This is a genomic window from Rhodobacter viridis, assembly GCF_003217355.1.
GTDB lineage: Bacteria > Pseudomonadota > Alphaproteobacteria > Rhodobacterales > Rhodobacteraceae > Rhodobacter > Rhodobacter viridis.
In genome coordinates, this window is record NZ_QJTK01000001.1 from 444,868 (window position 1) to 500,660 (window position 55,793).

Here is a 55,793-nt window from a genome sequence, read left to right on the forward strand (position 1 = left end):
GTGCACTTGCCGGAGGGCGAATGGAGCCTTCTCGTCGATACGGCGAATCCGGAACGCCCAGAAGCTGCCCATCCCGCTGCGGTGACTTGCGTTGCCGCCCAATCCGTTCAACTGTTCATCCGATCGACTGCACGGCAGGAGCCAAGTTCATGACCATCCATCCGACAAGCCCGTTCGAGGGGCAGAAACCCGGCACCTCGGGATTGCGCAAGAAGACGCCGGTCTTCATGCAACCCCGGTATCTTGAGAATTTCGTTCAAAGCACCTTTGACGCGATCGGCGGTGTTATGGGCAAGACCCTCGTGCTTGGGGGCGATGGGCGTTACTTCGGTGTAGAGGCCGCGCAGGTCATCCTGAAAATGGCCGCCGCCGGCGGAGCGGCGCGCGTGATCGTGGGGCAGGGTGCTTGGCTCTCGACACCCGCAGCCTCGAACCTGATCCGCATTCGCGAGGCGGATGGGGGGGTGATCCTTTCGGCAAGTCACAACCCTGGGGGCCCTGACGAGGATTTCGGCGTCAAGTACAACATGGCGAACGGCGGTCCGGCCCCCGAGGCCGTGACTGAAGCGATCTTTGCCCGCACGAAAGACATCGATTCTTTTCGGATGCTCGATGCTCCGGATGTGAACCTGACGATGGTTGGCGAAAGCCATCTGGGCGAGATGGTGGTCGAGGTCGTAGACCCTGTTGCAGCCTATGCCGATATGATGGAAGAAATATTCGATTTCAAAGCTTTGCGCGGCCTTTTTCATGAAGGTTTTGCGATGCGCATGGACGGCATGTGCGCCATCACGGGGCCATATGCGGTCGAGATTTTCGAAAATCGCCTTGGCGCGTCAAAGGGGACGGTGGTGCACGAACAGCCGCTGCCTGACTTTGGTGGCATGCATCCGGATCCGAACCCGACCTGGGCTCATGAACTTATGGCAGAGATGATGGGGCCCAATGCACCCGATTTCGGTGCAGCCTCAGATGGGGACGGGGATCGCAACATGATTGTCGGCCGCGGCATTTATGTGTCGCCGTCGGATAGCCTTGCCGTGATCGCCGCCAATGCGCATCTGGTTCCGGGTTATGCGCAGGGTTTGAAGGGAGTGGCTCGGTCCATGCCGACTTCGGCCGCCGTCGACAGGGTTGCCGAAGCCCTGAAGCTGACCTGTTACGAAACGCCGACAGGATGGAAGTTCTTTGGCAATCTGATGGATGCGGGCCGCGTGAGTCTTTGTGGCGAAGAAAGCTTCGGCACCGGCTCTGACCATGTCCGCGAAAAGGATGGTCTTTGGGCGGTGCTGATGTGGCTCAACATCATCGCATCGCGCGGGATGGGCGTTGCCGAGATCATGGCCGATCACTGGGAAACCTATGGTCGGAACTATTATTCCCGGCATGATTATGAGGCGCTGCCGATCGATGTCGCCAATGCTATTCTCACGGATCTCCGCGATCGCTTGGGTACGCTGAAAGGTATGCAAGTTCAGGGACTTGTCGTCGTAGATGCGGATGAATTCAGTTACACCGACCCGGTAGATGGCTCGGTGTCGGCGCATCAGGGGTTCCGCATTCTGTTCGAAGGCGGCTCGCGTGCGGTCTTGCGTCTTTCCGGAACCGGCACCGAGGGGGCAACGCTGCGCGTCTATCTGGAACGCTATGCGGCGGGGCCGGAAGGCCTGACCGAGGAGCCGCAAGAAGCCTTGGCGCCTATCATTGCTGCGACAGAAGAGATTGTTGGCATCAAGGCCCGAACCGGACGCAAAGGCCCGGACGTGATTACCTGATCTTCTGATCAAGGCGCCGCCACCCAGAGGGAAGCGGCGCCTTGATTTTCATTGCGGGATAGCAAAAAGTCCGATAATCGGTATTATGTAAATATTATGTGCAATCTGACCCCGATTATGGGGTCAGAATCGTGCATCCGGTTGTTTTGCGAGCCTCAAGCGCCGTATGCGCCGAGGCAACATCCGCCAAGTCATAACGTTGACCAATCTCGACCTTGATCTTGCCTGCCAAGATCAGATCAAACATCTCGCCGCTGGCCTGACGCAGCCAACCCGGTTGCGCCGTGTGGTGAAAGAGCGTCGGCCGCGTCAGTCGTAGCGACCCGCGCGCAAGATCGTTGATCCGGAAGTCCAGCGCGGGCCCCGAGCTTTGACCAAAGCAGACAAGCGTCCCGAAGGTCTCCAGCACTTCGACAGATTTCTTCACCGTCACGGCACCGACGGAATCGTAAACTGCCTTCACGCCCTTGCCATCGGTCAGACGCATCGTCTCGGCGACGAAATCCGTCGTTTTGTAGTCGATCACCGCATCATAGCCATGCGCGAGCGCCAGCGTGCATTTTTCGGCCGTGCCCGCCGTGCCAATCGCCCGAACGCCTTTGTGCTTCAGCCACTGCCCGGCCAGCAGTCCGACGCCGCCCGCCGCGGCGTGCACCAGCACGCAATCGCCGGCACGTACCGGGTAGGAATGGTGGATCAGGTAATGCACGGTCAGGCCCTTGAGCATCACGGCAGCGGCGGTCTCGTCGCTGATCCCATCGGGAATGGGCACCAGCTGATCTGCCGCAATCACGCGATGGCTGGCATAGGCGCCATTGCGCCCCGTATAGGCCACGCGCAGGCCGACCGGCAGATCAACCCCGGGACCGACCGCCTCGATCACGCCCGCCGCTTCACCCCCGGTGACCAGATCCGAGGGCACCTCCCAAGGATAGAGTCCGGTGCGGAAATAGACGTCGATGTAATTCAGACCGACCGCGGTTTGGCGCAGGGACACCTCGCCCGGTCCGGGCCGTGGCACCTCACGCTCGACGCGACGAAAGCTCTCGACCCCGCCCGGAGCGGTGACGACCATGGCATAACTCATTGCATTCTCCTTCCGACCGACGGCCGCGATCCCGAACCAACCCTTGAGCGCGCTCCGTTTCAGACGAGAATGAACCCGCGTTCAGGATGCGTCAATCGCCGGAATCGTCGGAAAATAACTGCCTTTCAACGCGATGATCGCGTCCCAGAGCCGATCCGCAACCGGTCTTGGCACCTCGTCCTCGCGCCGCACCATGAACCAGTTGCGCACGATCGGCAGACCTGGCGCGGGCAATTCGACAAGCCGACCGGAGCCAAGCTCTTCGGTCACCGTATGCAGGCTGAGGAACGCGATCCCCAGCCCGGCCATCACCGCCTGCTTGATCGTCTCGTTGCTCTCCATCTCCATCGTTTCGAACGCGCGCCCATCGGCGACGCGATCCAGCCATCGCTCCATCAGGATGCGCGTCCCCGACCCCGCCTCGCGCGTCAGGAACACCTCGTCGAGCAGGGAATCCGCACTGACCCCCTGCCCCAGCAGCCGATGCCCCGGCGGCACGACGACCGTATGCGGATGCGGCCCAAGCGTCTCGGCCAGAACCTGTGGCCGCCGCGGCGGGCGCCCCATGATCGCGATCTCGAAAGCGCCGCGCTCGAGTCCCTCGATCGTGGTTTCGCGGTTGCCGACACGCAGCGCCACCTCGATGTCCGGGTGCGAAAGACTCAGGGCCTTGACCAGCCTTGGCGCGAAATATTTGGCCGTCGAGACCACGCCCAGCGTAACGCGGCCGGTTTTGCCCCGCGACAGGGCCGCCAGATCGGCCCCGGCCTGCGACAAAGCGTCTTCGATCCGCTTCGCCGCCGCCAGCATCGCATGGCCCGCATCGGTCAAATCCGATCCCGCGCCATCGGCCGCCCGCTGCAAAAGACGCACTTGAACTGCGTCCTCCAAGCCCTTGATCTGAGTGTGAATTGCGGGAGTGGTTAACCCAAGCGCCTGCCCCGCCGCCGTCAGCGACCCCCATTTCGCCACAGCCCTGAGCGCGCGCAGTTGTTTCATCGTGATCCCGTCGAGGCGGACCATGTTAAATTTTCCTGAAAGCGAGTTGCCGAATTTCAAATTTGCATGAAACCACTTTCGGCGCAACGTCCGGGCCAACCGAATGAGGAGGAGGCCATGGCGATCGAGCTTGAAGGTCTCGGGCTAAGCCCGGAACTGGCAGATGTGATGACCCGGCTGGCGCGTGTGGGGGCAGATCTTGCTCGTACCATTGCCCGGAACGGGGTGGAAGCGGACCTTGCCGCGGGTGTTGGCACGAATGCCGGGGGCGATGGTCAAAAGGCGCTCGACGTGATGGCGGACGACGCTTTCCGCGAGGCGCTGACCGGAACGGCCGTCGCCTATTACGCCTCCGAAGAACAGGACGAGGTGGTGACGCTCGGCGAAGGCACGCTGGCGCTGGCCATCGACCCGCTCGACGGGTCTTCGAACATCGACGTGAACGTGTCGATCGGCACGATCTTCTCGATCTTCCCGGCCACCGATGATCCGAACACCAGCTTCCTGCGCAAGGGATCGGAGCAACTTGCGGGCGGCTACATCATCTACGGGCCGCAATGTGCGATCGTCTGCACTTTCGGCAAGGGCGTGCACCACTGGGTGCTCGATCTCGACACCCGCAACTTCAAGCGCCTGCCCGACATCAAGATGCTGCCGCAGGACACGTCGGAATATGCGATCAACGCCTCGAACTACCGCCACTGGCCCTCGCCCATCCGCGCTTTCATCGACGATCTCGTCGCTGGCGCCGAGGGTCCGCGCGGTCGCAACTTCAACATGCGCTGGATTGCGTCGCTCGTCGCCGAAACCCACCGGATTCTCATGCGCGGCGGCGTGTTCCTGTATCCGGGCGACGAACGCAAGGGCTATGCCCGCGGCCGTCTGCGCCATGTCTATGAATGTGCGCCGATCGCCTTTCTGATCACGCAAGTGGGCGGCGGCGCCACCGATGGCTGCGAAGACATCCTGTCGGCCCTGCCCGACAAGCTGCATGCCCGCACCCCCTTCGTCTTCGGCTGCGCGGCCAAAGTGGCCCGCGTCACCGCCTACCACGACCTGCCCGGGGAGGAGACCTCGGCACTTTTCAACACCCGCGGTCTTTTCCGGAGCTGAGCCATGTCGAAAAAATACCCCATCATCTCTGTCGTCGGTTCCTCGGGCGCCGGCACTTCGACGGTCAAGGCCACTTTCGACCAGATCTTCCGCCGCGAAGGCGTGAAAGCCGTGTCGATCGAGGGCGACGCCTTCCACCGCTTCAACCGCGCCGACATGAAGGCCGAACTGGAACGCCGCTATGCGGCGGGCGACGCGACCTTCTCGCATTTCTCCTTCGAGGCGAATGCGCTCGAGGATCTGGAACGCGTCTTCCGCGAATATGGTGAAACCGGCGCCGGTCGCACCCGTCATTATGTGCATGATGCGAAGGAAGCCGAGAAGTACGGCGTCGAACCCGGTCACTTCACCGACTGGGCGCCCTTCGAGGAGAACACCGACCTTCTCTTCTACGAAGGCTTGCACGGCTGCGTCTCGACCGAGGGCATCAATATCGCCGCCCATGCCGACCTGAAGATCGGCGTCGTGCCGGTGATCAACCTCGAATGGATCCAGAAGATCCACCGGGACCGCGCGCAACGCGGCTACACGACCGAGGCCGTCACTGACGTGATCCTGCGCCGCATGCACGCCTATGTGCACTGCATCGTGCCGCAATTCTCGCAAACCGACATCAACTTCCAGCGCGTGCCGGTGGTCGACACCTCGAACCCGTTCATCACCCGCTGGATCCCGACGCCGGACGAAAGCCTGATCGTGATCCGCTTCCGCAATCCGCGCGGCATCGACTTCCCCTACCTCACCTCGATGATCCATGGCTCCTGGATGAGCCGGGCGAATTCGATCGTGATCCCGGGGAACAAGCAGGATCTGGCGATGCAGCTGATCCTGACACCGCTGATCGAGCGTCTGGTCCGCGAAGGCCGCCGCGCGCGCGCCTGAGGCGAATGAAATCAAGATATTGGCGAGGTCCGGCCAAACCGGGCCCGCCGCTGGAAGAAACGGCTCATCAGGGAGGAGGAGCCATGAAGGATCTGGATATGGCGCAGGAAACGCGGATGGCCAATGCCATTCGGGCGCTGGCGATGGATGCGGTGGAAAAGGCGAAATCCGGGCATCCCGGCATGCCGATGGGCATGGCCGATGTGGCCACGGTGCTGTTCAACCGCTTCATGAAGATCGATCCGTCGACGCCGAAATGGCCCGATCGCGACCGTTTCGTGCTCTCGGCCGGTCACGGATCGATGCTGCTTTATGCGATCCATCACCTGCTCGGCTATGCCGACATGGACATCGAGCAGCTGAAGAATTTCCGCCAACTCGGCGCCCGCACCGCTGGCCATCCGGAATATGGCCATGCCGACGGCATCGAGGTGACGACCGGGCCGCTGGGTCAGGGGATCTCGACCGCGGTTGGCATGGCACTCGCAGAGCGCATGAAGAATGCCCGCTATGGCGATGATCTGGTTGATCATTTCACCTACGTTATCGCCGGTGATGGGTGCCTGATGGAAGGCATCAGCCACGAGGCGATCGACATGGCCGGGCACCTGAAGCTTGGCCGCCTGATCGTGCTTTGGGATGACAACCGCATCACCATCGACGGCGACACCGACCTGTCGACCTCGACCGATCAGAAGGCGCGCTTTGCTGCCGCAGGCTGGCATGTGCAATCCTGCGACGGTCATGCCCCGAACGAGATTGCCGCCGCGATTGAGGCCGCCCGCAAGGATCCGCGTCCTTCGATGATCGCCTGCCGCACCGTGATCGGCTTTGGCGCGCCGAACAAGCAGGGCGGCCATGACGTGCACGGCGCGCCGCTTGGCGCCGAGGAAATCGCCGCCGCGCGGGCCTTCCTCGACTGGCCGCATGCCCCTTTCGAGATCCCTTCCGAACTCACCGCGGCCTGGGGCCGGGTTGCGGCACGGGGGGCTTCGGCGCGGGCCAACTGGGAGGCGCGGTTGCAAAACCACGCTGCCCGCGCCGACTTCATCAAGGCGGAGGCCGACGACACCTCGGCGCTTCCGGCCGCCATCACCGCCTACAAGGCGAAGCTCTCGGCCGACAAGCCGAAGGTGGCGACGCGCAAGGCCAGCGAAATGGCGCTCGAGGTGGTGAACACCACCCTGCCCCATTCTGTTGGCGGCTCGGCCGACCTGACCGGCTCGAACCTGACCCGCTCGAAGGGCATGGTCTCGGTCAAACCCGGTGCCTATGCGGGCAACTACATTCACTACGGCATCCGCGAGCACGGGATGGCGGCGGCGATGAACGGCATCGCGCTGCATGGCGGTCTGCGCCCCTATGGCGGCACCTTCATGGCTTTTGCCGATTACTGCCGCCCGTCCATTCGCCTCTCGGCGCTGATGGGGGTTCCGGTCACCTATGTGATGACCCATGACAGCATCGGCCTTGGTGAAGACGGACCGACCCACCAGCCGGTCGAGCATCTGGCCTCGCTGCGGGCGATCCCGAACCTGAACGTGATCCGCCCCGCCGATGCGGTCGAGACCGCCGAGGCATGGGAAATCGCCATGACCTCGAAGCACACGCCGACGCTTCTGGTGCTGTCGCGGCAGAACCTGCCGACCGTGCGCACGACGCATGTGGCCGAGAACCTGACCGCCCGAGGCGCCTATCTGATCCGCGACCCCGAGGATCGTCAGATGACGCTGATCGCCACCGGGTCGGAACTCGAAATCGCGCTGACCGCCGCCGATCACCTGGCGAAAGAGGGCATCCGCGCCGCCGTCGTCTCGGCCCCCTGCTTCGAGCTGTTCGCGTCGCAACCGCGCGACTATGTGACGAAGGTTCTGGGAACCGCGCCGCGCGTTGGCTGCGAGGCTGCGATCCGGCAGGGCTGGTGCATGCTGCTCGGCCCGGGCGATGCTTTCGTCGGCATGACCGGCTTTGGCGCCTCGGCCCCGGCGCCGCAGCTCTATCAACACTTCAATATCACCGCAGAGGCAATTGTCTCTGAAGCAAAAAACTTGATCTGAGGGAAAAGATGACCGTCAAAGTTGCCATCAACGGTTTTGGCCGCATCGGCCGCAACGTGCTGCGCGCCATCATCGAGTCGGGCCGCACCGATATCGAAGTCGTCGCGATCAACGACCTTGGCCCGGTGGAAACCAACGCCCACCTGCTGCGTTTCGATAGCGTGCACGGCCGCTTCCCGGCGACCGTGACCACCGGCGAGGACTGGATCGACGTCGGCCGCGGCCCGATCAAGGTCACCGCGATCCGCAATCCGGCTGAACTGCCCTGGGGTAATGTCGATGTGGCGATGGAATGCACCGGCATCTTCACCACCAAGGAAAAGGCCGCCGCCCACCTGCAAAATGGCTCGAAGCGCGTTCTGGTCTCGGCGCCGTGCGACAATGCCGACAAGACGATCGTCTTCGGCGTCAACCACGGCACGCTGACCGCCGCCGATCTGGTCGTCTCGAACGCCTCGTGCACGACGAACTGCCTGTCGCCGGTGGCGAAGGCGCTGAATGACGCGATCGGGATCTCGAAAGGCTTCATGACGACGATCCACAGCTACACGGGCGACCAGCCGACGCTCGACACGATGCACAAGGATCTCTATCGCGCCCGCGCAGCTGCGCTGAGCATGATCCCGACCTCGACCGGCGCTGCCAAGGCCGTGGGTCTGGTTCTGCCGGAACTGAAGGGCAAGCTCGATGGCGTTGCGATCCGCGTGCCGACGCCGAATGTCTCGGTCGTCGATCTGGTGTTCGAAGCCGCCCGCGACACCACCGTGGCCGAAGTGAATGCCGCGATCCGCGCCGCCGCCGATGGCCCGCTGAAGGGCGTGCTGGGCTATACCGACCAGCCCAACGTGTCCTCGGACTTCAACCACGACCCGCATTCCTCGGTCTTCCACATGGATCAGACCAAGGTGATGGAGGGCCGGATGGTCCGCATCCTGAGCTGGTATGACAACGAATGGGGCTTCTCGAACCGCATGGCCGATACCGCCGTGGCGATGGGCAAGCTGATCTGAACCAAGCCGGGGGCGCTGCCCCCGGACCCCCGGCGTATTTCGGCCAAGAAAAAGGCCGCGAACTCAAGGAACTGAGAAAATGGCACTGATCACCCTTCGGCAACTGCTGGACCACGCTGCGGAATATTCCTACGGCGTGCCTGCGTTCAACATCAACAACATGGAACAGGGTCTGGCGATCATGGAGGCCGCCAAGGCCGTCGATGCGCCGGTCATCATCCAGGCTTCGCGCGGCGCGCGGTCCTATGCGAACGATATCATGCTGGCGAAAATGATCGAGGCGCTCGCCGCGATCTACCCGGATATCCCGCTCTGCATGCACCAGGACCACGGCAACAACGAAGCCACCTGCATGACCGCGATCCGTCACGGCTTCACCTCGGTGATGATGGACGGCTCTCTGGAAGGGGATGCGAAGACCCCGGCCAGCTACGAGTATAACGTTGACATCACCGAGCGCGTCTCGCGCATGGCGCATTGGGTCGGCGCCTCGGTCGAAGGCGAACTGGGCGTTCTGGGCTCGCTCGAAACCGGGCAAGGCGAGGCCGAGGACGGCCACGGCGCCGAAGGTGTGCTCGATCACAGCCAGTTGCTCACCGACCCCGATCAGGCCGTCGATTTTGTCAAGAAAACCCAGGTCGACGCGCTGGCCATCGCCTGCGGCACCTCGCATGGCGCCTACAAGTTTTCGCGCAAGCCCGACGGCGAAATCCTTGCCATGTCGGTGATCGAGGCGATCCACAAGAAGCTGCCGAACACCCACCTCGTCATGCATGGCTCGTCCTCGGTGCCGCAGGATCTGCAGGACATCATCAACGAATTCGGCGGCGCCATGCCGCAAACCTTCGGCGTGCCGGTTGAAGAAATCGTGCGCGGCATCAAGATGGGTGTGCGCAAGGTCAACATCGACACCGACTGCCGCATGGCGATGACCGGCCAATTCCGCCGCATTGCCGAGCAGAACAAGGCCGAATTCGACCCGCGCAAATTCCTGAAGCCCGCGATGGATGCGATGCGCGATCTGTGCCGCGCCCGTCTCGAGGCCTTCGGCACCGCAGGCCATGCCAGCAAAATCAAGGTCATCCCGATGGATGACATGGCGAAACGCTACGCCAGCGGTTCGCTCGCGCCCAAAACCGCCTGATCGAAAGGACCCCTCATCATGGATCAGTCAAACCGTTACGCCCGGCTCGACCTCAAGGAAGCCGATCTCATTGCGGGCGGGCGCCATGTGCTCTGCGCCTATATCATGAAGCCCAAGGCGGGCTACGGCTACCTTGAAACGGCCGCCCATTTCGCCGCCGAAAGCTCGACCGGCACCAACGTCGAAGTCTCGACCACCGACGACTTCACCCGCGGCGTCGATGCGCTGGTTTACGAGATCGACCCGGCCAAGGAGATCATGAAGATCGCCTATCCGGTCGAGCTTTTTGACCGCAACATCATCGATGGCCGGGCGATGCTGTGCTCGTTCCTGACGCTGACGATCGGCAACAACCAGGGCATGGGCGACGTCGAATACGCCAAGATGCACGACTTCTACGTGCCGCCCTGCTACCTGCGCCTGTTCGACGGCCCGTCGATGAACATCGCCGACATGTGGCGCGTTCTGGGCCGCGACGTGAAGGACGGCGGCATGGTCGTGGGCACGATCATCAAGCCGAAGCTGGGCCTGCGTCCGAAGCCCTTCGCCGATGCCTGCTACGAATTCTGGCTGGGCGGCGACTTCATCAAGAACGACGAACCGCAGGGCAACCAGACCTTTGCGCCGCTGAAGGAAACCATCCGTCTCGTCGCCGATGCGATGAAACGGGCGCAGGATGAAACCGGCGAGGCCAAGCTCTTCTCGGCCAACATCACCGCCGACGATCATTATGAAATGGTCGCCCGTGGCGAATACATCCTCGAAACCTTTGGCGAAAACGCTGATCACGTCGCCTTCCTCGTGGATGGCTACGTCACTGGCCCGGCGGCGATCACCACTGCCCGTCGGTCCTTCCCGCGGCAGTTCCTGCACTATCACCGCGCGGGCCACGGCGCTGTGACCTCACCGCAATCGATGCGCGGCTACACCGCCTTCGTGCTCTCGAAGATGTCGCGTCTGCAGGGCGCCTCGGGCATCCACACCGGCACGATGGGCTATGGCAAGATGGAGGGCGATGCCTCCGACAAGATCATGGCCTACATGCTGACCGACGAGGCGGCGCAGGGCCCGTTCTACCATCAGGACTGGCTGGGCATGAAGGCCACGACGCCGATCATCTCGGGCGGCATGAACGCGCTGCGCCTGCCCGGGTTCTTCGACAACCTCGGCCATTCGAACGTGATCCAGACCTCGGGCGGCGGCGCCTTCGGTCACGTCGACGGCGGCACCGCCGGGGCGAAATCGCTGCGTCAGTCCTGCGATGCGTGGAAGGCGGGCGTCGACCTCGTCACCTATGCGAAATCGCACCGTGAACTGGCCCGCGCCTTCGAGAGCTTCCCGACGGACGCCGACAAGCTCTATCCGGGCTGGCGCGACGCTCTGGGCGTGAAGTAAGGCTTGACCATCGGGCGGGGGGACACCCCCGCCCACACCCCTCTTTGGAGACCGACATGACCTTCGACCGTTCCATCAAGATCGCTCCCTCGATCCTTTCTGCCGACTTTGCCGATTTCGGCCGCGAGATTCAGGCCATCGAAGCGCAGGGCGCCGACTGGGTGCATGTCGACGTGATGGATGGGCACTTCGTGCCGAACCTCACCTTCGGTCCGCCCGCCGTTGCGGCCTTCCGCAAGCACGTCAAGACGGTGATGGACGTGCACCTGATGATTTCCCCGGTCGATACCTACATCGACGCCTATGCCGCCGCGGGCGCCGATGTGCTCACCGCTCATGTCGAGGCTGGCCCGCATATCCACCGCACGATGCAGGCGATCCGCGCCGCCGGCATGAAATCGGGCGTCGCCGTGAACCCCGGCACGCCGATCGAAGCGATCGAGCATATCCTCGACATCACTGACGTCGTCTGCATCATGACGGTGAACCCCGGTTTTGGTGGCCAGAAATACATCGACATGACCGCCAAGGTGCGCAAGCTGCGGGCACTGATCGGCGATCGCCCGGTGCATATCGAGATCGACGGCGGCATGGACCCGGTCACCGCGCCGCTGATGGCGGCGGCAGGAGCTGACGTGTTCGTCGCGGGCTCGGGCGTCTTCAAGGGCGGCTCGGTCAACACCCCCGAAGTCTACGGCAAGAACATCGCGGCGATCCGAGCCGCGGCTCAAGCGGCGCTCTGAGGGTCGCGATGGCCGTTTCTCCTCCGGTCTGCGACTTCGGCTGGAAAGCCCCGGACTTCCGCCTGCCCGACACCTCGGGCAGGCTCTGGAGCCTTGACGACCTCCGCGGGCCGAAAGGCCTGCTGATCATGTTTATCTGCAACCATTGCCCCTATGTTCAGGCGATCCTCGACCGGCTGCAGCGTGACGCCGAGGCGCTGATCGATCGGGGCATCGGCGTCGCCGCAATCTCGGCGAATGATGTCGAAAGCTACCCTCAGGATAGCCCCGAGAACATGGCACGACTGGCCTCGGAGCGCGGCTTCCGATTCCCCTATCTCTTCGATGAAACACAAGCTGTCGCAAAGGCTTATGATGCGATCTGCACGCCGGATTTCTTCGGATTCAATGCCGATTGTCAGCTGCAGTATCGCGGTCGCCTGGATGCATCTGGCCGCACCGCTGGGCCTGCAGATGCCCGGCGAGAGCTTTACGAGGCAATGCTGAGGATCGCCGAAACCGGTCAGGGGCCGCGCGATCAGATCGCGTCGATGGGCTGCTCGATCAAGTGGAAGTCGTGATGACACCGGCGCTCATTTTCGATCTCGACGGCACGCTGATCGACTCGGCTCCGGCCATCCACAAGGTTTCGAACGACGTGCTGACGGGGCGTGGTTATGCGCCCCTCAGCCTCGAGCAGATCCGCAGTTTCGTCGGTCAAGGAGCGCCCCACCTGGTGCGCTGCCTGCTGACGACGGCAGGCGAAGACCCCGAAGGTCCGCTTTTTGAGGCGATCTATGCCGACCTTGTCACCCGCTATGAAACGGATGTCGAAGGAAACACCCTTTATCCGGGTGTGATCACGGCCTTGGACCGTTTGCGGGCGATCGGATGCCCAATGGCGATCACCACCAACAAGCCTTACAAGCCCGCTCTCGCCGCGATCGCCCATGTCGGTCTGACGGATTATTTCGAGCTTGTCATTGGCGGCGACAGCCTGCCGACGCGCAAGCCGAACCCCGAGATGGTGCATGAGGCGCAAAGAATATTGGGCCGGGATCACGCTCTTTACATCGGCGACAGCGAGATCGACGCGCAGACGGCCGAGAACGCGGGACTGCCGTTCGTGATCTACACCGAAGGCTATCGCAAGACCCCGGTCGACGCCTTGCCCCACGCCGTGAAGTTCAGCGATTTCAAAGACCTGCCAAGCATCATTGAGGGATGGACATGGAGCTGAAAGCGCTGATTTTCGACGTCGACGGCACTTTGGCGGAAACCGAGGAAGTGCATCGTCAGGCGTTCAACGAAACCTTCGCCGCGCGCGGGATCGATTGGTGCTGGTCGAAAGACGATTATCGGACGCTTCTGCGCACCACTGGCGGCAAGGAACGGATGGCGAAACACCGGGAAAATGTGGGCTACGGCCCCACCGATTCCGAGATCGCCGAACTGCACAAGGCAAAGACAAAACGCTATGTCGAAATCATTGCCTCGGGTCAGGTCGATCTTCTGCCCGGTGTCGCGGATCTGATCGACCGGGCGCAGGCTGTGGGGCTTCGCATCGCGATTGCGACCACCACGACCCGCGCCAATGTCGATGCGCTGATTGCCGCCACCTTCCGTCGCCCCCCCGAAGCCATCTTCGAGGTGATCGCCGCCGGGGATGAGGTCGCAAGGAAGAAACCCGCGCCGGATGTCTATCTGCTCGCCCTGAAGAGCCTTGATCTGCCGCCCGAAGCCTGCATCGCCTTCGAAGACAGCCGCGCCGGTCTTGCGTCGGCCAAGGCCGCCGGACTTCGGGTCGTTCTGACGCCGTCGGAATATACCCGAGGCGATGATTTCTCCGCTGCGGATTGGCTGATCCCCGATCTGAGCGCCGCCGCCACCAAAGAGATTCCAGAATTGCCCTGAGGCCCTTGCACCCATCGGCCCCGCAGTCCAGAGTGAGCGCGGAACTTGCCGGAGGAAGACATGGACCTGCGCTACCTGACGCCCGATTTCGCCGTGGCACCGCAGATCGCTCTTGAGGAGATCGCCGAGGCCGCCAAGCGCGGCTTTCGCACCCTGATCAACAATCGCCCTGACGAGGAGGTCGATGCCTCCCTTTCGCATGAGGTGCTGCAGGCCGCGGCCGCGGCTGCCGGTCTTGCCTATGTGCATCTGCCCTATTATCCGGGCGAACTGACCGCAGATCTGATCGAGGGGTTCGAGACCGCTCTCGCCTCGGCACAAAAGCCGGTTCTTGCCTGGTGCCGCTCGGGCACGCGGTCGTCGCACCTCTGGGCAATGAGCCAGGCCGGCGTTCTGCCACTGGATGAGATCGTGCAAAATGCCAAAAATGCGGGCTATGATCTTGGTGCGCTGGTGCCAATGATGCGTGCCAAGGCCGCCAGCAAGACCGCCGAGACTTGAAGACCGAAACCCAATCTCTTGGTAAAAAAGCATAATTGCACAGAAGCCTGAGGGATGGTGCAGTCTGCGACCATGTGACTTCAGCGAAACCAAGCTGGTCAATGGGCTTGCGTCGATAGGGTTCCACATGGCAAAAGTGTGATCTGTGCAAGCTTGCGAGGTGTGAGACGCGCGCAATGCTGGATCATCTTGAACAACTTCTGGTCGCCGAGGATATCGGCACCATTTGGAACATGCATTGTGTCCAGATGGAGAAATTCGGGTTCGATCGCCTGATCTACGGGTTCACCCGGTTCCGCGCCACGCAGAACTTCGGTTCTCTCGACGACACCCTGATCCTGTCGAACCATGATCCCGCCTATCTGAATTCCTTCCTGGGGGCTGGCCTGTTCTCGGAAGCGCCGATGGTGAAATGGGCGCTGGATTCGGTTGGCTCGTGCTCCTGGCGCATCGTCGCCGAGCGCGCGGCAGCCGGAGAGCTGAGCGACGGCGAAAAGCGGGTCCTCGAGCTCAATCGTCGCTTTCAGGTTCTGGCGGGCTATTCGATCGGGTTCCCCGATACGTCCGCGCGCGCCAAGGGGGCAATCGGGCTCTGCGCGAAGCCCGGCCTGACGCAAGCCGATGTCGATGCGATCTGGGAAGAGCATGGCCGCGACCTGAGGGTGCTGAACTCGATCATGCACCTGAAGATCAGTGCCCTGCCCTTCTCGACCACGCGGCGCCCGCTGACGGCGCGGCAGCGCGAAGTTCTGGAATGGGTCGGTGACGGCAAGACCTCTGCCGATATCGCGCAGATTCTCGGCCTGACCATCGCGACGGTTGAAAAGCATCTGCGTCTGGCGCGCGAGGCGCTCGAGGTCGAAACGACGGCCCAAGCCCTGCTTAAAGCCTCGATGCAAAAACAACTTTTCATCACGTCGGCGTCGTAGGCCAAGGTCAACCTATCCAAAAGGCCTGCGACATTCGTGCACGGTAAGGAAAACCTGACTACTCCGAATCTTCGAAATTGGGCTAACTACAGATGTTCCGTGAGTGGTGGCTTCGGCCAGGAACGGGGAAGCAGTCGAAGATTGATCCGACGAGATCCCACCCGGTTTTCCGGTACGGCCCAGCGGGTTTATAGTCACCCGTCTGGGCCGTTTCAATTTGCGCATATAAAACTTGGATTTACACCCATGCCGTCGCGTCAACCGGCATTCAAAGAAAAACGCCGCCCCGAAGGGCGGCGTTTTCATTTGCTGAAGGGCAGCGCTTACGCGCCGACCATCTTCGCCACTTCCGCAGCGAAATCTTCTTCTTTCTTCTCGACGCCTTCGCCGACAACCAGACGCGCGAAGCCGGTGATCTCGACGCCCGCTTCGGTCGCGGCTTGCGCCACGGTGATATCGGGGTTCATCACGAACTTCTGGTTCACGAGGGTCGATTCCTCGAGGAACTTCTTCATCCGGCCCGGGATGATGTTGTTGTGGATCACTTGCTCGGGCTTCGGTTTGGCCGAGGTGGCGTTCTCTTCCAGCGCCTTGGCGGTTTGCACCTGCAGCTCGCGCTCCAGAACGGCCGGATCAAGGCTCGACTCGTTGAGGGCCATCGGAGCGGTCGCGGCGATGTGCATCGCGAACTGCTTGCCGATTTCTTGCGCCTTGGCGGCATCGCCCTTGAGCGCCACGAGCACGCCGATCTTGCCCATTTCCGGGGCGGCGGCGTTGTGGACATACGACACGATGGTGTCGCCTTCCAGAACGTGCAGACGACGGAAGGTCATGTTCTCGCCGATGCGGGCGATGGCTTCGCCGATCACCTCGTCCACGGTCTTGCCGTTGAGGGCAGCGGCCTTCACCACCTCGACCGATTCACCGATTTCGAGCGCGGTCTTGGCAACGTCACGCACCAGAGCCTGGAAATCGGTGTTCTTGGCAACGAAGTCGGTTTCCGAGTTGATCTCGACCGCAACGCCACGGCCGGTGGTCACGGCGACGCCGATCAGGCCTTCGGCGGCAACGCGATCGGCCTTCTTGGCGGCTTTCGCCAGGCCCTTCGTGCGCAGCCAGTCGATGGCGGCATCCATGTTGCCGTCGCATTCGGTCAGCGCTTTTTTCGCGTCCATCATGCCTGCGCCGGTGGTTTCGCGCAGTTCTTTCACCATCTGAGCGGTGATCGCCATGGGAACTCTCCTTGGAATGAGGTGAGGGCGGGGTTACCCCCGCCCGATGAAGCTTGTGTGACGGCCGGGGCGTCAGGCCTCGGCGGCGTGCTCGACCGGGGCTTCTTCGAGAGCCCCCAGATCCACACCGGCGGCGCCCATCTGGGCGCTCATGCCGTCGAGGGCTGCGCGCGAGACGAGGTCGCAGTAGAGCGCGATGGCGCGGGCGGCGTCATCGTTGCCCGGGATCACGTAATCCACGCCTTTCGGCGAGCAGTTGGTGTCGACCACGGCCACGACCGGGATACCCAGCTTCTGCGCTTCGAGGATGGCGAGGTCTTCTTTCGACACGTCGATCACGAAGAGCAGGTCCGGCAGACCGCCCATTTCGCGGATCCCGCCGAGCGACGCCTGCAGTTTGGCCTGCTCGCGTTCCATGCCCAGACGCTCTTTCTTGGTCAGGCCTTCAGCGCCCGCCCCCATGACTTCGTCGATGTGCTTCAGACGCGCGATCGACTGCGACACGGTTTTCCAGTTCGTCAGCGTGCCGCCGAGCCAGCGGTGGTTCATGTAGAACTGCGCGCAGCGTTCCGCGGCATCGGCGACGGCTTTCGACGCTTGACGCTTGGTGCCGACGAACAGCACCCGGCCGCCCTTGGCGACGGTCTCACGGACCACGTTCAGAGCCGCGTCCAGCATCGGGACGGTCTGGGTCAGGTCGATGATGTGGATGCCGTTGCGCTCGCCATAGATGAACTCCGCCATGCGGGGGTTCCAGCGTTGCGTCTGGTGGCCGTAGTGAACGCCAGCTTCAAGAAGCTGACGCAGCGAGAAATCGGGAAGCGCCATGTTCCATTTCCTTTCCGGTTTGCGCCTGAGCGGAGGATTTCAGGGTTGCCCCCAACCGGTGGACCGAACGAGGATGTCTCCCGTCGTTGGCCCGCCTCCGCCTGTGAAGTGCGCGCCTCTTAGACCAGCCCGGACCATCTGGCAAGCCCCCGGCGCCTGTCTTCGGTCCGGCGCGGATGTTTTGGGCCTGATCATCGGGCTTCCTTCACAATTCCCCCTTATCTTGCCCAAAATATCCCGGGGGAAGGCGCGAAAGCGCCGACGGGGCAGCGCCCCCCTTGCCTCCCCGGTCAAGCCGTAGCACCTAAGGAACCATGAACGACACTCCCGACATTCTCTGTATCGGTTCCGTGCTCTGGGACATCATCGGCCGGGCGCCAGTGCACATGCGGGCGGGCTCCGATGTGCCCGGTCGGATCACCCGCCTGCCCGGTGGCGTCGCGATGAACATCGCGATGACCCTGACCCGCTTCGGCCTGCGCCCCGCCATCCTCACGGCGATCGGCCGCGACACGCAGGGCGCCGAACTGATCCAGTCGGCCGAACTGATGGGGATCGATTGCCGTTTCCTCTATCGCTCGGACGACCTGCCCACCGACCGCTACATGGCGATCGAGGGGGCGAACGGCCTTGTTGCCGCGATTGCCGACGCGCACAGCCTCGAGGCGGCGGGCGACAAGATCTTGCGGCCGCTCGCCGACGGGCGGTTGGGGAGTGCCGAGGCACCCTGGACCAGACCGGTCGCGCTGGATGGCAACCTGACCCAGACGCTGCTCGCGGAAATCGCCCGTTCGCCCCTCTTTGTCGCGGCTGATTTGCGCGTGGCGCCCGCAAGCCCCGGCAAGGCCGAGCGGCTGGCGCCCCTCCTCACCCATCCCAACGCGACGATCTATGTGAACCTCGAAGAGGCCGGGATCCTGTGTCAGCGTGACTTTTCCGGCTCCGAGGCCGCCGCCGAGGGGCTTCTGGACCGCGGCGCCGCGCATGTGCTCGTCACCGATGGCGGCAGCGCCGCCGCTGATGGTCGGCTTGGTCAGGGCGTCATCATCGCCGCCCCGCCCCCTGTCCTCGTCACCCGCGTCACCGGCGCGGGCGATACCTTCATGGCCGCCCATCTGGTGGCCGAATGCGACGGCGCGGATCGCGAAACCGCCCTTGCCCGCGCCCTGGCCGCCGCCGCCCGCTACGTCTCCGGAGACAAACCCATATGACGACCCTGCCCCTTGCCTTTTCCCCCGATGTCCGCGCCGCGCTTGACGCGGGTCAGCCCGTCGTCGCGCTCGAAAGCACGATCATCACCCATGGCATGCCCTATCCGCAAAACCTCGAAACCGCGCGCCGGGTCGAGGCAGAGGTCCGCACCGCCGGGGCAACGCCCGCCACCATCGCGGTGATGGGCGGGCGCATCCATATCGGCCTGACCGCCGCGGAACTGGAAACGCTGGCCCAGGCGCAGGGGGTGATGAAGCTCTCGCGCGCCGATCTGGCCGTCTGTCTGGCGCAGGGCCGCACCGGGGCCACCACCGTTGCCGCGACGATGATCTGCGCGCATCTGGCGGGGATCTCGGTCTTTGCCACCGGCGGGATCGGTGGCGTGCATCGCGGCGCCGAGGACAGCTTCGACATTTCCGCCGACCTGACCGAACTGGGCCTGACGCCGGTCACCGTGGTCGCTGCGGGCGCCAAGGCCATCCTTGATCTGAACAAGACGCTTGAAGTCCTTGAAACGAATGGCGTTCCTGTCATCGCCTTCGGTCAGGACGATTTCCCCGCCTTCTGGTCGCGCAGCTCGGGCCTGAAAGCTCCGCTGCGTGCCGACAGCGCCGCCGAGATCGGCCGCGCCCATCTGATGCGCGCTCGCCTTGGCCTTTCCGGTGGCCAACTCGTCGCCAATCCGATCCCGGCCGAGGCCGAAATCGCCCGCGAAGACATCATTCCGGCGATTGAATCCGCGCTCGCCGAGGCCGAGGCGGAGGGGATTGCCGCGAAAGCCGTCACTCCCTTCCTGCTCGCGCGGATTTTTGAGCTGACCGACGGCCGCTCGCTCGACGCCAATATCGCCCTTGTTTTGAACAATGCCCGACTTGCTGCCGCGATTGCGGCCGAAATCTGCGCACAAAGGTGAGGGCTGCATTGCAGCCCCCGCCCGGCATCCCTACCTGAAATGGGCAACGAGAGGCACAACATGACAGACCCGCATCCCGGCCACGAGCATCCGCACAAGCGCAGCCTGCTTGCCGCGCTTCGGGCTTCGTTCTTCACCGGACTGATCGTGATCTCACCGATTGCGGCGACGATCTGGCTGATGTGGACGCTGGCGGGGATGGTCGACGGCTGGGTGCTGCCCTTCATCCCCGCGCATCTGCAGCCCGAGACTTATGTCGGCACCAATCTGCGCGGCGTCGGCGTGGTGATCTTTCTCGTCTTCACCATCACCGTCGGCGCGCTTGCACGCAACTTCATCGGCCGCGCGGTGCTCCGCTTTGGCGAGGGGCTGGTCGACCGCACCCCGGTCGTGCGCTCTGTCTACAATGGCGTGAAACAGATTGCGGAAACCGTGCTCAGTCAGGGCGATGCGAAATTCGACCGCGCCTGTCTGATTGACTATCCACGCCCCGGGCTGAAGGCGATCGCCTTCGTTTCGGCGCGGGCCAAGGGCGAGATCGCGCTTCAGGGCAGTCCCGCCGATCCGCTCATCTCGGTCTTCCTGCCGACGACGCCGAATCCGACCTCGGGTTTCCTGCTCTATCTGCCGGAAAGCCAGATCACCTATCTGGACATGTCGGTGGAAGACGCGGCGAAGCTGATCATCTCGGCAGGTCTCGTCTATCCTTCGGAAAAGAAGCTTGAGCAACAGGGCAAGGCCCCGAAAAAGGCCGCCTGACCGCGCCCCTTTATCTTGCCTCAAATATCCCGGGGGTCCGGGGGCAGAGCCCCCGGTGGGTCGCCTCGGCCAAAGCCGAGGCGAAATAAGTCAGAGCGCCGTCCAGCCGCCATCCACCGAAATCGTCGTGCCTGTGATCTGCGCCGCGGCTTCCGAGCACAGGAAGACCGTCGTCCCGCCCAGTTGCTCGACCGTGGCGAACTGCTTCGACGGCTGGCGCGTCAGCATCACTTCGCGGATCACCGTCTCGCGGTCCATGTTGTGCACCTTCATCTGATCGGGGATCTGCGCCTCGACCAGCGGCGTCAGCACATAGCCCGGGCAGATCGCATTGCAGGTGATCGGCTCCTCGGCGGTTTCCAGCGCCACCGTCTTCGTCAGCCCGACGACGCCGTGTTTCGCGGCGATATAGGCGGATTTGAACGGCGAGGCCGTGAGCCCATGCGCCGAGGCGATGTTGACGACCCGCCCCCAGCCCACTTTGCGCATCATCGGCAGCGCGGCAGCGGTGGTGTGGAAAGCCGACGACAGGTTGATCGCAATAATCGCATCCCATTTCTCGACCGGGAACTGATCGACCGGCGCCACATGCTGGATGCCCGCATTGTTCACGAGGATGTCGCAACGCCCGGCCTGGGTCACCAGCGCCCGGCACTCCTCGCCTTTCGACATGTCCGCCTTGATGTAGCGCGCGTTCACCCCGAATTCGGAGCCCAGTGCCGCGGCCAGCGCATGATCCTCATCGCGATCGGTGAACGAGTTCAGCACCACATCGGCCCCGGCCCGCGCCAGTTCGCGTGCGACGCCAAGTCCGATTCCCGAGTTCGATCCGGTAATGATCGCCGTCTTGCCCTTCAGGCTCATGATGTCCTCCTGCCAATGTCTTTTCAAACACCACCCCACCGCGAACGGTTCCGCAACTGCGAAAGGAATGCCGGAAAGAAAAAGACGCCCGCGCAAGGCGGGCGTCAAGTCATGAGGCAGGTTTCATACAGGCAAGAAACCTATCGAGCAGTGACTCCTTTATAGACCCGCGCGACGTCGCTTCCAAGGGAAAAGTTTGCTTGCCCGCGCAGCAGGCGCTAGCTTGTCGCCTGAAAATACAGGCAAACGGGAGATTGTTGCGATGCAGGGATCGGTGTTTTTCCGTGCTCTCGCCCTTGTGATATTGGCTTTCGGCGGGGTTTCGGCAGGCTTTCCGGTCCGGTCCGAACCGATGTCGGGAATCGCCATGCAAGGGAAGCCGGCCCTCGATCCGACGCGGGTGCACCTGCCCTATGCCGACCCGAATGCCCCCTCCGGCGGGCAGATTCGCATGGGCGAATCGGGCAGCTTCGATTCGCTGAACCCGTGGATCCTGCAAGGACGGCCCGCGCAGGGCATCTCGGCCTATGTCACCGAATCGCTGATGCTGCGCAGCTATGATGAGCCGTTCACCCTCTATGGCCTGCTGGCCGAAAGCATCGAAACTGACGCGCGCCGCTCGTGGGTCGCCTTCACCCTGCGCCCCGAGGCCAAGTTTTCCGATGGCAGTCCGGTCACCGTGGAGGATGTGATCTGGTCCTTTGAGACGATCGGAACCGAGGGCGCCCCGCGCTATCAGACCGCCTGGAAGAAGGTGAAGGCGATCACCCGGACCGGCCCGCGCAGTCTGCGCATCGACTTTACCGAGCCGAACCGGGAATTGGCCCTGCTGATGGGGCTGCGCCCCGTCTTGTCGAAGAAACAGTGGCAAGGCCATGATTTTGCCTCCGAAATGCAGATGGCGCCGGTGGGCTCCGGTCCCTATGTCGTCGAGACTTATGACATGGGCCGGTCAATCACGCTCAAACGCAATCCCGACTGGTGGGCCAAGGATCTGCCGATCACGCAGGGTTTGCACCATCTCGACCGCCTGCGCTGGGACTATTTCGGCGATCAGAACGTGATGTTCGAAGCCTTCAAGGCGGGCGAGCTCGACCTTTACCGCGAGACCAATGCCGCGAACTGGCACAGCGAATATGATTTCCCGGCAGTGCAGGATGGCCGCATCCTCAAGGAGGAGATCGCCAATCACGTTCCCTCGGGGATCAAGGGGCTGGTGATGAACACGCGCAAGCCGGTCTTTGCCGACTGGCGGGTGCGGCAGGCGATGATCCTCGCCTTCAACTTCGAGTTCATGAACAGAACCCTGACCGGAGGTGCCGAGCCGCGGATCTCGTCCTATTTCGCGAATTCTGCCCTGGCGATGCAGCCCGGCCCTGCCACGGGAAAGGTCGCGGATCTGCTTGCGCCCTATGCCGCCACTCTGCTGCCCGGCACGCTCGAAGGCTATGAATTGCCGGTCGGGGATGGCAGCACGCAGAACCGTCGCAACATGCGCGCAGCCCTGAAACTGATGGAAGAGGCGGGATGGACGGCTGCCGATGATGGCGTTTTGAAGAACGCCGCGGGCGAGCCTTTCCGGTTCGAGATCGTGCCGCAGCAGGGCGCGGCCGAATCACAATCGGTGGTCGACATCTATATCGAGGCGCTGCGGCGGCTCGGCATCTTTCCGGAGGTGACAATCGTCGATGACGCGCAATTCCAGGCCCGCAAGACGAGTTACGACTTCGACATGACCTGGATGTTCGTCGCCACGTCGCTCTCGCCCGGCAATGAGCAGTATCTTTACTGGGGATCGAAGGGCGCCGACGCGCCGGGCTCACGCAATCTGATGGGGATGCACGATCCCGCAGCCGACGCGATGATCGCGGCGCTGCTGTCGGCAGAGACGCCCGCGGATTTCACCGCCGCCGTGCAGGCGCTCGACCGGGTGCTGACCGCAGGTCGCTACGTGATCCCGATCTGGTATGCGCCGGTCACGCGGGTCGCACACAGTCGTGACCTTCACTTTCCGGCAACCGTTCCATTATACGGAGATTGGCCGGGCGTGACGCCCGATGCATGGTGGCATGAGGCGAAGAAATGAAGAAGGTGATCGTTCTGATGGTGCTGGCGGCGACGCTTGCAGGCTGCAACACGGTGGCGGGCGTCGGGGCCGATGTGACGGATGGCGCCCACAAGGTGCAAGGCTGGTTCTGATCGGCAATCCGTCGATCAGACCGAGTTTTTCCTTTTCAGGCCGCAATTTGCGGCGCAAGATCGAGGCGTGAGGACGGTCTCGAAGCAGGAGGTCAAGATGAAATGGCACCATGTGCAGGACAATTGGCCCGCCTTCTTCGAGGCGATCATCGACCGCTGGCCCGATGCGGACGAGGCCGAGCTTGACGAGATTGACGGTGATCAGCGGGCCTTCATCGCCTATATCATCGAGCTCACAGGGCAGGAGCCCGAGGAAGCGCGCGCCGAAATCCGGGAATGGCTGACCGGCGAGTTGCCCTCGGACGTGGTGATGGATCCCCGTCACGACAATCATTCGATCGCCCTGTCGAAGAAGTTCGTCCCCGAGGGCGAAGACGAATACGACGACGATTCCCGTTTCGGCGACGAGGAATGACCCGCTGCACGGCAAGCTGATCCTGCCGCGCTTGCAACCGCGGTCATCGCGGCTTAGCAAAGTGGGATGTTGTCGATCCATCAGTCCCCCGCCTTTGCCCCGCCGCCGGCTGCCTTCAACATGGCGGCCCATGTTCTTGCGCATGCCGATCGCCTTTCCGACCGCTCGGCCTTGCAGATCGTCGGCCCCTCGGGTGCCGAACGCTGGTCTTTCGGCCGATTGGCCGCCGCGGTGCGAGGTACGGGGGCAGGTCTGCTGAAGGCTGGCCTTGTACCAGGCGATCGCGTGCTTCTCCGCCTCGGCAATACCCCCGAGTTTCCGGTCGCCTTTCTGGGGGCCATTGCGGCGGGTCTTGTTCCGGTGCCGACCTCGCCCCAACTGACCGGCGAAGAAATCACGAAAATGGCGGCGCAGATTTCACCCGCAGCCGTCGTGGCCGGAGAGGGGATATCGCTTCCCGATAATCCGCGGATGATCCTGACCGAGACTGATCTGCGTGGGTTCGAAGCGCTTCCGCCCTGTGATTATCAGATGGTTTCTCCCGATCGGCTCGCCTACATCGTCTTCACGTCGGGCACATCCGGGTCGGCACGGGCGGTCTGTCATGCACACCGCGCGATCTGGGCGCGGCAGATGATGCACGACGGCTGGTATGGCCTGAGCAGCTCCGACAGATTATTGCATGCCGGTGCATTCAACTGGACCTATACCCTCGGGACCGGTCTGATGGACCCTTGGACTGTCGGAGCCACCGCCTTGATCCCGGCTCCGGGCGTCGATCCGGCGATGCTGCCCTTGTTGTTGCGTCGGTTCGACGTGACAATTTTCGCAGCAGTGCCAGGCGTCTACCGACAGCTTCTCAAGCATCACCAGACGTTGAACCTGCCCCGACTGCGCCACGGCCTGAGCGCAGGAGAAGCCTTGCCCGCACTGACACGACGCCACTGGACCGACGCCAGCGGCACCCCGATCTTCGAAGCGCTGGGCATGTCGGAATGCTCGACCTTCATTTCCTCCTGTCCGATGCACCCGGCCCCCGAGGGCACTATGGGATGGCCTCAAGCCGGTCGCCATGTCGCAGTCCTGTCGCCCGAGGGCGTGCCTGTACCCCGTGGCGAACCCGGCGATCTGTCGGTGCATTGCACGGACCCCGGGCTCTTCCTTGGTTATTGGGGTGCCGAGGCCGAGGCGCGCGCAAAGTTTACACCTGATGGTCAGTGGTTCCGGACAGGTGACATCGTCACCATGACCGAGGCCGGGGCGATCACGTATCAGGGGCGCGTCGACGACATGATGAACGCGGGCGGCTTCCGCGTCAGCCCACTGGAGGTAGAGGCTGCAATGGTCACTTGTCCGGACGCTGGCGAGGTCGCTGCGGTCGAGTTGCGCATCTCGGAAGAGACAAGCCTCGTCGCGCTGGCCCATACCGGGTCGGCCTCGGAAGAAGCGCTCTCGACGCATGCTGCCGCACACCTGGCACGTTACAAGCAACCCCGAATCTACCGTCAATTTCCCGCCTTGCCACGCAATCGCAATGGCAAAATTGACCGGAAAACACTGCGCAACACATGGCCGGAACTTGCAGGAAGCGGAGCAAGCCAATGATTCCTCTTGATATCTTCGCGGACCCCGTTTGCCCGTGGTGTTACCTTGCCAAAGCTCAACTCGACCGCGCGCTTGAGGCACGGCCCAATCATCCCTTTCTGATTTCATGGTATCCGTTCCAGCTGAACCCGACCTTGCCGCCCGAGGGCATGGACCGCGGAGCTTGGCTGCACGCGCGTTTCGGGGCTGACGCTGACCGCATCGACCTTCCCGTGCTTGAAGCGGCACGGACGGCCGGTGTCGAGATAAACTTGCCAATAATCGCCACGGTGCCGAATACACTGAATGCGCACCGCCTGCTTCATTGGGCGGGAATCGAGGGCGCGCAAACACCTGTCATGGCGGGTCTGCTGCGCGCTTATTGGCGTGAAGGCCTCGATATCGGGGCATCGGAGGTTCTCGTGAAAATCGGTGCGGATGCTGGCCTCTCCGCAGATGTGCTTCGGCGGCTGCTGGCAAGCGATGCCGATATCGATGTCGTGCAGACGCGCGAAACACATGCACGGGATCGCGGTATTACTGCCGTGCCCACGTTCATTCTTGACAATGTGCATGTGATCACAGGCGCCCAACCTGCGAAGCTCTGGATGCGGGTCATCGACGATCTCGCCGCGACGTAGTTACGCGTTTTCGCACATCTTTGTGCGCGGCTGCGCTCTGGCCTTATACGTGCGTTCGGATATGGTTCCGGCCGAACCTTGAAAGGCTGCGCATGTCCGACACTCACGCTTCTGCGGCGCCCCCCCGCATCCCCGTTTTCGAATTCACCGCGTTGATGGCGCTGCTGGCGGCAACGGTCGCCTTTTCCATCGATGCCATGTTGCCCGCGCTGCCGGAAATCGCAGCCAAGCTGACACCCGAAGCCATCAACCGGGCGCAGCTTGTCCTGACCTTCTTCGTTCTCGGGATTGGGGTCGGCACCTTCGTTGCGGGTCCACTCTCCGATGCGATCGGCCGAAAACGCACCATTCTCGTCGGGGTCAGCATCTTCGTGATTGGCGCCGCCATCGGTGCACAGGCGCAAAGCCTCGAGGTGCTTTTGGCCGCGCGATTTGTTCAGGGATTGGGCGCGGCGGCACCACGTATCGTGCCAATGGCCCTTGTGCGCGACATGTATGCCGGACGCGAGATGGCAAAGGTCACGGCCTTCATCATGATGGTCTTCATTCTCGTTCCCGCGCTGGCCCCCTCGGCAGGTCAGCTCATAATCGGCTTCGCGGGGTGGCGCGGGGTCTTCTATGCCTTCATCCTCTTCGCCCTGATAGGCCTGACCTGGCTCAGCCTGCGGCAACCGGAAACGCTCGCGGTTGATCGGCGACGTCCGCTTCACCCGACCTTGCTTTGGGACGGTACGAAGGAAGTGCTCAGCGACCGTGACGTGCGGCTCTACATCCTGACCATGACACTTGGGTTCGGGCAGATGTTCGCGCTGCTTTCCTCGTCGCAACAACTGTTTGCGGCCTTCGGTGCAGTTGAGACCTTTCCGAAATGGTTCGCCCTGATGGCCGTTCTTGCGGGCTCAGGCACGGCTTTCAACGCCATGTTCGTGATGCGCCTTGGTATGCGCAGGATGGTGCGCGGAACCTACATGATGCAGGTCGTCTCCTCGGGTGCAATGCTCGCCCTGATCCTTGGGGGCGCGGTGACGCCCCCAAACGGTTTCGTGTTCCTGTTCGCCTGGACCGTAACCGTCTTTATGATGGCAGGGATCACATTCGGAAACCTGAACGCGCTCGCGATGCAGCGCATGGGGCATCTTGCGGGACTTGCCGCCTCGGTCGTATCCGCGATTTCAACGATGGGTGCGGTATTGATCGCGGCCCCGGTCGGGCTGATGTTCGATGGGACCGCGCTGCCGATCGTGATGGCGACGCTGACCTGTTCGAGCCTTGCCGTGATCCTGATGGGTCTCGTGCGCGAGAACGCATAAGGGGGCCGTCACGCCCCCTTTTTCTTTTCGGTCTTTTTTGCTGCGACGACTTTCTCCGCAAGATCGCGCGCGATCGAAAAAGCGCCCTTGATCTTATCGGCATCGTTGGCCCAGTCGCGGCGCACGACAACCTTGTTGCCATTGATCTTCGCAGCGCCGCGTTCCGTATTCAGGAATTCAACCAGCCCGGCAGGGTTCGGGAACTTATCGAGATGGAACTGAACGGTCGCACCCTTCGGCCCGGCATCCATGCGCGAAATCTGCGCGCGCTTGCACATCGCCTTGATCCGGACAACCAGCATCAGCGTGTTCACTTCCTTTGGCAAGGGACCGAAGCGATCAATCAGTTCCGCCGCGAAACCCTCCATCTCGACCTTGCTCGCAAGGCTCGACAGACGCCGATAAAGCCCCAGGCGCACATCAAGATCCGGGATGTAACTTTCTGGAATCATGACAGGAACGCCAAGATTGATCTGCGGTGACCAATCCCCGTCATCGGCCGTCTCGGTGAGTTCACCAGACTTCAGCTTGGCGATCGTTTCCTCAAGCATGGCCTGATAGAGCTCGTAGCCAACCTCCTTGATATGGCCCGACTGCTCTTCGCCCAGTAGGTTCCCGGCCCCGCGCAAATCGAGATCCTGGCTCGCCAGCGAGAAGCCCGCGCCAAGGTTGTCGAGGCTCCCCAGAAGCCGCAACCGCTTCGTTGCCTGCGGGGTCAGCGGCAACCGCGGCTTCGTCGTAAGGTAGCAATAGGCGCGCATCTTCGAGCGCCCGACACGGCCGCGGATCTGGTAAAGCTGCGACAGGCCGAACATGTCAGCCCGATGCACGACCATCGTGTTCGCCGTCGGAATGTCGAGACCGGATTCGACAATCGTCGTTGCCAGTAGGACATCGTGCTTGCCATCGTAGAAGGCATTCATCCGGTCATCGAGTTCGCCGGCCGCCATCTGTCCATGCGCGATGATGTAGCTGACCTCGGGCACATGGCTGCGCAGGAAATCCTCGACTTCCGCAAGGTCCGAAATCCGGGGCACGACGTAGAAGCTCTGACCGCCGCGATAATGTTCACGCAGCAGCGCTTCGCGGATCGTGACGGTATCGAACTCGCTGACGTAAGTGCGGATGGCCAGACGATCGACGGGGGGCGTTCCGATAATCGAGAGGTCCCTGACCCCCGTCAGGCTCAGTTGCAACGTCCGGGGAATGGGCGTTGCGGTCAAGGTCAGCACATGGATCTCGGAGCGCATCTCTTTCAGGCGCTCCTTGTGCTGAACGCCGAAATGCTGTTCTTCGTCAATGACTAGCAGGCCGAGATTGCGGAACTTTACGCCCTTGGCAAGCACGGCATGGGTGCCGATGACGATGTCTACCGTGCCATCCGCAAGGCCTTCGCGCGTCGCATTTGCCTCCTTGGCCGAAACGAAGCGCGAGAGCGGCTTCACCGTCAGCGGCGTGCCGCGGAAGCGTTCGATGAAAGTCTTGGCGTGCTGACGCGCAAGCAGCGTCGTGGGGGCGATCACCGCCACCTGCATGCCAGAACTGGCCGCGACGAAGGCGGCCCGCATCGCCACTTCGGTCTTGCCAAAGCCGACGTCGCCCACAACCAGACGATCCATCGGACGGCCCGCCGCAAGGTCGGTCACCACGTCCTCGATCGCCGCCAGCTGATCGTCGGTCTCGGTATAGGGGAACCGGGCGGCGAAGGTCTCCCAGTCATGATGCGCGGCTTCGAGAATCGGTGCTGCCCGGAGCAACCGCTCTGCAGCGATCCGCATCAGCCGGTCGGCAATCTGGCGGATCCGCTCCTTCAGCTTCGCTTTCTTCGCCTGCCATGCCCCACCGCCGAGCTTGTCGAGCAGCCCTTCCTCATGCCCGTAGCGCGAAAGCAGCTCGATGTTCTCGACCGGCAGATAGAGCCGATCCCCCCCGGCATATTCGAGCAGCACGCATTCATGCGGTGCCCCAAGCGCCGTGACGGTCTCGAGGCCCTTGTAGCGGCCGACGCCATGATCGACGTGCACGACAAGGTCACCGGGCGAGAGGCTTTGCGCTTCGGTCAGGAAGTTCTCGGCCTTGCGCTTGCGGCGCGGTTTCGCAACCAGCCGGTCGCCCAGAACATCCTGCTCCGAGATGACCGTGAGCCCCTCGGCCTCGAACCCTGCATCGAGTGCCCAGACCGCAAGCCCCAGCCCCTCGATGCCGCGGGCATCGGAAATCAGCTTCGCCCCGGAAAGACCTTCGTCTTCCAATAATCCTTTCAAACGCTCCCGCGCGCCCTCGGACCAGCTCGCGATCACCACCGGACCACGCTGCAATCTCGCTTGCACGTGGTCTTTCAAGGCACCGAAAAGACTGACATTTTCCAGCTGACGTTCCGGTGCGAAATTTCTGCCGATCTTCGCTTCGGCATTCAGGATACCCGGCCCGGGCGGCGCTTGCAGCACCTGCAGTTTCAGAACGCGATGCTTCGCAAGCTCGCTTTCCCAGCCCTTGCCGTCGAGATACAGCAGATCCGGCGGCGCGGGTTTGTAGACCGTATCCAGCCGATCCCGCCGGTTCATCGCCTCGCGTCGGGTGTCGTATTGATCGGCGATCCCGTCCCAACGCGCGGCCCGCTGCGGCTCGATCTGATCGTCGAGCATCACCGTCGCATCTTGCAAATAATCGAACAGGGTCTCCAGCCGATCGTGGAAGAAGCCCAGCCAGTGCTCCATCCCGGCGTGTTTGCGCCCGGCAGAAACCGCCTCGTAGAGCGGATCATCCGTGCCGCCTGCCCCGAATTCGATCCGATAATTCTGCCGGAACCGCGTGATCGAGGCCGGATCGAGGATCACCTCGCTCACCGGGGCGAAATCGATCTGGCTCAGCTTTTCGGTGGTGCGCTGGTTCGCCGGATCGAAGCGCCGCGCGCCATCCAGAACATCGCCGAAAAGATCAAGCCGCACCGGACCGCCTTCCCCCGGCGGATAAATGTCGATGATTCCGCCACGCACGGCGTAATCCCCCGGCTCCGACACCGTCGACACCGGCGAAAACCCCATGCGGACCAGAAATTCCTTCAGCCCCTTTTCATCGATCCGCTGCCCGACCCGTGCCGAAAAGCTCGATCCCGCGACGAGCCCCCGCGCCGGGACCCGCTGCGTTGCCGCGGCAAGCGTCGTCAGCAGCACGAAGGGTCCCGTGATCACACCCGAAGCGAGCGTCGCCAGCGTCGCCATCCGCGCCGCCGAAATCTCGGGGTTCGGCGAAACGCGATCGTAAGGAAGGCAGTCCCAGGCCGGAAAGGTCAGAACCGCCGCCTGCGGATCAAAGAAGGCCAGCGCCGCGCGCATTGCCTCGAGCCGCCGGTCATCGCGGGCCACATGAATGACAGGTCGCCCCTTGGCCAGTTCCTTGGCCAGAAGTTTCGCGTCATAGCCCTCGGGGGCGCCTGAAAGAAGAAAGTGCTGCATGGGCGAGAGGTATCGGAACGCGCTGACCTGTCAAGGGCTCAGCCGAGCGGAGACAGCTGCAGGTTTTGAAACATCCCCCAAAGCGCGGTCACGCAGATTGCGCACATGCCAACCGCCTGTACCGAGACCCGATGCCGGATCAGGATCCGCGCCACGGTTTCCACCTCGGGGTCTGCGGCCAGCACCTTTTCGAGCCGGGCCGCCGTGCGCAGGCTCAAGAGCCCGACGCCGCTCAGCGGCACGACGATCAGCGCCACCGCCTGCGCGAACTCCATCCGGAAGACGAAGCCCAGAACGACGATCAGGCTGAGCAGGAACGAGGCAACCAGCGTCAGCGTCACCCCCGCCTCGCGGCCGATCGACAGGATTCGGCGCACGTTGACGCTGGCGAGCATCAGCATGTCTTCGGCCACCGGGCCGCCCTTGCGCCGCGCCCGCACGATCAGATCGAAAGGCACCCCAAGGACATAGTGCGAGGCCGTGGACCAGGTCACTGCCAGCGCGATCCAGTACCAGAGGTTCGAAAACGACCGCATGTCGATCAGGTCGAAGATCGTTTGCAGAATGTCCAAGGTCTTGCCCGCCCGTTGCCTTCTCCCGGTTTCGCGCATCGGCGCCGCGGTTGCAAGCGCGCCTTGGCGCGGGCGCGACAATGCGGGTCTTGAGCCAGCCCGCGATCCGTGGCACCCACGGCGACGAAGGAGACCGCCCATGACCCTGATCACCCCCCCCTTTCCCACCAATCGCCTGCGCCGGATGCGCCGCACCGAAGCCCTGCGCGACCTCGCTCAGGAAAACCGGTTGTCGGTCAAGGATTTGATCTGGCCGATCTTCATCACTGACGTTCCCGGTGCGGATGTCGAAATCTCCTCGATGCCGGGGGTTGTGCGTCGGACCATGGACGGCGCGCTCAAGGCCGCCGAAGAAGCCGCGACGCTGGGCATTCCCGCGATCTGTCTCTTCCCCTACACCGATCCCGCGGTGAAGACCGAGACCTGCGAGATGGCCTGGCAGCATGACAATTTCGTCAACCGCGTGATTGCCGCAATGAAACAGGCGGTGCCCGAGGTTGCGATCATGACCGACATCGCGCTCGACCCCTACAATGCGAACGGCCACGACGGTCTGGTGCGCGATGGCATCATCCTGAACGACGAAACCACCGAAGCGCTGGTCAAAATGGCGCTCGCGCAGGCCGATGTCGGCGCCGACATCCTTGGCCCCTCGGACATGATGGACGGCCGCGTCGGCGCGATCCGCACCGCGATGGAGGCCGCCGGTCACAAGGATATCGCGATCCTCAGCTATGCGGCGAAATATGCCTCGGCCTTCTATGGTCCGTTCCGCGATGCGGTCGGCGCCTCGGGCGCGCTCAAGGGCGACAAGAAGACCTATCAGATGAACCCGGCGAACAGCGCCGAGGCGCTGCGCAACGTCGCCCGCGACATCGCCGAGGGCGCCGACATGGTGATGGTGAAGCCGGGCATGCCTTACCTCGACATCGTGCGTCAGGTGAAGGACGCCTTCGGGATGCCCACCTATGCCTATCAGGTTTCGGGCGAATACGCGATGTTGATGGCGGCGGTGCAGAACGGCTGGCTCAACCATGACAAGGTGATGCTGGAAAGCCTGATGGCCTTCCGCCGCGCTGGCTGTGATGGCGTTCTGACCTATTTCGCCCCCGCGGCGGCAAAACTGATCGGCGCCTGATCGCGCATCGGACCCAAACAGCCGCGGGCGCAAGTGACAAGCGTTCGCGGCTGCGCTAATCTCGCTCCAACCGGTCCGATCAAGGCCGGACAGACATGGAGCGAGCAGATGACAGAACTTTCCAGACGGTCCCTTCTCGTGCTCGGCGGTGCCAGCCTCGGCCTTGCCGCCTGTGGCAATGGCGTGGGCTCGAACGGTGGCGCCACAATCGATGCGCGCGTCGATGCCACGCGCGACTACATGTTGCGCAGCTTCCCCTCGACCAAACAATTGCTGAGCAAATCGGTCGGCGTACTTTACATGCCGCTGATGACCGAGGCGAGCTTTGGCTTCGGCGGTGCCTTCGGGCGCGGTGCGCTGCGCATCAACGATGTGACGGTGGATTACTATTCTGCCGCCTCGGCCTCGGTCGGCTTCCAGATCGGCGCGCAGCAATATGCGCATGCGCTGTTCTTCATGACCGAAAAAGCGCTGGCAGATTTCCGCAAGGCCGATGGCTGGGAACTGGGCGCGGATGCGCGCTACGCCCTGCCCGATGGCGGCGGCGCGATCGGCACCGACACGACAACGACGCTGGCTCCGGTGGTGGTGCAGGTCTTCGGCCAATCCGGCCTGATCGTCGGCGCCTCGCTGGCCGGGACGAAATACACCCGCATCATTCCCTGAAACGATCCTCCAGAAAACCGAAAGGCGCGGAAATTTCCGCGCCTTTTCATTTGGTTGCGAGGCGAAGCTTAGACTTCAGCCGCCGTAGATGACCTTGACGTAATTTGTCGTCTCTTCGTAATCGGGCACGCCATCGGCCTTGTCCACAGCCTCGGGACCGGCGTTGTAGGCGGCCAGCGCCAGCCGCCAATCCCCGAAGCGGTCGTACATCATGCGCAAATACCGTGCCCCGCCTTCGAGGTTTTCCAGCGGATCGGTCGCATCGACGCCCAGCAATTGCGCCGTGCCCGGCATCAACTGCGCCAGCCCTGTCGCCCCCTTCGGCGAGACCGCGCCGGGGTTCCAGCCGCTTTCCTGTTGCACGAGCCGCAGAAACAGATCCTCGGGCACCCCATTGCGTGCCGCGGCGGCCTTGGCATGGGCCAGATATTCTCCCTTGTAGCGCCCGCTGTAGCGCGGCAGCGCAACATTCGAACTGAGACCGCCCTTCGGCGCATCGGGCCGCAGGCGCACCGAATTGTCGTATTGCCCGGAGAGACGGCCATCAAGCAGCGCGAATTGATTGCGTCGGACCAGTGATTGCGACTTGGACGAGGCGCGGCCCAGGACCAGCCCCTCCGCATCGGCCTTACTGATGGCTGAGGGACTGACCGTCACTGCCATCGCAAGTCCAACCGCTGCAACGATTTTTCGCATACAAAACCCTGAAGGTGCCCTCTTCGGGCGGAACTATAAGGGCAATTCCGGCGAATGCCTAGCGTCTTGCGCCGAGGCACGTTTTATGGGCAAAGTATCGCCGACGCTTCAGATCGGGGCCGCTTCATCGCGGCCCCTGAAGCATTTAGAGGCAACGCCGGATCGCTCCGGCCACTACGGAGAGTTTCATGGCAGGATCGGTGAACAAGGTCATTCTGGTCGGCAATCTGGGCCGAGACCCGGAAGTGCGCAGCTTTGCCAATGGCGGCAAGGTCTGCAACCTGCGCATCGCCACCTCGGAAACCTGGCGCGACAAGCAATCGGGCGAGCGCAAGGAACGCACCGAATGGCACTCTGTCGCGATCTTCAACGAGGCGCTCGCCAAGATCGCCGAGCAATATCTGCGCAAGGGCTCGACCGTCTATATCGAGGGGCAACTCGAAACCCGCAAATGGACTGACCAGCAGGGGCAGGAACGCTATTCGACCGAAGTCGTTCTGCGTCCCTACACCGGCAACCTGACGCTGCTTGGCGGCCGTGACGGCGGCGGCTCGGGCGGTGGCGGTGGCGGCGGCGGCTACGGCGGCGGCGCGCAGGGCGGCGGTTATGGTGGTGGCTACGACGACGGCCCGGGCTATGGCGGCGGCAGTGGCTCCTCGGCCCCCTCGGGTGGCGGCGGCGGCGGTGGCCGCCCGGATTTCGACGACGACATTCCGTTCTGACGACAAGGGGGCCGAAAGGCCCCCTTCTTCATCACGATGCCATCTGATCGGGGCACTCAGCCCAAGGCACGCAGCCGCGCGATCAGGCTCGAGGTATCCCAGCGCCCGCCGCCCATCTTCTGCACATCCTTGTAGAACTGATCGACGAGCGCCGTCACCGGCAGGCTCGCGCCGGTCTCGTTTGCGGTGGCAAGGCAAATCCCCAGATCCTTGCGCATCCAGTCGACGGCAAAGCCGAAATCGAAGCGGTTTTCCGCCATCGTCTTCGAGCGGTTCGTCATCTGCCAGCTGCCCGCCGCACCCTGACTGATCACCTCGACCAGCGCCCCGGCATCCAGCCCGGCCTTCTCGGCGAAATGCAGCGACTCGGCCAGCCCTTGCACCAGACCGGCAATCGCGATCTGGTTGCACATCTTGGCGAGCTGCCCCGCGCCGCTCTCGCCCAGCCGCCGACAAATCCGGGCGTAAGCGGCAATCACCGGCTCGGCCGCGGCATAATCCGCTTCGCTCCCACCGCACATCACCGAGAGCACGCCATTCTCGGCTCCCGCCTGACCGCCCGAAACCGGCGCATCGACGAAGCCAAACCCCTTCTGCGCCGCAATCGCCGACAGCTCGCGCGTCACCTGCGCCGAAACGGTGGTGTGATCGACGAAAATCGCCCCCGGCGCCATCCCGGTGAAAGCCCCCGTCTCACCAAGGCAAACCTGACGCAGATCGTCGTCATTGCCGACACAGGCCATGATGAACTCTGCCCCCGCGGCCGCTTCAGCCGCCGTAGCGGCACGGGTGCCCGCATGATTGGCGACCCAGGCCTCGGCCTTCGCCGGGCTGCGGTTCCACACCGTCACCGCATGCCCGCGCGCCGCCAGATGGCCCGCCATCGGAAAGCCCATCACGCCCAAGCCAAGAAACGCCACCTTTGCCATCACCGCTCCCTCTGCACGCGTTTGCGCGTTGAACATTGCCTGCCTGTGACTTAGTAACGCCCCCGCCTGCCCCGTCAATTCTCTCCGTCAAATCCCGGTCCGAGGTCGCCGCATGTATCGCCTGTTCACCTGGTTGGTCCGCATCGTCTCGGCTGTGCTTGCGCTCGCGCTCGTCGCCGCGTTCGGCGTCTGGTATTTTGCCACCCGCTCGCTGCCCGATTACGACGCGACCTATCCGATGGAGGGGATTTCGGCCCCGGTCGAGATCGTCCGCTCGACCGAGGACGTGCCGCATATCTTCGGCAAGACCGATGCCGATGTCTATTTCGCGCTGGGGCTCGCCCATGCGCAGGACCGGCTCTGGCAGATGACGCTCGCGCGCCGCACCGTGCAGGGGCGGTTGAGCGAGGTCTTTGGCGAAAAGACCCTGAAAACCGACGAGCTGATGCGCCGGCTCGACCTTTACGGCGCGGCGCAGGCCTCGGTCGCGGTGCAGGATCCGGCGACGAAATCGGCGCTTGAGGCCTATGCGCGCGGCGTCAACGCCTGGATCGAAGAGGTGAACCGCTCGGCACTCGGCCGTGGCGCCCCCGAGTTTTTCCTCTTCGATGCCGAGATCGCCTACTGGACCCCCGCCGATTCGATCGCGCTTTTGAAGCTCTTGGCGGTGCAGAACTCCACCCAGATCGACGCCGAGGTCCTGCGCGCGCAGCTCTCGATGCTGGGTCAAGGCTGGGCGACGGACCTGATGCCCGAGGTTCCCGGCCCCGGCACGATCGCCCTGCCGCGCTATTCCGCGCTGTTCCCCGATCTTTCCGCCGCACAGGTGCAAACCGCCAGCGATGCCGAGGGGCCGCTCTCCCCCTTTGCCAGCCGCGATTTCGGCGCTGCTTCCAACGCCTTCGCCGCCGCGCCCGCGCGCTCGGCCGCGGGCGGTTCGCTTCTGGCCAATGACCCGCATTCCCCCTTCACCGCGCCCTCGCAATGGTATCTCGCGCGGCTCGAGCTTTCGACCGGCGGCGTGATCGGCGCGACGATTCCGGGCATTCCCGCGATCCTCACCGGCCGCAGCGAGGCGCTGGGCTGGGGCATCACCGCCTCCTGGGCCGATGACGAGGATCTTTTCGTCGAGGAACTCGATCCGAAACAGCCCGAACGCTATCGCACGCCCACCGGCTGGGCCGATTTCACCACGCGCAAGGTGATCGTCTCGGTCAAGGACGCCGCGCCGGTGACGCTCACCCTGCGCTGGACAGAAAATGGCCCAGTCCTGCCCGCCGGTCACTTCGATCTGGGCAAGGTGACGCCGCCCGGCCATGTGATGAGCCTTGGCTGGTCGGCACTCTCGCCCGCCGATACCTCGATGAGCGCGGCACTGAGGATCATGCAGGCGAAAACGGTGCCGGATGCGGTTGACGCCGGTGAAGGCTTCATCGCCCCCTCGATGAACCTGACGCTCGCCGATGCGACCTCGGTGGGCATGGTCACGCTGGGTGCGCTGCCGCTGCGCGATCCCGCCAACGCCACCGAAGGCCGCATGCCGCAGCCGGGCTGGCTTTCGGCAAACCGCTGGCATGGCCGCCTGCCCTATGACAGCAATCCGCGCCTGCTCGAGCCCGAGGGCGGGATCGTCGTCAATACCAACAACAAGCTGATCGACCGGCCGTTTCCGCTCCACGTCAGCTACGACTGGGGCGACAGCCAGCGCGTCGCCCGCCTGACCCGCCTGATGGGCGAGCGCGAGGTGCATTCGCGCGAAAGCTTCATAGCGGTGCAGACCGACACCGTTTCGCCCGCCGCGCGCGGCCTGCTTCCACTCGTCGGCGCCGATCTGTGGTTCACCGGCACCCCCGCGCCCGAAGGCACGCCCGAGCGGTTCCGCCAGCGCGCGCTGGAACTCCTCGCCGCCTGGGACGGCGACATGAACGAGCACCTGCCCGAACCGCTGATCTATGCCGCCTGGATGCGCGAATTCCAGAACCGGCTGATCCGCGACGAACTCGGCCCGGAACTCGCCGCCAAATTCATCCATATCGAGCCGCTTTTCATCGAACATGTGCTGCGCAACGTGAATGGCGCCGCGCGCTGGTGCGACGTGCTGCAATCGGCGCCGGTCGAGACCTGCACCGACATCGCCCGCATCTCGCTTGATGCGGCGCTGCTCGGCCTGAAGGAAAAATACGGGCCACAGATCGAAAGCTGGCGCTGGGGCGACGCGCATGAGGCGCATCACGACCACACGGTTCTGGGGCAAAACCCGATGCTGGGCTGGCTGATGAACATCCGGCAATCGACCTCGGGCGGCGATTTCACCCTGAACCGCGGCCTGACCGCAGGCACTGGCCCGGAGCCCTTCGCGAATGTTCACGGCGCGGGCTATCGCGGGGTCTATGATTTCGCCGATCCGGATTCCTCGGTCTTCATCATCGCCACGGGGCAATCGGGCCATCCGTTCTCGCCGCATTACGACGATCTGGCCGATCTCTGGCGGCGCGGCGAATATATCCCGATGTCGCTTGATCCGGCTCTGGCGCGGGCAGCGGCCGCCGGGATCACCCGGCTGGAACCGCTCACGCCCAAGGAGTGAGCGGTGAAAGGGCGTATTTGAACCAAGAAAAAACAGCCGCTTTTTCTCGGCCTAAATACGCCTTTTCAACGACTTGCAAAGCAAACCTAAAGTGATTGAAAGCGGGTTTTCTGCGCCTCGGTCCAGCGCAGGAGCAGCTTCCAGCCGTCTTCGCCCTGCACCTCGTCACGGATCACGCCCTGCGCATGCAGCCAGGCATGTTCCTTGCCCGCGGTGAAAGGCAGGTCGATCTCTTCCTCGATCCGCTCATCGCCCAGACGGGTTTCGATCGCCGCCAGAAGCGCCGGAATGCCCTCACCTGACAGCGCCGAGACTGCCTGCACATCCGAACGCCGCGCGTCCTGACCCAGGAGTCCCGCCCGCACCGCCTCGGACAGGGCGTCGATCTTGTTCCAGACCTCGATCAGCGCCACATCCTCGGCCACGCCCAGGGATTCAAGGATCTCGCCGACGTCTTCGGCCTGTTCCTCGGTCTCGGGGTGGGAAATGTCGCGCACATGCAAGATCAGATCGGCTTCCAGCACCTCTTCAAGCGTCGCGCGGAAGGCCGCGACCAGTTCGTGTGGCAGGTCCGAGATGAAGCCTACGGTATCCGACAGGATGATCCGCCGACCGGAGGGCAGCACAAGGCCGCGCATCGTCGGGTCGAGCGTTGCGAACAGCATGTCCTTGGCCAGCACCTCGGCTCCGGTCATGCGGTTGAAAAGCGTCGATTTTCCGGCGTTCGTATAGCCCACGAGCGCGACGATTGGGAACGGCACCTTGCGCCGCGCCGCGCGGTGCAATTCGCGCGTCTTCACCACCTTCGCCAGCTGCCGCTTCAACCGGATCACCTGATCGTCGATCGCACGCCGGTCGGCCTCGATCTGGGTTTCGCCAGGACCACCGACGAAGCCGAAACCGCCACGCTGGCGCTCGAGGTGGGTCCAGGCCCGAACCAGCCGCGTGCGCTGATAGGACAGTGCCGCCAGTTCAACCTGCAGCACGCCTTCGCGCGTCCGCGCCCGATCGGCGAATATCTCGAGGATCAACCCGGTCCGATCCAGAAGCTTGACGCCCCATTCCTTTTCCAGGTTGCGCTGCTGGATCGGGCTCACAGGACCGTCGACCAGCACCAGATCCACCTCGGCCGCGGTGAGGCGCTCTTTCAGCTCGGCCATCTTGCCGGTGCCGAAAAGATGCCCCGCATGGGGTTTGGGCAGGCGCACGATTTCGTGGCCCATGATCTGCAAATCAGGCAGGGCAGCCGCAAGCGAAACCGCTTCTGCCAGCCGCAACTCCGGCTCGCGCCGGGCATCGACCGTCTTCAGGTCGGGGTGCAGCACCCAGACGCGGGTCGGACGGTCTTTGGAAAGGATGGGGTCGCTCAGTCTTCGCCCTCGTACAGAGAGATCGGCGAGCCGGGCATGATGGTCGAGATCGCGTGTTTATAGACCAGCTGCGACTGGCCATCGCGGCGCAGCAGCACGCAGAAGTTGTCGAACCAGGTGATCACGCCCTGCAGTTTCACCCCGTTGATGAGGAAGATCGTGACCGGAACCTTGGTCTTGCGGACGTGATTGAGAAACGCATCCTGAAGGTTCTGTTTGTCGGCAGCCATTTTTTCTTATGCCTTTTTTTGTGTTTTGTCCTGTCGCGCGGGGCCGGGTTCGGTCTCCCGTGTCAAGTATGCGCAAAGGTGCACGAGATTCCAGCCAAAAAGCAGTGACTTGTTCGTGGGGCACGGAAAATGCCGTGCCCCTGTCGCCTTCGGGGCGCAGTCAGGCGGGTTGCGACCTCAAAGGTCATCCCCCGCGGTTTCGATCTCGTCCTCCTCGGCCTCGTCAAAGCCCGCGCCGCCCCGGCCCGATTTCGCCGAGGTGACGACGCCGAGCGACTTCAGCTTGCGGTGCAGCGCCGAGCGTTCCATGCCGACGAACGCCGCCGTGCGCGAGATGTTGCCGCCAAAGCGGTTGATCTGCGTCAGCAGATATTCGCGTTCGAACAACTCGCGCGCCTCGCGCAGCGGCAGCGACGCAAGCTGACCGCCCAGAACGATGCGCCCTTCCTCGGGTTGCGCGGCATTGCCGGGCAGTTCCCGCGCCTCGATCGGGCCGGTGCCGTCGCCAAGGATCAGCACGCGCTCGATCACGTTGCGCAACTCGCGGATGTTGCCGGGCCATTCCATCGTCTGCAGACTGGCCACCGCTTCTTCGGACAGCGCCCGCTGCGCCAGCCCCTGGGTGCGGTTGAAAACGTCGATGAAATGGGCGGCGATCAGCGGCACATCCTCGCGCCGTTCGGCCAGCGAGGGCACGGCGATCGGCACCACATTCAGCCGGTCGTAAAGCTCCTGCCGGAAGCGCCCGGCGGCGATTTCCGCTGGCAGGTTGCGCGTGGTCGAGGAGATCACCCGCAGATCGACCCGCACCTTGTCCGAGCCACCCGCGCGGGTGAATTGCTGCTCGGTCAGCACGCGCAGGATCTTCGACTGCGTCCCAAGCGGCATCTCGGCCACTTCGTCGAAATAGATCACGCCGCCATGGGCTTGTTCGAGAAGGCCTTTTTCGATTCCGCGCTCGGTCGTCTCGCGACCGAACAGCACCTCTTCCATCCGCTCGGGCGCGATCGTCGCGGAGTTCACCGTGACAAAGGGCGCCGCCGCACGGGTCGAATGCTGGTGGATGTAGCGCGCCGCAGATTCCTTGCCCGAGCCGGGATCGCCCGTCAGCATCACCCGCCCGTTCGATTTCGTCACCTTGTCGAGCTGATCCTTCAACCGCCGGAACGCCGCAGAATTGCCGATCATGTCGCCCGAATGCAGGTCCCGCCGCCGCAGGCTCGAATTCTCGCGCCGCAACCGGCTGGTCTCCATCGCGCGCGAGATCACAACCATCAGCTGGTCGATGTTGAACGGCTTCGAGATGAAATCGTAAGCGCCCTGCTTGATCGCCGCGACCGCGATCTCGATGTTGCCATGGCCCGAGATGATGATGATCGGAATGTCGGGATTGTCCCGCTTCACCGTCTTCAGGATGTCGATCCCGTCCATCCGGCTGTCCTTGAGCCAGATGTCCAGGATCATCAGCGCCGGCGCCTCGGCGTTGATCGCCTCCATGCAGGCATCGGAATTGGCCGCCGTCCGCGTCGCGTAACCCTCGTCCTTGAGGATGTCGGCGATCAGCTCGCGGATGTCCTTTTCGTCATCGACGATGAGAATGTCGCTCATGGCTCACTATCCTTGATGGCGCGCAGCCCGGTCCGGGCGCGGGGCAGTCTGATTTCGGCACAGGCCCCCGCATGGGCGCCAGTGTCAAAGGGGGGCGCATCGGTCAGAACCAGCATGCCGCCGTGTTCTTCGATGATCTTCTTCACGATCGAAAGGCCAAGGCCGGTGCCCTTGGCGCGGGTGGTGACATAGGGCTCGAAGAGCCGCGCCCGGTCGGGCGGCAGGCCGATGCCATTGTCCATGATGCGGATCTCGACCGCTTCTGGCTCTTCGGTCAGGCTGACCCGGACCTCTGGCGCGAAACCGTCGGGGGCGCCCTTTTCGATCAGGCTCTCGATCGCTTCGCCAGCATTCTTGATCAGATTGGTCAGCGCCTGGCTGATCATCGTCGCATCAAGTTCGACCACCAGAGGCCCGTCCGGCAGATCGGCCGAAAGCTTCGCCCCGTGCAGGGATCCCTCCTGCAACAGCACCGCATCGCGGGTCAGTTGCACGATGTCATGATCGCGCCGGTTCGGCTCCGGCATTCGGGCAAAGCGGGAAAATTCATCAACGATCCGGCGCAGATCATCGGTCTGGCGGATGATCACGCCGGTCAGTTGCTCCAGCGCCTCGGCCTCTTCCGCTGCGACCTGGCGGCTGAACTTGCGCTTGATCCTCTCGGCCGAGAGCTGGATCGGCGTCAGCGGGTTCTTGATCTCATGCGCAATGCGCCGCGCGACATCGCCCCAGGCCGCCATCCTTTGCGCCGAAACCAGTTCGGTCACGTCGTCAAAGGCCACCACATAGCCCTCGCGCCGCCCCGAAGCGCGCCGCTCGGCCATCCGCACCAGCAGGCTTTCGAGCCGACCATCGCGGGAAACCCGCACTTCCTCTTGCACGACGGAGTGCAGACCGTCCTGCAACCTATTGAAAAGAGATATAAACTCTGGAACTACTTCGGAAAGCGCGCGATCGGTGTCGCGTGCGGGCGACAGCTTCAGCGCCCGCATGGCAGAGGGGTTGAGAAAGTCGATCCGCCCCTCGGCATCGAGACCGATCACCCCCGAGGTGACCGAGGACAGCACGGAATCAAACATCCGCCGCTGCTCATCGGTTTCCCGATGCGAGGCGACAAGCTCATCGCGCTGCCCCTTGAGTTGCCCGGTCATTCGGTTGAAGACTTGCCCAAGCGTGGCGATTTCGTCATCGCCTTCTTCCTCGATCACACGGGCATCGAGATCACCGCGCCCGACCCGCTCGGCCGCCGCCGCCAGTCGCCCGATCGGACGCGACAGACGCTCCGCAAACCACAGACCCGCCCAGATCGCGGCCAGGATCAGGATCAGCGCGAAGCCGACGTAGATCAGGCCGAACTCGAACAGCACCCGCCCGCGCGAGGATTCAAGCTGCTGGTAGAAGCGCACGGTCTCGCGCGTGTTGTCGAGAAGCGAGAGGATCTGGCCATCGACCGCACGCGAGACATAAAGGTAGCGGTCGACATAGGCGTCGAGCTTGATCAGCGCCCGAAATTCCGAGTTCGACCAATCCTCGATCAGAACCGTCTCGCCCCTGGCGGCTTGAACCACCTTCTCGGGCGGCGGGGTTTCATAGTCGAAGAGATAGGAGCGATCCCCACGCGCGACGATTTCCGCCCCGCCATCAATCACATAGGCTTCCTTGAGGCCGCGCTGGATGCCTTGTTGCCCCGACACAAGCCATTCGCGCAAATCGCCATCATCGGCAAAGGTCGCCGCCTGACGGCGCAGGTTGAGAAACCCGGCCAGCGCCTCGGCATCCTGCACAAGATCGTGGCGGTGCTCTTCTTGATAGGCTTCAGCGGCGGCAAGCGAGGTGCCGACGACCGAGCGCACCCGATCCGAGAACCAGCCCTCAAGCCCGATGTTGACAGTCAGACCCGCGAACAGTGCCACCAGCACGGTCGGCACCAGCGCAATACCGGCAAAGACCCCGGTCAACCGCAGCGTCAGCCGCGAGCCCGTCGCCCGCGCGCGGCGCGCCGCCATCATCTGGGTCAGACGCAACAGGATCAACCCGGCCAGAACAAGGAAATAGACGAAGTCGCTGAGCAGGGTCAGGCGCAGGGCGATGCTGTCAGCACCCTGCCCCAGCGGCCCCAGAACCACGAAGGTGATGATCGCCAGCGCCGGGCCCAGCACCGCCAGACCGAAGACGAAGCCACTCTGCACCCGGCGCTGGCGCCGCAACCGCGCCAGTTTCTCCCAAGCTGAGCCACTCCTCGTCATGGACACGACGGGTCCCCCGGATTTCCGCCGCGGCGAATCCGTGAGGTGGATTTGCCACAATTACCTGTGGCCTATTTACATCAGTTTGCGCCGCCTTGTCACCTGAATATCCAGATCGGTGATCTTTTTGCGCAAGGTATTGCGGTTGATCCCCAAAAGATCCGCACATTTGGCCTGATTGCCGCCGGTGGCATCGAGCGCGATTTCGATCAGCGGCGCTTCCATTTCCGCCAGAATCCGGTCGTAAAGCCCGGGCGGCGGCAGGTTTCCGCCATGCAGATCGAAGTAACGCCGCAGGTGCCGCGCGATCGAGGCCGAGAGTTTCTCGCCCTCGCCGCCCGCGCCGCGCAGCGGCTCGACCGCGGGCTGATTGCCCAGAACGAATTCGACCTCGGCCCGGGTGATCTCTTCCTCGGAGGCCGTCACCACAAGCCGCCGGACGGTGTTTTCCAGCTGCCGGACGTTGCCCGGCCAGGCATAGGCCCGCACCAGCGCCATCGAATCCGCCGAAAAACGCCGCATGCCCAGACCATCGCGCTCGGCCCGGCCGAGGAAATGCTCGGCGAGCAGCGGAATGTCTTCAACCCGCTCGCGCAGCGCGGGCACGGCCAGCGTCACGCCGCCCAGACGGTAGAACAGATCCTGCCGGAACCGGCCCGCCTCCATCAGCGCGCCCAGATCGACCTGGGTCGTCGCCATGATCCGCGGCGCGGGATCGGGCAGCGCGTCAAGCATCCGCACGATCCGCCCCTGCGTCTCGTCGTCGTAATCGCCGACCTCGTCGAAAACCAGCGAGCCGCCCTTGACCCGGGCAAGCAGGCTCGAGGGGCCATCGGCCCCCATCAGATCGGCCGCCTGCGCCACCACGAAGGGCAATGTGCGGCGGTCTGAGAAATCGTGAATCGCCTTTGCGATCAGCGATTTGCCCGTGCCGGATTCGCCCATGATCATCACCGGCAGATCGGCGTTCATCACCCGCGCCACCAGCCGGTAAAGCGCCTGCATCGCCGCCGTCCGTCCGACAAGCGGCAGATCGGTGCCCTCGGGGCGCGTGGTTTCAACGACTTTCGGCACCACCTGCGCGCGCCGCTTCAGCTCCAGCGCCCGCGCCGCCCGCTTCATCAGATCGGGCAGGTCGAAGGGCTTCGGCAGATAGTCATAGGCATCGGCTTCGGCCGCCTGAATCGCCGTCATGATGGTGTTTTGCGCCGAGATCACGATCACCGGCAGGCCCGGACGTTCCCGCGCGATCCGCGGCAGCGCCTCGAGCCCGTTGCCATCGGGCATGATCACATCGGAGATCACCAGATCCCCCTTGCCCTCTTCGACCCAGCGCATCAGCGTCATCAAGGACGCCGTCGCATGGACCTTGCAGCCCGCGCGGGTCAGCGCCTGGGTCAGAACGGTGCGGATCGTGCGGTCGTCGTCGGCGACGAGAACGGTGCCATCCATCGGTCAAAGCTCCTTCGGGGCGACGGGCAAGGAAATGCGGAAAAGGGTGCGGCCAGGAACGCTTTCAACGCTGATCCAGCCGTTATGTTCGGAAATGATCTTCGAAACGAGGGCAAGGCCAAGGCCGGTGCCGTTCTCCCGCCCCGAAACAAAGGGTTCGAAAATCGAGCTGGCGATATCGGCAGGAATGCCGGGACCGTCGTCGATCACCTCGACCTGCAGCGGCAGGCGCTGGCCCCCGCCATCGGGTCGACGCAGCCGCAGCGCATAGTCGTAAAAGGTGCGCAGACGGATCGTGCCTTGCCCCTTCGACGCTTCGGAGGCGTTCTTCAACAGGTTCAGGAACACCTGCGTCAGCTGATCGGCATCACCGAGCGTCGGCGGCAGCGAGGGGTCGTAATCCTCGACGATCAGCATGTGCGCGCCGAAACCGACGCCTGCGGATTTCCTTGCCCGATCAAGCACATCGTGGATGTTCACGGGTTTCATTTCGGGCGGACGCACATTGCCGAACTGTTCGACCTGCTCCAGCAGTTTCACGATCCGGCGGGTCTCATCCACGATCAGATCGGTCAGCTCCAGATCCTCGCCCGAAAGCCCCATCGACAGCAGTTGCGCCGCCCCGGCGATGCCCGCGAGCGGGTTCTTGATCTCATGCGCCAGCATCTCGGCCATGCCGATGGCCGAGCGCGCCGCCGATTTCACCATGCTTGCGCGACCCAGCCGGTCGGCGATCTCACGCGGGGAAATCAGCAACAGCACCGTTTCCGGGTCATCGGCAATCGGCGCGGCCTGCAGATTGCATTGCACCGGCGCCCGTTCCCCCGTCGTCAGATCGACGTCATTGACGAACAAGGCCGAGCGGTTCTTGCGCACCCGGGCGAAAATCTCTTCGAGCGGTGCGGAAATCGCCAGCCGCTCGCCAAGCGCCTGCCCCTTCAGCGCGCGCGCCGAGAGGTTGAGGAACAATTCCGCCGCCGGGTTGATCTCGATCACCCGGTCGTTGACGTCGAGCATCAGCGCGGGCAGCGGCAGCGAGTTCCAGATGATGCCGGGCGGGGGCAGGTTCATGCGGCATCCCTGTCGGAAAAGGCGCTGCGGATCAGCGCGAGCGTCGCAGCGGGATCGGTCGAGCGCATCATCTCGGCGCGCAGCGGGGCGTCGGCCGCCTCGGCATACCAGCCCAGATGCTTGCGCGCGATGCGCAGCCCCAGATCGCGGCCATAAAAACTAAGGATACCCTCGTAATGCTCTGAAATCAGATCCGAAAAGGCGGACCCGGCGGGCAACGTCGGCATTGCCTTGCCAAAGAGAGACGCCGCGATCTGCGCCAAGCGCCACGGCGCGCCTTGCGCACCGCGCCCGACCATGACGCCCGCCGCGCCGCTCTGATCGAGCGCCGCACGGGCCGAGACAGCGTCAACGATGTCGCCATTCGCCACGACCGGCACCGAAACGGCTGCACGCACGACGGCAATCGCGCTCCAATCCGCCTCGCCGGTATAAAACTGCATCCGCGTGCGCCCGTGAATCACGATCATCTTCACCCCGGCCGCTTCGGCCCGGACGGCAATTTCCGCAGCGTTCAACTGCTCCGTGTCCCACCCAAGCCGCATCTTCAGCGTCACCGGCAGATCGACCGCGCCCACCACAGCCTCGATCAACCGCAGCGCATGGTCGGGATTGCGCATCAGCGCCGCACCCGAAAGCCCGCCGGTCACCTTTTTCGCCGGACAGCCCATGTTGATGTCGATGATCTCGGCGCCCATGTCGGCAACGATCTTTGCAGCCTCGGCCATCGGCGCCGCTTCGCGCCCCGCCAACTGCACAGAGGTCGGCAGCCCGGCCGTCAGCTCCGCCTGCGCCTTGGCCCGGACCGAGGGTTTGGCGGTCAGCATCTCTCCGCTCGCCACCATTTCAGACACGACAAGCCCCGCGCCGAACCGCGCCACCATGCGCCGGAACGGCAGATCGGTGATGCCCGCCATCGGCGCCAGCAGCACCGGAGGGTCGAGGCGAATGTTATCGAGGCTGATCGTCACTTGGTCTCTCATTTGCAACTGCCCAAGGAAGTAGCGTCCGATCCGAGGAATCACAATTGCGTCCGCACATCTGACCCATCACTTGGGCGAGAAAAATCGGCAACCGCACATAATTTAGGCAAAACGGCTGCGGCTCCGTGTGCATTGCACCCGCGCCGTGCATGTCCTAAGCCTTTGGCAAGCAAGGAGGCATCATGACGGTTGCGGTGATCATCGTCGCGGCAGGTCGCGGCACGCGGGCGGGCGAAGGCCTGCCGAAACAGTGGCGCGATCTGGCCGGGCGGCCGGTTCTGGCTCAAACGGTCGAGGCTTTCGCGGGCGTCGGCCGCATTCTGGTCGTGCTGCATCCCGACGACATGGGGCTTGGCATGGACTTGCTGGGCGGTTCGGTCGTGCTGGTCGCAGGTGGCGCGACGCGGTCGGAAAGCGTGAAGAACGCGCTTGAAGCGCTTGAAGGCTCGGATGTGACGCGGGTCCTGATCCATGACGGCGCCCGGCCGCTGGTTCCGGCCTCGGTCACGGCGGCGGTTCTGTCTGCGCTCGACACCACCCCGGGCGCAGCGCCCGCGCTGCCGGTCACCGATGCGCTCTGGCGCGGCGAGAACGGTCTTGTTGCCGGCACGCAGGACCGCGAGGGGCTCTATCGCGCCCAGACCCCGCAGGGCTTCCGCTTCCCCGATATTCTCGCGGCGCACCGCGCCCATCCGGGCGGCGCCGCCGATGATGTCGAGGTCGCGCGTCACGCGGGGCTTTCCGTGGCGATCGTTCCGGGGCATGAAGACAATCTGAAGATCACCTATGCGCCGGACTTTGCCCGCGCCGAGGCGATATTGCGTGAACGAAAGGGGCTGACGATGGATGTGCGACTGGGCAACGGCTATGATGTGCATGCCTTCTGCGAGGGCGATCATGTGTGGCTGTGCGGGGTGAAAGTGCCCCACACCAAGGCGCTGCTCGGCCATTCCGACGCCGACGTGGGCATGCATGCGCTGACCGATGCGATCTATGGCGCGCTGGCCGAGGGCGATATCGGCCGTCACTTCCCGCCGACCGATCCGCAATGGAAAGGCGCCGCCAGCTGGATCTTCCTTGAACATGCCGCGAAACTGGCGAAATCGAAGGGATTCCGTATCGGCAACGCCGACGTGACGCTGATCTGCGAGCGCCCGAAGGTTGGCCCGCATGCGATCGCGATGGCCGCCGAACTCGCCCGGATCATGGACGTCGAGCCCTCGCGCGTGTCGGTGAAGGCCACGACTTCGGAGCGGCTCGGTTTCACCGGTCGCGAGGAAGGCATCGCCTCGATCGCCACCGTGACGCTGATCGGCGCGTAAGATGACGGCCCGCTGGCTGCAGGCCATCACAACCTTCGGCTTCGTCGGCCGGTTGCGCCCGGCGCCGGGCACCTGGGGCACGGCGGCGGGGCTGGCCGTGCTCTGGGCGATCGAACGCTTCGCCGGATTCGGCCCGCTTGTGGCGGCAACGGCTGTGATCACAGCAATCGGCTTTTGGGCGGTGGCACTTGAGTTGCGCGATCGCCCGGGCGAGGACCCTTCGGAAATCGTCATCGACGAGGTGGCTGGCGTCGGTGTCGCCCTCCTCTTCCCCGCCGCCGGGTTCTGGATGCGGGACATGTCGATGGTCTGGCCGGGGCCGCTGGCGGCTTTCCTCTTCTTCCGTCTCTTCGACATCTGGAAGCCTTGGCTTGTCGGCCGCGCCGACCGTCGCGGCGACGCGGCGGGGGTCATGCTCGATGATCTCTGGGCAGGTTTGTTCGCGGGGATCTGCACCGTGATCGGAGCCGGGATCTATCACGGTCTCATCCGATGATCGCCGTGGAAGTTCTTGATTCCGCGCGTGCAAAAGGCATTCGCATTGCGACGGCCGAAAGCTGCACCGGCGGCATGGTGGCCGTGGCTCTGACCGAGATCCCCGGCTCCTCCACCGTCTTCGAGCGCGGCTTCGTCACCTATTCCAATGCGGCAAAAGTCGAGATGTTGGGCGTGCTGCCTGCCACGCTCGACGCTTTCGGCGCAGTATCGGAACAGGTGGCGCAGGAAATGGCAGAAGGGGCGCTGGCCCATTCCTCCGCCGATCTGGCGGTTTCCATCACCGGCATTGCAGGCCCCGGCGGGTCAGAGTTCAAACCCGAGGGCCGGGTCTGCTTCGGCATCGCCCGTCGCGGCGGCGAAACGCACACCGAAACGCAAGATTTCGGCGCGCCGGGACGCTCGGCGGTTCGGACAAAGTCCTGCGACCATGCCCTGTCGCTGCTCGCCGCGGCCATTTCGTAATCTGCCGCAAATCCCGGCTTGGCGCATAAATTGCGCCCAAAGCTTGGGCAAACCAAATGCGCCCATGATTTAAGCGCCATTTGCGACCGCTTGCGCCTTTTCACGGCGGTTTCGGCATGCTTCGCCGCTCCCAAACCGACGAGGAGGATTCGGGATGAACGGGGCAGATACCGCCTGGGTCAGCATGGCGACGGCACTTGTGCTGTTGATGACGCTGCCGGGCCTCGCGCTTTTCTACGGCGGGCTCGTGCGTGCGCGCAACGTGCTGTCGATCTTCATGCAGTGCTTCGCGCTGGCCGCGGCCATGAGCATTCTCTGGCTGCTGGCAGGCTATTCCATCGCCTTTGGCGGTGTCGGCGGTGTCTGGGGCGGTCTCGGCCGTGTCGGTCTGATCGGCGTCACGGTCGACAGCCTGCACGGCACCCTGCCCGAGGTGCTGTTCTTTGCCTTCCAGATGACCTTCGCCGTGATCACACCGGCGCTGATCCTCGGCGCCTTCGTCGAGCGGGTGAATTTCTGGTGGGTCTTCACCTTCTCGGCGCTCTGGATGCTGCTGGTCTATGCGCCGGTCGCGCATTGGATCTGGGGCGCGGGCTTCATGTCGGACGGCGGTCTGTTCGGCGCAAAGGGCACGCGCGATTTTGCGGGCGGCATCGTCGTGCATGAAACCGCCGCGCTGGCGGCGCTGCTGCTGGCCGTGATGATCGGGCCGCGCCGCAACCGCCACACGCCGCCGCACAACCCGGGCATGGTCGCCATCGGCGCGGGTCTGCTCTGGGTCGGCTGGTTCGGCTTCAACGGCGGATCGGAGCTTGCGGCCGATGGCACTGCCGCGATGGCGATTACCGCAACGCATCTGAGCGCCGCCGCCGCCTCACTGTCATGGATGTTCTGGGAACGGATCAAGTTCGGACGGGCCTCGCTCATCGGCATCGTCACGGGCTCGATCGCGGGACTTGCCTCAGTGACCCCGGCCTCGGGCTATGTCTCGCCGCTGCAAGCGGTGATTATTGGCACGATCGCGGGCATCCTTTGCCAGGAAGCCGTGCTTCTCGTGCGCGAGCGGATGAAACTCGACGACTCGCTTGACGTCTTTGCCGTGCATGGTGTCGGCGGGATCTTCGGCACGATCATGGTCGCCGTGTTCGGAGCGGCGAGCTTCACCGCGCAACTTGGCGCCCTTCTGATTGTCGGGATTTACACCCTTGCGCTGACCTGGGTTCTGGCCCGCGCTGTCGCGCTGGTCTTCCCGATGCGCGTCGACAAGGAATCCGAGACGAACGGTCTCGACATCTCGACCCACGGCGAGCGCGCCTACGACTTGAACTCCTGATCACAAGTCCCTGTCAGATAACAGAAAGGCCGCCGATGGGCGGCCTTTTTCATGATCGAGATAGGCAGTATCTCAGCTCTGCACGCGCCCGGACCAGCCGTAAAGCGCGATGGCCCGATCCTCGAACGCCTTCACGATCATCCGCATCGCCTGATCGAAGACGATACCAATAACCCCTTGAAGCAGCGCATTCTTGAATTCGAAATCGACATAAAAATCGACTTCACAGCCGCCCGGCCGATCCGAGAATTGCCACCACGAATGCATGTGCTTGAACGGCCCGTCGAGGTATTGCGTATCGACGCGGAAGTTTTCCGGGTCCAGCACCACCCGCGATCCGAAGCGCTCGCGGAAGACCTTGAACGAGATCACCAGATCCGCTTCCATCAGTTCCGTGCCCGGGCGCGGTCCCGGCTTGCGGGCGCGGATGCGCGCCGCCGAGTTCCAGGGCAGGAACTCCGGATACCGCGCGACATCGGCCACCAGCGCATACATCTGCGCCGCCGAATAGGGCATGAAACGCTGTTCAGTGTGCCGCGGCATCGTGCCCGTCTCCCTTTTCCCGCGCCTCTTCTTGCGATAAAGCAACTGAATTGCAAGGGCCGAGAGGCCGCAGGAGGAACGATGTCGCAAAGCGGTTACGTAATCGACCAGATGATCTCGGCCAAAGCCATCGCGGCCCGCGTCGAGGCGCTGGGGGCCGAAATCACCGAGGCGTTCAGAGACACCGACCGTCTGGTCGTCGTGGGGCTTTTGCGCGGCTCCTTCGTCTTCATCGCCGATCTGATCCGCGAAATCGGCGTGCCCTGCGAAGTCGATTTCCTCGAGGCTTCAAGCTACGGGAATGAAACCACCTCGACGCGCGAAGTTCGTGTTCTCAAGGACTTGCGCGGCACAATTGGCGGGCGCGACGTGCTGGTTGTCGAAGATATCGTCGACACCGGCCATACGATTTCGAAAGTCATGGAGATGCTGCGGGCGCGCTCACCGCGGCGGATCGAATGCTGCGCCATGCTCGACAAGCCCTCGCGCCGCGAAGTCGATGTGAAGGCGCGCTGGACAGGCTTCCAGATCCCCGACGAATTCGTCGTCGGCTACGGTCTCGATTATGCGCAAAACCACCGCAACCTGCCCTTCATCGGCACGGTGCGTTTCACCGAACCGCAGAAGTGACACGGCCTTCCGGGCCGGGGTCCGCCCCAGCCCGGAGCCGTCTGGTTACTCGCCTTCGCCCGCCAGCAGCGGGTCCAGCTTTTCTGTGATCACATCCTCGGTCAGCGGCCCGGCGATACGGGTCACGATCCGCCCCTCGCCATCGACGACGAAGGTTTCGGGCACCCCGGCGACGCCCCAATCCAGCCCCATCTTGTTGCCCGGATCGGCCCCGAGCTTCGTGTAGGGGCTGCCCATCTCGCCAAGGAAGGCCTGCGCCTTCTCGGGCGTGTCTTTCCAGTTCACACCCATAATCGCGATTCCGTCCTGCTTCAGACCGATCAGATTCGGATGCTCGACGCGGCAAGGCGCGCACCAGGAGGCCCAAAAGTTCACCAGCTTCATCTTGCCATCGCGCAGATCGGCGTCGGTGAACGGCACCTCGGCCCCCAGCTGCACGAGCTGCACGGGCGGCGCCTCTTTCCCTGCAAGCGCGGTCGGCATGTCATTCGGGTCGTTCTGCTGCATGGCAAAGTAGCCTGCGCCAACAAAGCCCGCCATCACGATGAGCGGAAGAAACATCAAGGGTTTAGCCATCGGTCTTCATCCGTTCCTCTTGCGCTTTGAGCGCCCGTTTCACCTTCGCGCCGCGCATCAGCGTCACCAAGATCAACCCAGCGAGCAGCGCCAAAGTCGCCCCCCAGGAGCCGAGGATCGTGACGGTGTATTTTCCGAACTCCGGCATCATGCCATGCGCTCCCTTTGTTCCAGCGCCTTCAGCCGGCGGGACCGGATTTCCGTGCGGGTGCGCAGCAACAGCAGCGTCACGAACAGCATCCCGAAGCCGCCGATCGACAACACCAGAGGTTGCCAATAAACATCCGCAATGTGCTGCTCCTTGTCGAGGCTGAGCGTCGACCCCTGATGCAGTCCCTGGTTCCAGAAGATCGCCGCATAGCGCGAGAGCACCGCGAAGACCGAGCCCACCAAGCACAGCACGCCGGTCAGATCGGCGGCGGTATCGGGGTTCTCGATCGCCTCCCACAACGCCATGTAGCCCAGATAGAACAGGAACAGGATCAGGAACGAGGTCAGGCGCGGGTCCCATTCCCACCAGGTGCCCCACATCGGCTGCCCCCAGAACGCCCCGGTGATCAGTGCGATCAGCGTCATCACCATGCCGATCGGCGCCGCGGCCTTTGCCGCCAGCGCCGAAACATGGTGGCGCCGGATCAGCCAGATCAGCGAGGCGACGAGCATCATCACCCAGATGTTGATCGCCAGCGTCGCGGCGGGGACGTGAACGTAGATCACCTTCACCGTCGCGCCGAACTCGGCCGCGACCGGGGTGAAGAAAAAGCCCCAGACAAGCCCCGGCACCAGGGTCAAAACCGTCGCCCCCACGACCCAGGGCAGAAGCCAGCCCGAAGTCTGCATGAATTTGACCGGGTTTGCATATTCCCAGATCGACATGGGCTTTCGTCCTCCCTCTCCTGTCCCGTCGGACATGTCACGCTTTGCCACGGCCCGGATTGACACGCATCAAGCCGCGGCCCGTCTCACCGCAAATTGACGCGAATGGCCGCCGCCGAGGCAAAGGGCACCAGCGCCACGGTGGCGGCGGTGATCCCCGCCAGCATCGTCAGCGGCACCTCGATCGCCATCCCCTCGGCGCCGCGCCGCACCAGCTCGGCCCCGAAAATCAGCGTCGGCACATAGAGCGGCAGCACCAGCAGCGACAGCAGCAAGCCGCCCCGCTTCAGCCCGACCGTCAACGCCGCCCCGAAGGTGCCCAGCACCGAAAGCGCCGGGGTGCCCAGAAGCAGCGAGACCTCGAGCCAAAGATAGGCCGGGCCCGGCAGGTGCAGCAGCACGGCAAAAAGCGGCGCCGCCAGCACGAGCGGCAGGCCGGTGGTGATCCAATGCGCCAGCGCCTTGATCGTCACCACGGCTTCCAGCGGGATCGGCGCGGTCGCGAGAAGATCGAGCGAGCCATCCTCGAAATCGAGCGCGAAGATCCGGTCCAGCGACAGCAGGCAGGCGAGCAGCGCCCCCAGCCAGAGGATGCCAGAGGCGATGCGGGCAAGGATTTCCCCCTGCGGGCCGACGCCGAACGGTACCAGCGTCACCACGATCAGGAAAAATGCCAGACCCAGCCCGAAGCCGCCGCCAGCACGGATCGCCAATCGCAAATCCCGGGCAAGAAGCGCAATCACAGGAAGGCTCCGTCGAAATCGTGATCGAAGGCGCCGCGATGGCCGCCCGCCTCGGGCGGACGCGCCTTGAACGGGCCAAGGTCGAGCACCTCGGCCTCGGCAAGGCCCAGATCGATATGCGTCGCCATCAGCGCTGCGCCGCCCACCGCCAGATGCGCCCGCACCGCTTCGGCAAAAAGTGCGACCGAAGCCGCATCGAGCGAGACGGTCGGCTCGTCGAGCACCCAGACCGGCCGCCCGGTGACCAGCAACCGCGCCAGACCCAGCCGCCGCTTCTGCCCGGCCGAGAGGCTCATCGCCGCGCGATGCTCGAGCGCGCGCAGGTTCATCCGATCAAGCGCCGCCTCGACCGTGTCGGTCGCATAGATCGCCGCCCAGAATTGCAGATTCTCGCGCACCGTAAGCGTCGCCTTCAGCCCGTCGGCATGCGCCGCATAGGCCATCGTTTCGGGCGGCATGGAAATTCGCCCGGCCAGCGCCGGTTGCAAACCGGCCAGCGTGCGCAACAGCGTCGTCTTGCCGATCCCGTTCGGCCCGCGCAGCACCAGCGCATGGCCCGCCGCCAGAGAAAAGCTCACCCCCTCCAGCACGGCAAGACCGCCGCGGCTGACGGTGAGATTTTCGACGGCAAGCAGCGTCATGCCGTCGGGACCTCGCCCGGCATCGGCAGAAGGGCCGCGGCAACGCGGCGGCCCTCGGACAGAAGCACATTGTAATGGCGCGCGGCCGCGGGCGTCGACATCGGCTCCGCCATCACCCCAAGCGCTTCAAGGTCAACCTGCAAGCCCTTGGGAAGATGGGCGATATCCGCACCCATCCCGCAAAGCAAAAGATCCACCTGCCCGGCCAGCGCGCGCAGAGGCGCCAAATCATCAAAGCCGGTCCAGACCGCGGCAGCCTCGGCGCGGATCAGCAGACCGCCCCGATGCACCGCCCCGGCGACGCGAAAGAAGCCGGGGCCGTAGCCGTCGATCGGCAGCGCCGATCCGTAGCCCGCCTCACGGCTTTGCATCTTGCGCCCCGTTCGAGAAGAACTTGTCCGAGGGGTCTTTCTTTTGCTTGTTGCGATCAAGGCCGATGAACAGAACGATGTTCTTCGCGACATAGACCGAGGAATAGGTGCCGGTGAACACGCCCCAGACCATCGCGAAGACGAAGCCGCGGATCACGTCGCCGCCCCAGATCAGCATCGGCACCAGCGCCAGCAGCGTCGTCATGCCGGTCATCACGGTGCGCGAGAGCGTCTCGTTGACCGAGAGGTTCATCACGTCGCGCAGCGGCATCGTCTTGTATTTCACAAGGTTTTCGCGCAGCCGGTCGAACACCACCACGGTGTCGTTGATCGAGTAGCCGGTGATCGTCAACAGCGCCGCCACCGTCGTCAGGTCGAACTTCAGCTGCAGCACCGCGAAAAGCCCGACCGTCAGCAACACGTCATGGATCAGCGCCACCACGGCCCCAAGGGCGAATTGCCACTCGAAGCGGATCCAGATGTAGAACATGATCGCGACGGTCGCGGCCAGAAGCGACCAGATCGCCGTCCAGACCAGCTCGCCCGAGACCTTCGGGCCCACCGATTCAAACGAAGTGATCTTCAGAG

At 63.7% G+C, this 55,793-nt stretch carries 56 protein-coding genes (2 of these 56 only partly in view); 32 read left to right on the top strand and 24 right to left on the bottom strand.

Annotated elements, in window-relative coordinates:
• Both glgX and C8J30_RS02140 read left to right on the top strand, forming a co-directional pair.
• Positions 1–153, top strand: the 3' portion of a protein-coding gene (gene glgX / locus C8J30_RS02135; RefSeq protein ID WP_110804062.1) for a glycogen debranching protein GlgX. It extends 1,872 nt beyond the left edge of the window; only the last 153 of its 2,025 coding nucleotides appear in the window; its start codon lies beyond the left edge, outside the window; its stop codon occupies positions 151–153.
• Positions 150–1,775 carry an alpha-D-glucose phosphate-specific phosphoglucomutase gene (locus C8J30_RS02140; RefSeq protein WP_110804063.1) on the top strand — a complete coding sequence of 542 codons (1,626 nt, stop codon included), beginning with the start codon at positions 150–152 and terminating at the stop codon, positions 1,773–1,775. Before glgX ends, C8J30_RS02140 begins: the two co-directional genes overlap by 4 nt.
• 115 nt (positions 1,776–1,890) lie before the next feature.
• Here the strand turns inward: C8J30_RS02140 and C8J30_RS02145 are convergent, their stop codons facing one another.
• Together C8J30_RS02145 and cbbR are read right to left on the bottom strand one after the other, a co-directional pair.
• Positions 1,891–2,862 carry a quinone oxidoreductase family protein gene (locus C8J30_RS02145; protein WP_110804064.1) on the bottom strand — a complete coding sequence of 324 codons (972 nt, stop codon included), beginning with the start codon at positions 2,860–2,862 and terminating at the stop codon, positions 1,891–1,893.
• Between the two features lie 81 nt (positions 2,863–2,943).
• A complete protein-coding gene (cbbR, locus tag C8J30_RS02150; RefSeq protein ID WP_110804065.1) occupies positions 2,944–3,885 on the bottom strand; it encodes a LysR family regulator CbbR in 942 nt (313 codons plus the stop codon).
• A 93-nt stretch (positions 3,886–3,978) separates the two neighbouring features.
• Here cbbR and C8J30_RS02155 point away from each other — a divergent pair, with 93 nt between their 5' ends.
• From C8J30_RS02155 to C8J30_RS02210, 12 genes are all read left to right on the top strand, one after another.
• Entirely contained in the window at positions 3,979–4,974 is a 996-nt protein-coding gene (locus tag C8J30_RS02155) for a class 1 fructose-bisphosphatase (RefSeq protein ID WP_110804290.1), read from the top strand.
• Between the two features lie 3 nt (positions 4,975–4,977).
• Positions 4,978–5,856 carry a phosphoribulokinase gene (locus C8J30_RS02160; protein WP_110804066.1) on the top strand — a complete coding sequence of 293 codons (879 nt, stop codon included), beginning with the start codon at positions 4,978–4,980 and terminating at the stop codon, positions 5,854–5,856.
• 83 nt (positions 5,857–5,939) lie between these two features.
• Positions 5,940–7,913 carry a transketolase gene (gene tkt, locus C8J30_RS02165; RefSeq protein WP_110804067.1) on the top strand — a complete coding sequence of 658 codons (1,974 nt, stop codon included), beginning with the start codon at positions 5,940–5,942 and terminating at the stop codon, positions 7,911–7,913.
• An 8-nt stretch (positions 7,914–7,921) separates the two neighbouring features.
• The gene (gene gap, locus C8J30_RS02170; RefSeq protein ID WP_110804068.1) at positions 7,922–8,923 is read left to right on the top strand and encodes a type I glyceraldehyde-3-phosphate dehydrogenase; all 1,002 of its coding nucleotides are present in this window, start codon (positions 7,922–7,924) and stop codon (positions 8,921–8,923) included.
• A gap of 79 nt (positions 8,924–9,002) precedes the next feature.
• Complete coding sequence (gene fba / locus C8J30_RS02175) at positions 9,003–10,067, top strand: class II fructose-bisphosphate aldolase (RefSeq protein WP_110804069.1); 1,065 nt, start codon at positions 9,003–9,005, stop codon at positions 10,065–10,067.
• Between the two features lie 18 nt (positions 10,068–10,085).
• Complete coding sequence (locus tag C8J30_RS02180) at positions 10,086–11,462, top strand: ribulose-bisphosphate carboxylase (RefSeq protein WP_110804070.1); 1,377 nt, start codon at positions 10,086–10,088, stop codon at positions 11,460–11,462.
• A gap of 56 nt (positions 11,463–11,518) precedes the next feature.
• A complete protein-coding gene (gene rpe, locus C8J30_RS02185) occupies positions 11,519–12,205 on the top strand; it encodes a ribulose-phosphate 3-epimerase (RefSeq protein WP_110804071.1) in 687 nt (228 codons plus the stop codon).
• Positions 12,206–12,213: 8 nt separating this feature from the next.
• Entirely contained in the window at positions 12,214–12,765 is a 552-nt protein-coding gene (locus tag C8J30_RS02190; protein WP_110804072.1) for a thioredoxin family protein, read from the top strand.
• The gene (gene gph, locus C8J30_RS02195; RefSeq protein WP_110804073.1) at positions 12,765–13,424 is read left to right on the top strand and encodes a phosphoglycolate phosphatase; all 660 of its coding nucleotides are present in this window, start codon (positions 12,765–12,767) and stop codon (positions 13,422–13,424) included. Before C8J30_RS02190 ends, gph begins: the two co-directional genes overlap by 1 nt.
• Positions 13,415–14,098: an HAD family hydrolase gene (locus C8J30_RS02200; RefSeq protein ID WP_110804074.1), complete on the top strand. Its 684-nt coding sequence runs from the start codon at positions 13,415–13,417 to the stop codon at positions 14,096–14,098. Before gph ends, C8J30_RS02200 begins: the two co-directional genes overlap by 10 nt.
• A gap of 60 nt (positions 14,099–14,158) precedes the next feature.
• Positions 14,159–14,599, top strand: a complete 441-nt coding sequence (locus tag C8J30_RS02205; RefSeq protein ID WP_110804075.1) for a TIGR01244 family sulfur transferase — start codon at positions 14,159–14,161, stop codon at positions 14,597–14,599.
• Between the two features lie 176 nt (positions 14,600–14,775).
• On the top strand, positions 14,776–15,528 hold the full coding sequence (locus C8J30_RS02210) for a helix-turn-helix transcriptional regulator (RefSeq protein ID WP_110804076.1): 753 nt from the start codon (positions 14,776–14,778) through the stop codon (positions 15,526–15,528).
• Positions 15,529–15,851: 323 nt separating this feature from the next.
• On the opposite strand, the gene tsf is transcribed toward C8J30_RS02210, so the two are convergent.
• Both tsf and rpsB read right to left on the bottom strand, forming a co-directional pair.
• Complete coding sequence (gene tsf, locus C8J30_RS02215) at positions 15,852–16,760, bottom strand: translation elongation factor Ts (RefSeq protein ID WP_110804077.1); 909 nt, start codon at positions 16,758–16,760, stop codon at positions 15,852–15,854.
• Between the two features lie 72 nt (positions 16,761–16,832).
• Positions 16,833–17,588: a 30S ribosomal protein S2 gene (gene rpsB, locus C8J30_RS02220; RefSeq protein ID WP_110804078.1), complete on the bottom strand. Its 756-nt coding sequence runs from the start codon at positions 17,586–17,588 to the stop codon at positions 16,833–16,835.
• Between the two features lie 314 nt (positions 17,589–17,902).
• Between rpsB and C8J30_RS02225 the strand changes: the two genes are divergently transcribed.
• Genes C8J30_RS02225 through C8J30_RS02235 form a run of 3 tightly spaced genes read left to right on the top strand, consistent with a single transcriptional unit; the run spans position 17,903 to position 20,472 of the window.
• Positions 17,903–18,799 (top strand): PfkB family carbohydrate kinase, encoded by an 897-nt coding sequence (locus C8J30_RS02225; protein ID WP_110804079.1) that lies wholly within the window; start codon positions 17,903–17,905, stop codon positions 18,797–18,799.
• Positions 18,796–19,713, top strand: a complete 918-nt coding sequence (locus C8J30_RS02230; protein WP_110804080.1) for a pseudouridine-5'-phosphate glycosidase — start codon at positions 18,796–18,798, stop codon at positions 19,711–19,713. The genes C8J30_RS02225 and C8J30_RS02230 overlap by 4 nt, the downstream gene beginning before the upstream one ends.
• Before the next feature lie 60 nt (positions 19,714–19,773).
• Positions 19,774–20,472 (top strand): DUF502 domain-containing protein, encoded by a 699-nt coding sequence (locus tag C8J30_RS02235; protein ID WP_110804291.1) that lies wholly within the window; start codon positions 19,774–19,776, stop codon positions 20,470–20,472.
• A 90-nt stretch (positions 20,473–20,562) separates the two neighbouring features.
• Here C8J30_RS02235 and C8J30_RS02240 read toward each other — a convergent pair whose 3' ends face one another.
• A complete protein-coding gene (locus C8J30_RS02240) occupies positions 20,563–21,336 on the bottom strand; it encodes a 3-hydroxybutyrate dehydrogenase (protein ID WP_110804081.1) in 774 nt (257 codons plus the stop codon).
• Positions 21,337–21,598: 262 nt separating this feature from the next.
• On the opposite strand from C8J30_RS02240, the gene C8J30_RS02245 reads away from it, so the two are divergent.
• The 6 genes from C8J30_RS02245 to C8J30_RS02270 all read left to right on the top strand — a co-directional run bounded on the left by C8J30_RS02245 (position 21,599) and on the right by C8J30_RS02270 (position 27,485).
• Positions 21,599–23,422 (top strand): extracellular solute-binding protein, encoded by a 1,824-nt coding sequence (locus C8J30_RS02245; protein ID WP_110804082.1) that lies wholly within the window; start codon positions 21,599–21,601, stop codon positions 23,420–23,422.
• The gene (locus C8J30_RS02250) at positions 23,419–23,535 is read left to right on the top strand and encodes a lipoprotein (protein ID WP_110804083.1); all 117 of its coding nucleotides are present in this window, start codon (positions 23,419–23,421) and stop codon (positions 23,533–23,535) included. The genes C8J30_RS02245 and C8J30_RS02250 overlap by 4 nt, the downstream gene beginning before the upstream one ends.
• A gap of 97 nt (positions 23,536–23,632) precedes the next feature.
• Positions 23,633–23,950, top strand: coding sequence for a hypothetical protein (locus C8J30_RS02255; RefSeq protein WP_110804292.1), 318 nt, complete (start codon positions 23,633–23,635; stop codon positions 23,948–23,950).
• Between the two features lie 66 nt (positions 23,951–24,016).
• Positions 24,017–25,555 (top strand): class I adenylate-forming enzyme family protein, encoded by a 1,539-nt coding sequence (locus C8J30_RS02260; protein WP_110804084.1) that lies wholly within the window; start codon positions 24,017–24,019, stop codon positions 25,553–25,555.
• Positions 25,552–26,175: a DsbA family oxidoreductase gene (locus C8J30_RS02265; RefSeq protein WP_110804085.1), complete on the top strand. Its 624-nt coding sequence runs from the start codon at positions 25,552–25,554 to the stop codon at positions 26,173–26,175. The genes C8J30_RS02260 and C8J30_RS02265 overlap by 4 nt, the downstream gene beginning before the upstream one ends.
• A gap of 92 nt (positions 26,176–26,267) precedes the next feature.
• Positions 26,268–27,485 carry a multidrug effflux MFS transporter gene (locus C8J30_RS02270; RefSeq protein WP_110804086.1) on the top strand — a complete coding sequence of 406 codons (1,218 nt, stop codon included), beginning with the start codon at positions 26,268–26,270 and terminating at the stop codon, positions 27,483–27,485.
• Positions 27,486–27,493: 8 nt separating this feature from the next.
• On the opposite strand, the gene mfd is transcribed toward C8J30_RS02270, so the two are convergent.
• Together mfd and C8J30_RS02280 are read right to left on the bottom strand one after the other, a co-directional pair.
• Entirely contained in the window at positions 27,494–30,940 is a 3,447-nt protein-coding gene (gene mfd, locus C8J30_RS02275) for a transcription-repair coupling factor (RefSeq protein ID WP_110804087.1), read from the bottom strand.
• A 38-nt stretch (positions 30,941–30,978) separates the two neighbouring features.
• A complete protein-coding gene (locus tag C8J30_RS02280) occupies positions 30,979–31,512 on the bottom strand; it encodes a component of SufBCD complex (RefSeq protein ID WP_245909685.1) in 534 nt (177 codons plus the stop codon).
• 139 nt (positions 31,513–31,651) lie between these two features.
• Here C8J30_RS02280 and hemB point away from each other — a divergent pair, with 139 nt between their 5' ends.
• On the top strand, positions 31,652–32,650 hold the full coding sequence (hemB, locus tag C8J30_RS02285; RefSeq protein WP_110804089.1) for a porphobilinogen synthase: 999 nt from the start codon (positions 31,652–31,654) through the stop codon (positions 32,648–32,650).
• A gap of 108 nt (positions 32,651–32,758) precedes the next feature.
• Positions 32,759–33,316: a lipid-binding SYLF domain-containing protein gene (locus C8J30_RS02290; RefSeq protein ID WP_110804090.1), complete on the top strand. Its 558-nt coding sequence runs from the start codon at positions 32,759–32,761 to the stop codon at positions 33,314–33,316.
• Positions 33,317–33,391: 75 nt separating this feature from the next.
• Here C8J30_RS02290 and C8J30_RS02295 read toward each other — a convergent pair whose 3' ends face one another.
• Positions 33,392–34,012: a lytic transglycosylase domain-containing protein gene (locus C8J30_RS02295; RefSeq protein WP_110804091.1), complete on the bottom strand. Its 621-nt coding sequence runs from the start codon at positions 34,010–34,012 to the stop codon at positions 33,392–33,394.
• 188 nt (positions 34,013–34,200) lie between these two features.
• On the opposite strand from C8J30_RS02295, the gene ssb reads away from it, so the two are divergent.
• Positions 34,201–34,734 carry a single-stranded DNA-binding protein gene (gene ssb, locus C8J30_RS02300; protein ID WP_110804092.1) on the top strand — a complete coding sequence of 178 codons (534 nt, stop codon included), beginning with the start codon at positions 34,201–34,203 and terminating at the stop codon, positions 34,732–34,734.
• A gap of 56 nt (positions 34,735–34,790) precedes the next feature.
• Here the strand turns inward: ssb and C8J30_RS02305 are convergent, their stop codons facing one another.
• Positions 34,791–35,663, bottom strand: coding sequence for an NAD(P)-dependent oxidoreductase (locus tag C8J30_RS02305; RefSeq protein WP_110804093.1), 873 nt, complete (start codon positions 35,661–35,663; stop codon positions 34,791–34,793).
• A gap of 112 nt (positions 35,664–35,775) precedes the next feature.
• Between C8J30_RS02305 and C8J30_RS02310 the strand changes: the two genes are divergently transcribed.
• Positions 35,776–38,250 carry a penicillin acylase family protein gene (locus C8J30_RS02310; RefSeq protein WP_110804094.1) on the top strand — a complete coding sequence of 825 codons (2,475 nt, stop codon included), beginning with the start codon at positions 35,776–35,778 and terminating at the stop codon, positions 38,248–38,250.
• Between the two features lie 86 nt (positions 38,251–38,336).
• Here C8J30_RS02310 and hflX read toward each other — a convergent pair whose 3' ends face one another.
• The 7 genes from hflX to dusB form a co-directional block, all read right to left on the bottom strand.
• Positions 38,337–39,620 (bottom strand): GTPase HflX, encoded by a 1,284-nt coding sequence (gene hflX, locus C8J30_RS02315; protein ID WP_110804095.1) that lies wholly within the window; start codon positions 39,618–39,620, stop codon positions 38,337–38,339.
• Positions 39,617–39,850 (bottom strand): RNA chaperone Hfq, encoded by a 234-nt coding sequence (hfq, locus tag C8J30_RS02320; RefSeq protein WP_013067525.1) that lies wholly within the window; start codon positions 39,848–39,850, stop codon positions 39,617–39,619. The genes hflX and hfq overlap by 4 nt, the downstream gene beginning before the upstream one ends.
• Positions 39,851–40,027: 177 nt before the next feature.
• Positions 40,028–41,458: a nitrogen assimilation response regulator NtrX gene (gene ntrX, locus C8J30_RS02325; protein ID WP_110804096.1), complete on the bottom strand. Its 1,431-nt coding sequence runs from the start codon at positions 41,456–41,458 to the stop codon at positions 40,028–40,030.
• Positions 41,455–43,704: a sensor histidine kinase NtrY-like gene (locus C8J30_RS02330; RefSeq protein WP_110804097.1), complete on the bottom strand. Its 2,250-nt coding sequence runs from the start codon at positions 43,702–43,704 to the stop codon at positions 41,455–41,457. Before C8J30_RS02330 ends, ntrX begins: the two co-directional genes overlap by 4 nt.
• A gap of 75 nt (positions 43,705–43,779) precedes the next feature.
• Positions 43,780–45,156 (bottom strand): response regulator, encoded by a 1,377-nt coding sequence (locus tag C8J30_RS02335; RefSeq protein ID WP_110804098.1) that lies wholly within the window; start codon positions 45,154–45,156, stop codon positions 43,780–43,782.
• 3 nt (positions 45,157–45,159) lie between these two features.
• A complete protein-coding gene (locus C8J30_RS02340) occupies positions 45,160–46,227 on the bottom strand; it encodes a two-component system sensor histidine kinase NtrB (RefSeq protein WP_110804099.1) in 1,068 nt (355 codons plus the stop codon).
• A complete protein-coding gene (gene dusB / locus C8J30_RS02345) occupies positions 46,224–47,198 on the bottom strand; it encodes a tRNA dihydrouridine synthase DusB (protein ID WP_181420756.1) in 975 nt (324 codons plus the stop codon). Before dusB ends, C8J30_RS02340 begins: the two co-directional genes overlap by 4 nt.
• 194 nt (positions 47,199–47,392) lie before the next feature.
• Between dusB and C8J30_RS02350 the strand changes: the two genes are divergently transcribed.
• The 4 genes from C8J30_RS02350 to C8J30_RS02365 all read left to right on the top strand — a co-directional run bounded on the left by C8J30_RS02350 (position 47,393) and on the right by C8J30_RS02365 (position 50,825).
• The gene (locus tag C8J30_RS02350; RefSeq protein WP_110804101.1) at positions 47,393–48,532 is read left to right on the top strand and encodes a bifunctional 2-C-methyl-D-erythritol 4-phosphate cytidylyltransferase/2-C-methyl-D-erythritol 2,4-cyclodiphosphate synthase; all 1,140 of its coding nucleotides are present in this window, start codon (positions 47,393–47,395) and stop codon (positions 48,530–48,532) included.
• Position 48,533: 1 nt separating this feature from the next.
• Positions 48,534–49,028 (top strand): phosphatidylglycerophosphatase A family protein, encoded by a 495-nt coding sequence (locus tag C8J30_RS02355; protein ID WP_110804102.1) that lies wholly within the window; start codon positions 48,534–48,536, stop codon positions 49,026–49,028.
• Complete coding sequence (locus C8J30_RS02360) at positions 49,025–49,492, top strand: CinA family protein (protein ID WP_110804103.1); 468 nt, start codon at positions 49,025–49,027, stop codon at positions 49,490–49,492. The genes C8J30_RS02355 and C8J30_RS02360 overlap by 4 nt, the downstream gene beginning before the upstream one ends.
• Positions 49,493–49,646: 154 nt before the next feature.
• Positions 49,647–50,825, top strand: coding sequence for an ammonium transporter (locus C8J30_RS02365; RefSeq protein WP_110804104.1), 1,179 nt, complete (start codon positions 49,647–49,649; stop codon positions 50,823–50,825).
• 72 nt (positions 50,826–50,897) lie between these two features.
• Here the strand turns inward: C8J30_RS02365 and C8J30_RS02370 are convergent, their stop codons facing one another.
• Entirely contained in the window at positions 50,898–51,368 is a 471-nt protein-coding gene (locus C8J30_RS02370; protein WP_110804105.1) for a type II toxin-antitoxin system RatA family toxin, read from the bottom strand.
• Positions 51,369–51,449: 81 nt separating this feature from the next.
• Between C8J30_RS02370 and hpt the strand changes: the two genes are divergently transcribed.
• Complete coding sequence (hpt, locus tag C8J30_RS02375; protein ID WP_110804106.1) at positions 51,450–51,998, top strand: hypoxanthine phosphoribosyltransferase; 549 nt, start codon at positions 51,450–51,452, stop codon at positions 51,996–51,998.
• A 45-nt stretch (positions 51,999–52,043) separates the two neighbouring features.
• Here hpt and C8J30_RS02380 read toward each other — a convergent pair whose 3' ends face one another.
• The 7 genes from C8J30_RS02380 to secF form a co-directional block, all read right to left on the bottom strand.
• Positions 52,044–52,574: a DsbE family thiol:disulfide interchange protein gene (locus C8J30_RS02380; RefSeq protein ID WP_110804107.1), complete on the bottom strand. Its 531-nt coding sequence runs from the start codon at positions 52,572–52,574 to the stop codon at positions 52,044–52,046.
• The gene (gene ccmD, locus C8J30_RS02385; protein WP_110804108.1) at positions 52,567–52,725 is read right to left on the bottom strand and encodes a heme exporter protein CcmD; all 159 of its coding nucleotides are present in this window, start codon (positions 52,723–52,725) and stop codon (positions 52,567–52,569) included. Before ccmD ends, C8J30_RS02380 begins: the two co-directional genes overlap by 8 nt.
• Entirely contained in the window at positions 52,722–53,450 is a 729-nt protein-coding gene (locus tag C8J30_RS02390; RefSeq protein ID WP_110804109.1) for a heme ABC transporter permease, read from the bottom strand. The genes ccmD and C8J30_RS02390 overlap by 4 nt, the downstream gene beginning before the upstream one ends.
• Before the next feature lie 86 nt (positions 53,451–53,536).
• Positions 53,537–54,193: a heme exporter protein CcmB gene (gene ccmB, locus C8J30_RS02395; RefSeq protein WP_110804110.1), complete on the bottom strand. Its 657-nt coding sequence runs from the start codon at positions 54,191–54,193 to the stop codon at positions 53,537–53,539.
• Positions 54,190–54,834, bottom strand: coding sequence for a heme ABC exporter ATP-binding protein CcmA (gene ccmA, locus C8J30_RS02400; protein ID WP_110804111.1), 645 nt, complete (start codon positions 54,832–54,834; stop codon positions 54,190–54,192). Before ccmA ends, ccmB begins: the two co-directional genes overlap by 4 nt.
• A complete protein-coding gene (locus tag C8J30_RS02405; RefSeq protein ID WP_110804112.1) occupies positions 54,831–55,205 on the bottom strand; it encodes an Mth938-like domain-containing protein in 375 nt (124 codons plus the stop codon). Before C8J30_RS02405 ends, ccmA begins: the two co-directional genes overlap by 4 nt.
• Positions 55,192–55,793, bottom strand: the 3' portion of a protein-coding gene (secF, locus tag C8J30_RS02410; RefSeq protein WP_110804113.1) for a protein translocase subunit SecF. 415 nt of this gene lie beyond the right edge of the window; only the last 602 of its 1,017 coding nucleotides appear in the window; its start codon lies off the right edge, out of view; it ends in the stop codon at positions 55,192–55,194. Before secF ends, C8J30_RS02405 begins: the two co-directional genes overlap by 14 nt.

What these genes read in the sequence shown, in the direction of transcription:
- C8J30_RS02140 (WP_110804063.1), top strand. Translation starts at nt 150, where the DNA reads ATGACCATCCATCCGACAAGCCCGTTCGAGGGGCAGAAACCCGGCACC.
- C8J30_RS02145 (WP_110804064.1), bottom strand. Translation starts at nt 2,862, where the DNA reads ATGAGTTATGCCATGGTCGTCACCGCTCCGGGCGGGGTCGAGAGCTTT.
- cbbR (WP_110804065.1), bottom strand. Translation starts at nt 3,885, where the DNA reads ATGGTCCGCCTCGACGGGATCACGATGAAACAACTGCGCGCGCTCAGG.
- C8J30_RS02155 (WP_110804290.1), top strand. Translation starts at nt 3,979, where the DNA reads ATGGCGATCGAGCTTGAAGGTCTCGGGCTAAGCCCGGAACTGGCAGAT.
- C8J30_RS02160 (WP_110804066.1), top strand. Translation starts at nt 4,978, where the DNA reads ATGTCGAAAAAATACCCCATCATCTCTGTCGTCGGTTCCTCGGGCGCC.
- tkt (WP_110804067.1), top strand. Translation starts at nt 5,940, where the DNA reads ATGAAGGATCTGGATATGGCGCAGGAAACGCGGATGGCCAATGCCATT.
- gap (WP_110804068.1), top strand. Translation starts at nt 7,922, where the DNA reads ATGACCGTCAAAGTTGCCATCAACGGTTTTGGCCGCATCGGCCGCAAC.
- fba (WP_110804069.1), top strand. Translation starts at nt 9,003, where the DNA reads ATGGCACTGATCACCCTTCGGCAACTGCTGGACCACGCTGCGGAATAT.
- C8J30_RS02180 (WP_110804070.1), top strand. Translation starts at nt 10,086, where the DNA reads ATGGATCAGTCAAACCGTTACGCCCGGCTCGACCTCAAGGAAGCCGAT.
- rpe (WP_110804071.1), top strand. Translation starts at nt 11,519, where the DNA reads ATGACCTTCGACCGTTCCATCAAGATCGCTCCCTCGATCCTTTCTGCC.
- C8J30_RS02190 (WP_110804072.1), top strand. Translation starts at nt 12,214, where the DNA reads ATGGCCGTTTCTCCTCCGGTCTGCGACTTCGGCTGGAAAGCCCCGGAC.
- gph (WP_110804073.1), top strand. Translation starts at nt 12,765, where the DNA reads ATGACACCGGCGCTCATTTTCGATCTCGACGGCACGCTGATCGACTCG.
- C8J30_RS02200 (WP_110804074.1), top strand. Translation starts at nt 13,415, where the DNA reads ATGGAGCTGAAAGCGCTGATTTTCGACGTCGACGGCACTTTGGCGGAA.
- C8J30_RS02205 (WP_110804075.1), top strand. Translation starts at nt 14,159, where the DNA reads ATGGACCTGCGCTACCTGACGCCCGATTTCGCCGTGGCACCGCAGATC.
- C8J30_RS02210 (WP_110804076.1), top strand. Translation starts at nt 14,776, where the DNA reads ATGCTGGATCATCTTGAACAACTTCTGGTCGCCGAGGATATCGGCACC.
- tsf (WP_110804077.1), bottom strand. Translation starts at nt 16,760, where the DNA reads ATGGCGATCACCGCTCAGATGGTGAAAGAACTGCGCGAAACCACCGGC.
- rpsB (WP_110804078.1), bottom strand. Translation starts at nt 17,588, where the DNA reads ATGGCGCTTCCCGATTTCTCGCTGCGTCAGCTTCTTGAAGCTGGCGTT.
- C8J30_RS02225 (WP_110804079.1), top strand. Translation starts at nt 17,903, where the DNA reads ATGAACGACACTCCCGACATTCTCTGTATCGGTTCCGTGCTCTGGGAC.
- C8J30_RS02230 (WP_110804080.1), top strand. Translation starts at nt 18,796, where the DNA reads ATGACGACCCTGCCCCTTGCCTTTTCCCCCGATGTCCGCGCCGCGCTT.
- C8J30_RS02235 (WP_110804291.1), top strand. Translation starts at nt 19,774, where the DNA reads ATGACAGACCCGCATCCCGGCCACGAGCATCCGCACAAGCGCAGCCTG.
- C8J30_RS02240 (WP_110804081.1), bottom strand. Translation starts at nt 21,336, where the DNA reads ATGAGCCTGAAGGGCAAGACGGCGATCATTACCGGATCGAACTCGGGA.
- C8J30_RS02245 (WP_110804082.1), top strand. Translation starts at nt 21,599, where the DNA reads ATGCAGGGATCGGTGTTTTTCCGTGCTCTCGCCCTTGTGATATTGGCT.
- C8J30_RS02250 (WP_110804083.1), top strand. Translation starts at nt 23,419, where the DNA reads ATGAAGAAGGTGATCGTTCTGATGGTGCTGGCGGCGACGCTTGCAGGC.
- C8J30_RS02255 (WP_110804292.1), top strand. Translation starts at nt 23,633, where the DNA reads ATGAAATGGCACCATGTGCAGGACAATTGGCCCGCCTTCTTCGAGGCG.
- C8J30_RS02260 (WP_110804084.1), top strand. Translation starts at nt 24,017, where the DNA reads ATGTTGTCGATCCATCAGTCCCCCGCCTTTGCCCCGCCGCCGGCTGCC.
- C8J30_RS02265 (WP_110804085.1), top strand. Translation starts at nt 25,552, where the DNA reads ATGATTCCTCTTGATATCTTCGCGGACCCCGTTTGCCCGTGGTGTTAC.
- C8J30_RS02270 (WP_110804086.1), top strand. Translation starts at nt 26,268, where the DNA reads ATGTCCGACACTCACGCTTCTGCGGCGCCCCCCCGCATCCCCGTTTTC.
- mfd (WP_110804087.1), bottom strand. Translation starts at nt 30,940, where the DNA reads ATGCAGCACTTTCTTCTTTCAGGCGCCCCCGAGGGCTATGACGCGAAA.
- hemB (WP_110804089.1), top strand. Translation starts at nt 31,652, where the DNA reads ATGACCCTGATCACCCCCCCCTTTCCCACCAATCGCCTGCGCCGGATG.
- C8J30_RS02290 (WP_110804090.1), top strand. Translation starts at nt 32,759, where the DNA reads ATGACAGAACTTTCCAGACGGTCCCTTCTCGTGCTCGGCGGTGCCAGC.
- C8J30_RS02295 (WP_110804091.1), bottom strand. Translation starts at nt 34,012, where the DNA reads ATGCGAAAAATCGTTGCAGCGGTTGGACTTGCGATGGCAGTGACGGTC.
- ssb (WP_110804092.1), top strand. Translation starts at nt 34,201, where the DNA reads ATGGCAGGATCGGTGAACAAGGTCATTCTGGTCGGCAATCTGGGCCGA.
- C8J30_RS02305 (WP_110804093.1), bottom strand. Translation starts at nt 35,663, where the DNA reads ATGGCAAAGGTGGCGTTTCTTGGCTTGGGCGTGATGGGCTTTCCGATG.
- C8J30_RS02310 (WP_110804094.1), top strand. Translation starts at nt 35,776, where the DNA reads ATGTATCGCCTGTTCACCTGGTTGGTCCGCATCGTCTCGGCTGTGCTT.
- hfq (WP_013067525.1), bottom strand. Translation starts at nt 39,850, where the DNA reads ATGGCTGCCGACAAACAGAACCTTCAGGATGCGTTTCTCAATCACGTC.
- ntrX (WP_110804096.1), bottom strand. Translation starts at nt 41,458, where the DNA reads ATGAGCGACATTCTCATCGTCGATGACGAAAAGGACATCCGCGAGCTG.
- C8J30_RS02330 (WP_110804097.1), bottom strand. Translation starts at nt 43,704, where the DNA reads ATGACGAGGAGTGGCTCAGCTTGGGAGAAACTGGCGCGGTTGCGGCGC.
- C8J30_RS02335 (WP_110804098.1), bottom strand. Translation starts at nt 45,156, where the DNA reads ATGGATGGCACCGTTCTCGTCGCCGACGACGACCGCACGATCCGCACC.
- C8J30_RS02340 (WP_110804099.1), bottom strand. Translation starts at nt 46,227, where the DNA reads ATGAACCTGCCCCCGCCCGGCATCATCTGGAACTCGCTGCCGCTGCCC.
- C8J30_RS02350 (WP_110804101.1), top strand. Translation starts at nt 47,393, where the DNA reads ATGACGGTTGCGGTGATCATCGTCGCGGCAGGTCGCGGCACGCGGGCG.
- C8J30_RS02355 (WP_110804102.1), top strand. Translation starts at nt 48,534, where the DNA reads ATGACGGCCCGCTGGCTGCAGGCCATCACAACCTTCGGCTTCGTCGGC.
- C8J30_RS02360 (WP_110804103.1), top strand. Translation starts at nt 49,025, where the DNA reads ATGATCGCCGTGGAAGTTCTTGATTCCGCGCGTGCAAAAGGCATTCGC.
- C8J30_RS02365 (WP_110804104.1), top strand. Translation starts at nt 49,647, where the DNA reads ATGAACGGGGCAGATACCGCCTGGGTCAGCATGGCGACGGCACTTGTG.
- C8J30_RS02370 (WP_110804105.1), bottom strand. Translation starts at nt 51,368, where the DNA reads ATGCCGCGGCACACTGAACAGCGTTTCATGCCCTATTCGGCGGCGCAG.
- hpt (WP_110804106.1), top strand. Translation starts at nt 51,450, where the DNA reads ATGTCGCAAAGCGGTTACGTAATCGACCAGATGATCTCGGCCAAAGCC.
- C8J30_RS02380 (WP_110804107.1), bottom strand. Translation starts at nt 52,574, where the DNA reads ATGGCTAAACCCTTGATGTTTCTTCCGCTCATCGTGATGGCGGGCTTT.
- ccmD (WP_110804108.1), bottom strand. Translation starts at nt 52,725, where the DNA reads ATGATGCCGGAGTTCGGAAAATACACCGTCACGATCCTCGGCTCCTGG.
- C8J30_RS02390 (WP_110804109.1), bottom strand. Translation starts at nt 53,450, where the DNA reads ATGTCGATCTGGGAATATGCAAACCCGGTCAAATTCATGCAGACTTCG.
- ccmA (WP_110804111.1), bottom strand. Translation starts at nt 54,834, where the DNA reads ATGACGCTGCTTGCCGTCGAAAATCTCACCGTCAGCCGCGGCGGTCTT.
- C8J30_RS02405 (WP_110804112.1), bottom strand. Translation starts at nt 55,205, where the DNA reads ATGCAAAGCCGTGAGGCGGGCTACGGATCGGCGCTGCCGATCGACGGC.